The 55,319-nt window shown below is 56.2% G+C and carries 58 protein-coding genes, 3 tRNA genes and 1 other RNA gene (1 of these 62 running past the window's edge); 25 read left to right on the plus strand and 37 right to left on the minus strand.

Annotation, left to right across the window (positions count from 1 at the left end):
* Positions 1 to 547: 547 nt before the first annotated feature.
* The 14 genes from ACLQMU_RS00940 to mgtA all read right to left on the minus strand — a co-directional run bounded on the left by ACLQMU_RS00940 (position 548) and on the right by mgtA (position 14,427).
* Positions 548 to 910, minus strand: coding sequence for a response regulator (locus ACLQMU_RS00940; protein ID WP_443673499.1), 363 nt, complete (start codon positions 908 to 910; stop codon positions 548 to 550).
* A 42-nt stretch (positions 911 to 952) separates the two neighbouring features.
* A complete protein-coding gene (locus ACLQMU_RS00945) occupies positions 953 to 1,978 on the minus strand; it encodes an ATP-binding response regulator (RefSeq protein ID WP_422148276.1) in 1,026 nt (341 codons plus the stop codon).
* 2 nt (positions 1,979 to 1,980) lie between these two features.
* A complete protein-coding gene (locus ACLQMU_RS00950) occupies positions 1,981 to 3,042 on the minus strand; it encodes a sensor histidine kinase (RefSeq protein ID WP_422148277.1) in 1,062 nt (353 codons plus the stop codon).
* A gap of 9 nt (positions 3,043 to 3,051) precedes the next feature.
* Positions 3,052 to 3,513 (minus strand): response regulator, encoded by a 462-nt coding sequence (locus ACLQMU_RS00955; protein ID WP_422148278.1) that lies wholly within the window; start codon positions 3,511 to 3,513, stop codon positions 3,052 to 3,054.
* Positions 3,510 to 4,733, minus strand: coding sequence for a sensor histidine kinase (locus tag ACLQMU_RS00960; RefSeq protein ID WP_424040004.1), 1,224 nt, complete (start codon positions 4,731 to 4,733; stop codon positions 3,510 to 3,512). The genes ACLQMU_RS00955 and ACLQMU_RS00960 overlap by 4 nt, the downstream gene beginning before the upstream one ends.
* A gap of 357 nt (positions 4,734 to 5,090) precedes the next feature.
* Positions 5,091 to 5,519 carry a hypothetical protein gene (locus ACLQMU_RS00965; RefSeq protein ID WP_422148280.1) on the minus strand — a complete coding sequence of 143 codons (429 nt, stop codon included), beginning with the start codon at positions 5,517 to 5,519 and terminating at the stop codon, positions 5,091 to 5,093.
* Positions 5,520 to 5,603: 84 nt separating this feature from the next.
* Complete coding sequence (locus ACLQMU_RS00970) at positions 5,604 to 6,680, minus strand: AI-2E family transporter (RefSeq protein WP_424040005.1); 1,077 nt, start codon at positions 6,678 to 6,680, stop codon at positions 5,604 to 5,606.
* Positions 6,681 to 6,754: 74 nt separating this feature from the next.
* A complete protein-coding gene (locus ACLQMU_RS00975; RefSeq protein WP_422148282.1) occupies positions 6,755 to 8,161 on the minus strand; it encodes a hypothetical protein in 1,407 nt (468 codons plus the stop codon).
* A complete protein-coding gene (locus ACLQMU_RS00980) occupies positions 8,154 to 8,882 on the minus strand; it encodes an ABC transporter ATP-binding protein (protein ID WP_422148283.1) in 729 nt (242 codons plus the stop codon). The genes ACLQMU_RS00975 and ACLQMU_RS00980 overlap by 8 nt, the downstream gene beginning before the upstream one ends.
* Entirely contained in the window at positions 8,879 to 9,031 is a 153-nt protein-coding gene (locus ACLQMU_RS00985; RefSeq protein ID WP_422148284.1) for a hypothetical protein, read from the minus strand. Before ACLQMU_RS00985 ends, ACLQMU_RS00980 begins: the two co-directional genes overlap by 4 nt.
* Before the next feature lie 2 nt (positions 9,032 to 9,033).
* Positions 9,034 to 9,681 carry a TetR/AcrR family transcriptional regulator gene (locus ACLQMU_RS00990; protein ID WP_422148285.1) on the minus strand — a complete coding sequence of 216 codons (648 nt, stop codon included), beginning with the start codon at positions 9,679 to 9,681 and terminating at the stop codon, positions 9,034 to 9,036.
* Complete coding sequence (locus ACLQMU_RS00995) at positions 9,678 to 10,367, minus strand: MBL fold metallo-hydrolase (protein ID WP_422148286.1); 690 nt, start codon at positions 10,365 to 10,367, stop codon at positions 9,678 to 9,680. The genes ACLQMU_RS00990 and ACLQMU_RS00995 overlap by 4 nt, the downstream gene beginning before the upstream one ends.
* Entirely contained in the window at positions 10,360 to 11,598 is a 1,239-nt protein-coding gene (locus tag ACLQMU_RS01000) for an aldo/keto reductase (RefSeq protein WP_422148287.1), read from the minus strand. The genes ACLQMU_RS00995 and ACLQMU_RS01000 overlap by 8 nt, the downstream gene beginning before the upstream one ends.
* A 255-nt stretch (positions 11,599 to 11,853) precedes the next feature.
* On the minus strand, positions 11,854 to 14,427 hold the full coding sequence (gene mgtA, locus ACLQMU_RS01005; protein ID WP_424040007.1) for a magnesium-translocating P-type ATPase: 2,574 nt from the start codon (positions 14,425 to 14,427) through the stop codon (positions 11,854 to 11,856).
* Positions 14,428 to 14,765: 338 nt separating this feature from the next.
* Between mgtA and ACLQMU_RS01010 the strand changes: the two genes are divergently transcribed.
* Together ACLQMU_RS01010 and ACLQMU_RS01015 are read left to right on the plus strand one after the other, a co-directional pair.
* Entirely contained in the window at positions 14,766 to 15,917 is a 1,152-nt protein-coding gene (locus ACLQMU_RS01010; protein WP_422148289.1) for a hypothetical protein, read from the plus strand.
* 21 nt (positions 15,918 to 15,938) lie between these two features.
* On the plus strand, positions 15,939 to 17,186 hold the full coding sequence (locus ACLQMU_RS01015; protein WP_422148290.1) for a response regulator: 1,248 nt from the start codon (positions 15,939 to 15,941) through the stop codon (positions 17,184 to 17,186).
* Positions 17,187 to 17,345: 159 nt separating this feature from the next.
* Here ACLQMU_RS01015 and ACLQMU_RS01020 read toward each other — a convergent pair.
* Positions 17,346 to 17,430, minus strand: a tRNA-Leu gene (locus tag ACLQMU_RS01020).
* A 353-nt stretch (positions 17,431 to 17,783) separates the two neighbouring features.
* Between ACLQMU_RS01020 and ACLQMU_RS01025 the strand changes: the two genes are divergently transcribed.
* Complete coding sequence (locus ACLQMU_RS01025) at positions 17,784 to 18,284, plus strand: regulator of amino acid metabolism, contains ACT domain protein (protein ID WP_422148291.1); 501 nt, start codon at positions 17,784 to 17,786, stop codon at positions 18,282 to 18,284.
* A 24-nt stretch (positions 18,285 to 18,308) separates the two neighbouring features.
* Here ACLQMU_RS01025 and ACLQMU_RS01030 read toward each other — a convergent pair whose 3' ends face one another.
* From ACLQMU_RS01030 to ACLQMU_RS01050, 5 genes are read right to left on the minus strand one after another with little or no spacing between them, the layout of a single operon-like run.
* Positions 18,309 to 18,806, minus strand: coding sequence for an HD domain-containing protein (locus tag ACLQMU_RS01030; RefSeq protein WP_422148292.1), 498 nt, complete (start codon positions 18,804 to 18,806; stop codon positions 18,309 to 18,311).
* Complete coding sequence (locus ACLQMU_RS01035) at positions 18,799 to 19,320, minus strand: transcription factor (protein WP_422148293.1); 522 nt, start codon at positions 19,318 to 19,320, stop codon at positions 18,799 to 18,801. Before ACLQMU_RS01035 ends, ACLQMU_RS01030 begins: the two co-directional genes overlap by 8 nt.
* Positions 19,320 to 20,393: an ATP-grasp domain-containing protein gene (locus ACLQMU_RS01040; protein WP_424039368.1), complete on the minus strand. Its 1,074-nt coding sequence runs from the start codon at positions 20,391 to 20,393 to the stop codon at positions 19,320 to 19,322. The genes ACLQMU_RS01035 and ACLQMU_RS01040 overlap by 1 nt, the downstream gene beginning before the upstream one ends.
* Complete coding sequence (locus ACLQMU_RS01045) at positions 20,390 to 20,920, minus strand: tRNA (cytidine(56)-2'-O)-methyltransferase (RefSeq protein WP_424039370.1); 531 nt, start codon at positions 20,918 to 20,920, stop codon at positions 20,390 to 20,392. The genes ACLQMU_RS01040 and ACLQMU_RS01045 overlap by 4 nt, the downstream gene beginning before the upstream one ends.
* A complete protein-coding gene (locus ACLQMU_RS01050; RefSeq protein WP_424039372.1) occupies positions 20,907 to 21,194 on the minus strand; it encodes a MarR family transcriptional regulator in 288 nt (95 codons plus the stop codon). The genes ACLQMU_RS01045 and ACLQMU_RS01050 overlap by 14 nt, the downstream gene beginning before the upstream one ends.
* A gap of 76 nt (positions 21,195 to 21,270) precedes the next feature.
* Between ACLQMU_RS01050 and ACLQMU_RS01055 the strand changes: the two genes are divergently transcribed.
* On the plus strand, positions 21,271 to 21,681 hold the full coding sequence (locus ACLQMU_RS01055) for a hypothetical protein (protein WP_422148297.1): 411 nt from the start codon (positions 21,271 to 21,273) through the stop codon (positions 21,679 to 21,681).
* On the opposite strand, the gene ACLQMU_RS01060 is transcribed toward ACLQMU_RS01055, so the two are convergent.
* The 3 genes from ACLQMU_RS01060 to ACLQMU_RS01070 are packed head-to-tail and all read right to left on the minus strand — an operon-like array spanning position 21,676 to position 24,277.
* Positions 21,676 to 22,389 (minus strand): UPF0280 family protein, encoded by a 714-nt coding sequence (locus ACLQMU_RS01060; RefSeq protein WP_422148307.1) that lies wholly within the window; start codon positions 22,387 to 22,389, stop codon positions 21,676 to 21,678. The genes ACLQMU_RS01055 and ACLQMU_RS01060 overlap by 6 nt on opposite strands.
* Positions 22,386 to 22,772: a 4Fe-4S binding protein gene (locus tag ACLQMU_RS01065; protein WP_422148298.1), complete on the minus strand. Its 387-nt coding sequence runs from the start codon at positions 22,770 to 22,772 to the stop codon at positions 22,386 to 22,388. Before ACLQMU_RS01065 ends, ACLQMU_RS01060 begins: the two co-directional genes overlap by 4 nt.
* Complete coding sequence (locus tag ACLQMU_RS01070; RefSeq protein WP_422148299.1) at positions 22,769 to 24,277, minus strand: homocysteine biosynthesis protein; 1,509 nt, start codon at positions 24,275 to 24,277, stop codon at positions 22,769 to 22,771. The genes ACLQMU_RS01065 and ACLQMU_RS01070 overlap by 4 nt, the downstream gene beginning before the upstream one ends.
* A gap of 92 nt (positions 24,278 to 24,369) precedes the next feature.
* On the opposite strand from ACLQMU_RS01070, the gene ACLQMU_RS01075 reads away from it, so the two are divergent.
* The 3 genes from ACLQMU_RS01075 (at position 24,370) to ACLQMU_RS01085 (ending at position 26,644) form a co-directional block, all read left to right on the plus strand.
* On the plus strand, positions 24,370 to 25,077 hold the full coding sequence (locus ACLQMU_RS01075) for a Nif3-like dinuclear metal center hexameric protein (RefSeq protein ID WP_424039901.1): 708 nt from the start codon (positions 24,370 to 24,372) through the stop codon (positions 25,075 to 25,077).
* On the plus strand, positions 25,074 to 25,400 hold the full coding sequence (locus tag ACLQMU_RS01080) for an SWIM zinc finger family protein (RefSeq protein WP_422148301.1): 327 nt from the start codon (positions 25,074 to 25,076) through the stop codon (positions 25,398 to 25,400). The genes ACLQMU_RS01075 and ACLQMU_RS01080 overlap by 4 nt, the downstream gene beginning before the upstream one ends.
* A gap of 356 nt (positions 25,401 to 25,756) precedes the next feature.
* A complete protein-coding gene (locus tag ACLQMU_RS01085; protein ID WP_422148302.1) occupies positions 25,757 to 26,644 on the plus strand; it encodes a 4Fe-4S binding protein in 888 nt (295 codons plus the stop codon).
* A gap of 233 nt (positions 26,645 to 26,877) precedes the next feature.
* Here the strand turns inward: ACLQMU_RS01085 and ACLQMU_RS01090 are convergent, their stop codons facing one another.
* The 6 genes from ACLQMU_RS01090 to ACLQMU_RS01115 all read right to left on the minus strand — a co-directional run bounded on the left by ACLQMU_RS01090 (position 26,878) and on the right by ACLQMU_RS01115 (position 32,352).
* Positions 26,878 to 27,633, minus strand: coding sequence for a SagB/ThcOx family dehydrogenase (locus tag ACLQMU_RS01090; protein WP_422148303.1), 756 nt, complete (start codon positions 27,631 to 27,633; stop codon positions 26,878 to 26,880).
* Positions 27,634 to 27,732: 99 nt separating this feature from the next.
* A complete protein-coding gene (locus ACLQMU_RS01095; protein WP_422148304.1) occupies positions 27,733 to 28,536 on the minus strand; it encodes a formylmethanofuran dehydrogenase subunit C in 804 nt (267 codons plus the stop codon).
* Between the two features lie 9 nt (positions 28,537 to 28,545).
* The gene (locus tag ACLQMU_RS01100; protein WP_422148305.1) at positions 28,546 to 30,273 is read right to left on the minus strand and encodes a formylmethanofuran dehydrogenase subunit A; all 1,728 of its coding nucleotides are present in this window, start codon (positions 30,271 to 30,273) and stop codon (positions 28,546 to 28,548) included.
* 1 nt (position 30,274) lies between these two features.
* Positions 30,275 to 31,657, minus strand: a complete 1,383-nt coding sequence (locus ACLQMU_RS01105; RefSeq protein ID WP_424039899.1) for a formylmethanofuran dehydrogenase subunit B — start codon at positions 31,655 to 31,657, stop codon at positions 30,275 to 30,277.
* Between the two features lie 3 nt (positions 31,658 to 31,660).
* Positions 31,661 to 32,071 (minus strand): molybdopterin dinucleotide binding domain-containing protein, encoded by a 411-nt coding sequence (locus tag ACLQMU_RS01110; RefSeq protein ID WP_422148766.1) that lies wholly within the window; start codon positions 32,069 to 32,071, stop codon positions 31,661 to 31,663.
* Between the two features lie 17 nt (positions 32,072 to 32,088).
* The gene (locus ACLQMU_RS01115) at positions 32,089 to 32,352 is read right to left on the minus strand and encodes a 4Fe-4S binding protein (protein WP_424039897.1); all 264 of its coding nucleotides are present in this window, start codon (positions 32,350 to 32,352) and stop codon (positions 32,089 to 32,091) included.
* Positions 32,353 to 32,546: 194 nt separating this feature from the next.
* Here ACLQMU_RS01115 and ACLQMU_RS01120 point away from each other — a divergent pair, with 194 nt between their 5' ends.
* Entirely contained in the window at positions 32,547 to 33,182 is a 636-nt protein-coding gene (locus ACLQMU_RS01120) for an FmdE family protein (RefSeq protein ID WP_424039896.1), read from the plus strand.
* Between the two features lie 803 nt (positions 33,183 to 33,985).
* On the opposite strand, the gene ACLQMU_RS01125 is transcribed toward ACLQMU_RS01120, so the two are convergent.
* Together ACLQMU_RS01125 and rnpB are read right to left on the minus strand one after the other, a co-directional pair.
* A complete protein-coding gene (locus ACLQMU_RS01125) occupies positions 33,986 to 34,180 on the minus strand; it encodes a hypothetical protein (protein WP_422148769.1) in 195 nt (64 codons plus the stop codon).
* A gap of 223 nt (positions 34,181 to 34,403) precedes the next feature.
* An RNA gene (gene rnpB, locus ACLQMU_RS01130) (RNase P RNA component) lies at positions 34,404 to 34,745 on the minus strand.
* 135 nt (positions 34,746 to 34,880) lie between these two features.
* Here rnpB and ACLQMU_RS01135 point away from each other — a divergent pair.
* The 14 genes from ACLQMU_RS01135 (at position 34,881) to ACLQMU_RS01200 (ending at position 49,309) form a co-directional block, all read left to right on the plus strand.
* Positions 34,881 to 35,456, plus strand: a complete 576-nt coding sequence (locus ACLQMU_RS01135; RefSeq protein WP_422148770.1) for a TIGR00296 family protein — start codon at positions 34,881 to 34,883, stop codon at positions 35,454 to 35,456.
* A 45-nt stretch (positions 35,457 to 35,501) separates the two neighbouring features.
* Entirely contained in the window at positions 35,502 to 36,950 is a 1,449-nt protein-coding gene (gene tgtA / locus ACLQMU_RS01140; protein ID WP_422148771.1) for a tRNA guanosine(15) transglycosylase TgtA, read from the plus strand.
* The gene (arcS, locus tag ACLQMU_RS01145) at positions 36,947 to 38,587 is read left to right on the plus strand and encodes an archaeosine synthase subunit alpha (protein ID WP_422148772.1); all 1,641 of its coding nucleotides are present in this window, start codon (positions 36,947 to 36,949) and stop codon (positions 38,585 to 38,587) included. Before tgtA ends, arcS begins: the two co-directional genes overlap by 4 nt.
* An 88-nt stretch (positions 38,588 to 38,675) precedes the next feature.
* Complete coding sequence (locus tag ACLQMU_RS01150; RefSeq protein WP_424039893.1) at positions 38,676 to 39,824, plus strand: Re/Si-specific NAD(P)(+) transhydrogenase subunit alpha; 1,149 nt, start codon at positions 38,676 to 38,678, stop codon at positions 39,822 to 39,824.
* Positions 39,821 to 40,138, plus strand: a complete 318-nt coding sequence (locus tag ACLQMU_RS01155; RefSeq protein WP_422148774.1) for an NAD(P) transhydrogenase subunit alpha — start codon at positions 39,821 to 39,823, stop codon at positions 40,136 to 40,138. The genes ACLQMU_RS01150 and ACLQMU_RS01155 overlap by 4 nt, the downstream gene beginning before the upstream one ends.
* A complete protein-coding gene (locus ACLQMU_RS01160; RefSeq protein WP_424039892.1) occupies positions 40,135 to 41,517 on the plus strand; it encodes an NAD(P)(+) transhydrogenase (Re/Si-specific) subunit beta in 1,383 nt (460 codons plus the stop codon). Before ACLQMU_RS01155 ends, ACLQMU_RS01160 begins: the two co-directional genes overlap by 4 nt.
* A gap of 1,061 nt (positions 41,518 to 42,578) precedes the next feature.
* A complete protein-coding gene (locus ACLQMU_RS01165) occupies positions 42,579 to 42,824 on the plus strand; it encodes a hypothetical protein (protein ID WP_422148370.1) in 246 nt (81 codons plus the stop codon).
* 105 nt (positions 42,825 to 42,929) lie between these two features.
* Positions 42,930 to 43,679, plus strand: coding sequence for a vWA domain-containing protein (locus ACLQMU_RS01170; protein ID WP_443673500.1), 750 nt, complete (start codon positions 42,930 to 42,932; stop codon positions 43,677 to 43,679).
* A 7-nt stretch (positions 43,680 to 43,686) separates the two neighbouring features.
* Positions 43,687 to 44,616 carry a PP2C family serine/threonine-protein phosphatase gene (locus ACLQMU_RS01175; RefSeq protein WP_424039889.1) on the plus strand — a complete coding sequence of 310 codons (930 nt, stop codon included), beginning with the start codon at positions 43,687 to 43,689 and terminating at the stop codon, positions 44,614 to 44,616.
* A 2-nt stretch (positions 44,617 to 44,618) separates the two neighbouring features.
* On the plus strand, positions 44,619 to 45,968 hold the full coding sequence (locus ACLQMU_RS01180) for a protein kinase domain-containing protein (protein ID WP_424039887.1): 1,350 nt from the start codon (positions 44,619 to 44,621) through the stop codon (positions 45,966 to 45,968).
* The gene (locus ACLQMU_RS01185; protein WP_443673501.1) at positions 45,965 to 46,807 is read left to right on the plus strand and encodes a HEAT repeat domain-containing protein; all 843 of its coding nucleotides are present in this window, start codon (positions 45,965 to 45,967) and stop codon (positions 46,805 to 46,807) included. Before ACLQMU_RS01180 ends, ACLQMU_RS01185 begins: the two co-directional genes overlap by 4 nt.
* Before the next feature lie 213 nt (positions 46,808 to 47,020).
* Positions 47,021 to 47,476 carry a hypothetical protein gene (locus tag ACLQMU_RS01190; protein ID WP_424040683.1) on the plus strand — a complete coding sequence of 152 codons (456 nt, stop codon included), beginning with the start codon at positions 47,021 to 47,023 and terminating at the stop codon, positions 47,474 to 47,476.
* Between the two features lie 75 nt (positions 47,477 to 47,551).
* Positions 47,552 to 48,661, plus strand: a complete 1,110-nt coding sequence (locus ACLQMU_RS01195) for a TIGR04013 family B12-binding domain/radical SAM domain-containing protein (RefSeq protein ID WP_424040682.1) — start codon at positions 47,552 to 47,554, stop codon at positions 48,659 to 48,661.
* A gap of 6 nt (positions 48,662 to 48,667) precedes the next feature.
* The gene (locus ACLQMU_RS01200; protein WP_424040680.1) at positions 48,668 to 49,309 is read left to right on the plus strand and encodes a metallophosphoesterase family protein; all 642 of its coding nucleotides are present in this window, start codon (positions 48,668 to 48,670) and stop codon (positions 49,307 to 49,309) included.
* Here the strand turns inward: ACLQMU_RS01200 and cyaB are convergent.
* A complete protein-coding gene (cyaB, locus tag ACLQMU_RS01205) occupies positions 49,299 to 49,826 on the minus strand; it encodes a class IV adenylate cyclase (protein WP_424040679.1) in 528 nt (175 codons plus the stop codon). The genes ACLQMU_RS01200 and cyaB overlap by 11 nt on opposite strands.
* Positions 49,827 to 49,881: 55 nt before the next feature.
* On the opposite strand from cyaB, the gene ACLQMU_RS01210 reads away from it, so the two are divergent.
* Positions 49,882 to 50,559 carry an FKBP-type peptidyl-prolyl cis-trans isomerase gene (locus tag ACLQMU_RS01210; RefSeq protein WP_422148379.1) on the plus strand — a complete coding sequence of 226 codons (678 nt, stop codon included), beginning with the start codon at positions 49,882 to 49,884 and terminating at the stop codon, positions 50,557 to 50,559.
* 395 nt (positions 50,560 to 50,954) lie between these two features.
* On the opposite strand, the gene ACLQMU_RS01215 is transcribed toward ACLQMU_RS01210, so the two are convergent.
* From ACLQMU_RS01215 to ACLQMU_RS01225, 3 genes are all read right to left on the minus strand, one after another.
* Positions 50,955 to 51,027: transfer RNA gene (locus ACLQMU_RS01215), tRNA-Thr, on the minus strand.
* A 110-nt stretch (positions 51,028 to 51,137) separates the two neighbouring features.
* A complete protein-coding gene (locus tag ACLQMU_RS01220) occupies positions 51,138 to 51,851 on the minus strand; it encodes a sugar phosphate isomerase/epimerase family protein (protein ID WP_424040677.1) in 714 nt (237 codons plus the stop codon).
* 285 nt (positions 51,852 to 52,136) lie between these two features.
* On the minus strand, positions 52,137 to 53,168 hold the full coding sequence (locus ACLQMU_RS01225; protein ID WP_422148381.1) for a mechanosensitive ion channel family protein: 1,032 nt from the start codon (positions 53,166 to 53,168) through the stop codon (positions 52,137 to 52,139).
* Positions 53,169 to 53,213: 45 nt separating this feature from the next.
* Here ACLQMU_RS01225 and hypD point away from each other — a divergent pair, with 45 nt between their 5' ends.
* Positions 53,214 to 54,242 (plus strand): hydrogenase formation protein HypD, encoded by a 1,029-nt coding sequence (gene hypD / locus ACLQMU_RS01230; protein ID WP_422148382.1) that lies wholly within the window; start codon positions 53,214 to 53,216, stop codon positions 54,240 to 54,242.
* A gap of 58 nt (positions 54,243 to 54,300) precedes the next feature.
* Positions 54,301 to 54,372: transfer RNA gene (locus tag ACLQMU_RS01235), tRNA-Arg, on the plus strand.
* Positions 54,373 to 54,475: 103 nt separating this feature from the next.
* Here ACLQMU_RS01235 and ACLQMU_RS01240 read toward each other — a convergent pair.
* Both ACLQMU_RS01240 and ACLQMU_RS01245 read right to left on the minus strand, forming a co-directional pair.
* Positions 54,476 to 55,279: an energy-coupling factor transporter transmembrane component T family protein gene (locus ACLQMU_RS01240; protein WP_422148383.1), complete on the minus strand. Its 804-nt coding sequence runs from the start codon at positions 55,277 to 55,279 to the stop codon at positions 54,476 to 54,478.
* A 4-nt stretch (positions 55,280 to 55,283) separates the two neighbouring features.
* Positions 55,284 to 55,319 carry the final stretch of an ABC transporter ATP-binding protein gene (locus tag ACLQMU_RS01245; RefSeq protein WP_424038986.1) on the minus strand. 1,410 nt of this gene lie beyond the right edge of the window, so only the last 36 of its 1,446 coding nucleotides appear in the window; the start codon falls outside the window, past its right edge; it ends in the stop codon at positions 55,284 to 55,286.

A 55,319-nucleotide genomic window follows, 5' to 3' on the forward strand; every position in this document is an offset into this window, starting at 1 on the left:
AAAGTTCAGCGGTGATCTCAAATCTCGAAGATTCCTGATTCAGACGAAAGAAATCGCTAACAAAATGATCGTCTGTAACATTCACAGATTTCTACAATTTCTCCGGGTGAAGGTTTTCTACAGAGCAGAAATTTAGGTAATCATCCCGGAGATACTGCCGGCCGGACACTTCATTGCCATTTCAGCGTTCCAAAAAACAGCGATTAAGTGCTCCTGGCAGGCAGGGGAGTTTCTTTATATCCTGTGATCCGCCGCAGGATATCCCTTCAGGGGCGCGGCACTCCAACCGGAACGCGAAATGAACGTCAACCCATTATCTCAACAATTTCTCATGAGCCCGGGTAAAACCTCACCAGGACCCATCTTTCCCTGGTGATATGACATGAAAAGAACCCTGGTTTCATGCCAGCCTGATGATAAGAGGCTTAAAAAGAGTAAACCGGATACGGGAATCAGTGATCCATTACTCTGCCCTGACGAGATCAAACGGTTCCTCGCATTTTTAGCTCTGCACGTTTCCGTGCTCCTGGTATGTGATACTCCCCGGTTATTTAAGAGCATCAGTAATTGCTTTCATTAACCGCTCAGGCCTGACAGGTTTCATGATGTACATTTTGTATTGTCCGTCGTACTTCTTCCGTTCGTCATCAGATAGTACTTTTCCACTCACCATGAACACCGGAATATCTTCATTGCCCGGCTGGTTTTTTATCTGCGTAAGCACCTCCCATCCGTTCATAGGCTCCATCATGATATCGAGGAGAATAAGATCAGGATGGGTTTTTTTAAGGAGTTCAAGGCATTCTTCTCCTCCTGAAGCAGTCAGTGTCGAAAATCCCGACATGGTTAAAAATGTCGCAAAAAGGTCCCGGATGTCCGGGTTGTCATCAACAATGAGGACCGTGGTCATCGGATCAATACCTCCCCGTTTTGTTTCAGTAAGGATCGCACATCAGTTTTTCTTGCCAATTTCAACACCGTGCCGATGATGATACATGAGAAAATTCCGTACTTTTTCTGAGTCAATCCACCCTTTATCAAGTTTCGATACAAGGTTGTCAATCATCTCAGCCTGTTCAAGGATCTTTTCCGTGTACGGTCCTTTTTCCAAGAGGGTTAATCCCATGATAACCTGAACCGGGTTTCGTATTTGATCATTTAAGACCTGAAACTGCTCCATATTTTTCTCCAGCTGGATTATACCTTCTCTTGCCATCTCTTCCTCAAGAATGACCTGATCGGTGATATCGCGGATCACCATCATCACCTGCCATCGGGAATCGTCAACGGGCGCAAGCGGAATAAAACGGGTATCCAGCCAGAATTTACGATCGCCTGACGTGAACTCCTGTAACATCCGCGTACTTTTATTGGTTGCCCGGACTTCATCGATTACCGACCGGATCTGCCAGGACATTTCTTCGGGTACAAAATCACTGAAGGGTTGGTTGATTATCGCTGCAGGTTCGCGATTGATAATCCGGGCTGCCGATGCGTTCACATATGCCACCGAATAGTTATTGGTGATAATAAAAATTCCATCTTCTGAGAGCTCAGCAATAGTACGGTACAGTTCCTCGCTCGCTTTGAGTCTGAGATCCATCGAGTGCTTGTACAGTGCCAGCATGATGTTGCTTTTCAGATTTTTCTCTTCGAAGGGTTTGACAATATAACCAAACGGTTCGCCGCTTTCAAGGGCACGGTTAAGCGTTGCCTCGTCGGATTGTCCCGTGAAGTAAATAACCGGGATATCGTACTGCTGCTGGATGATATTGGCGGCAGTAATCCCACTCATCTCCCCGTTGAGAATGATATCCATCAGGATAAGGTCCGGTTTGAGTTCCTCTGCGGCTTTCACGGCTTGCTCACCGGTATCAACTGTACTTACAACCGTGCATCCTATCCCTTCGAGGCAGGCTTTCAGCGAAGTAGCGGTGATAAACTCGTCTTCTACGACCAGGATTTTTTTCTTTTCCATGGCTATTCCTTCTTTAACTCCTTTGCCGGGAAGGTGATGGTATAATGAACGCCGTTGCCGCGTTCCAGTACCACGCTCCCGCCCAACTGTTGTGCAAGACCGTAGATCAACTGCATGCCAAGGGTCCCGGTCTTCTGCGGATCCAGACTCTCCGGCATCCCCACACCGTTGTCGCGATAGTCAAGAACGTAATTCCCGTGGGCTGTATCCAGCATAAACCCGATCCGGATTTCCCCTTTCCGATCTTTGGGGAAAGCATCAGGAGGGAATGCATGCTTCAGGGAATTGGAGAGCTGCTCGTTTACAATAAGGCTGCACGGGACTGCCTTTTCAATCGTGATCTTCACCGTCGGTACATCGATTAGCATATATATCCTCCGTGGATCAGCACCATACGAGTCAAAGAGGGTGGCGAACATTTTTTTCAGGTACCCCCCATACTCGATCTGGTTGAGGTTGTCCGAGCGGTAAAGCTGTTCATGCACAAGTGCTATTGACCGGATCCTGTTCTGGCTCTCCTTGAATAATAATCGTGTTGCATCGTCTTTTGCGGTCTGGGACTGGAGATTTAAAAGGGAGGAGATCACCTGCATGTTATTCTTGACCCGGTGGTGGATCTCCTTGAGGAGCATCTCTTTTTCTTTGAGCTGCTGGGTGATCTGCAGCTCCATTTTCTTCCTCTCTGTTTCAATTGCATTTCTTTCAATCGCATAGCGCAGAGAACGGGAAAGGGACTGACTGCTCATCTGCCCTTTTACCAGATAATCCTGCGCCCCTTCTTTGAGCGCCTCGATACCTATGCGTTCATTGTCAAGTCCGGTCAGTACAACGATCGGAATCTCACTGGAGTGCTCTTTTAGTGTTTTGAGCGTGTCCAGCCCCTGACTGTCAGGGAGCCCAAGGTCTGAAATGATAATATCAATATTGCCTTTGGACAGGTACGGGATCGCAGCGGACAACCGTTCCACGTGGATAACGTCAAACGCACGCTTGTCCTGATCCTCCAGCAGCTCCCGCAGCATCTCCATATCGGAGGGGCTGTCCTCAAGTACGAGAATCTTCATAATCCCAGGCTATTTTTGTGATGGCAGCATGACAATGGAGAACCAGAAATTTTCAATGGATTTCACGATTTCAATGAATTCCCCGAATCGTACCGGTTTCTGGATATAGCAGTTTGCATGGAGCCGGTATGTTTCGTAGATGTCTTTTTCATCTTTTGAAACCGTCATGATGACGACGGGAATGATGGTGAGCGACGGATCTGCCCGGATCTCTTCGAGGACTTCACGCCCGTTTTTCCGCGGAAGGTTCAGGTCGAGAAGGATCAGGTCCGGTCTCGGGGCCGATTGATATTTGCCCTCGCGGTGGAGAAACTCCATTGCCTCAACGCCGTCATTTACCACATTCAGGTTGTTGAGCATCTTGCTGTCTTCCAGCGCTTCGCTGGTAAGCGCAATATCGGCCGGGTTATCTTCCACGAGCAAAATCTCAACAGGTCTCGTTGTAAACATTTTCGCTGCAGTATCAGTCATGCTTTCGTTTCCTCCTTCGCTAACGGGATAGTGAAATAAAATGTAGTACCCTCGCCGGGTCTGGACTTCAGCCAGATTGTTCCCCCGTGTCGTTCAATGATCCGTTTGCAGATAGCAAGGCCGATCCCGGTACCCGGGTATTCGTCCCGTGTGTGCAGTCGCTGAAAAATTTTAAAGAGGCGATCCGCATATTTTTCATCAATGCCAATGCCGTTATCGGCAACCGAAAACAGCCAGTCCTTTTCGCCTTTTTGCGCAGATATGTGAATGACGGGGGTTACCTGGGGTCTCTGGTATTTGATCGCGTTCCCGATGAGATTCTGGAAGACGAGGGCAATCTGATCGCCTTCGGCAATAATCTCGGGAAGCGGGTCATTTGTAATGGACGCATTGCTCTTCTGGATTGCGACCCGGAGATTGCCAAGGGCCCGGTCGAGTGCCGCTTTGCTGTCTGTTTTTGCAAATTCATGCGCCTGGGTCTGCACCCGTGAATAGCTCAGCAGGTCCTGGATCATCTGCTGCATACGCAGGGAGCCCTCGGTGATGAAGCTGATATACTTGTCAGCCCGTTCGTCAAGTTGTCCCTGATAGCGTTTAGCCAGCAGTTCCGTGAACCCGGAGATTGCCCGTAATGGTTCCTGCAGGTCATGGGATGCGATATAGGCGAACTGCTGAAGTTCGAGATTTGACCGTGCGAGTTCATCGGTCTTTTTCTGGATCTCCGCCTCCGCTGCCTTGAGGTTGGAGATGTCAAAGATGCTCTCAAGAAGGTAGTGGCGGTTATTGATCGTGATCGGGATCACACTTTTTATGATGGGCACCCGGACACCCTTCGCCGTGAGCATGATCCGTTCTGAATTGTCGACCCTCATTCCCAGGTCCGTAATCGGGCATTTTCCTTTCTGTGCCGGACAGATGAACTGGTGGCAGACCGCCCCGATGATCTGTTCCCGGGCAGCTCCGATCATGTCGACCGCCCGTGGATTGACGTCGATGATCTCGTGGGTGTCTGCATTGAGGACAACCAGACCGGTCTGCACAAAATTGAATATGGTTTTCAAATACAATTCGTTCTCTGAAAGCATCCCTGCAGCCGACTCCTTTTCCGGAGTTGTGCCTGCCGGTGTGGTGCCGGAACGTGTGCCGCAGGACTCGGTGGTCCCGCTGTCCACATCCCCGCACGAAGATGCTTTCTCTTTACTTTTTACCGTTTCTTCCATTCATCCACCTGAAGAAATTTCCTTAAGATGAACCATTAGTTTTGTAGCCAATAACTCTTTTGTGGTGATTATTACCCGGAGGGCAATCACCGGAAACCGCATTAATCGGGGAGAAATGGGAGATCTTTTACCGGTTTAAGATCAGGATTCCCGCACGTGCCCGCATTTTTTTAAACCGGCCGGGCGCCGGAACCGTTTTTTTGGAGTTCACTTCCTTGCCCGGACTTTTTTAGAAAGTCCGGTAACTGCACCAGACTTTTGCCGGAATATCCGGGAACCTCCTCTGGTTAAAATATCCCTGCCGGATTTTTCCGGGTTCCCGCATGAAGTACCGGTTCGTCACCGGATACCACCGGCTCACGGTCTCTTTTTCAGTTCATCCGCATAGATATGGAGGAACCAGCCGTTCAGGCTGTAAGACAGGCTGATGGAATTGCAGAAATTGTCCAGCAGTTTTTCCCTGACTTTTTCAGACCTGACCCGGGCGATCCTCTCATATTCATCATATAACCGGAGCAGCGTATCCCGGGGCAGCGTCCGGATCCGTTTTTCAAAATACCGGATCTGCAGTTCAGTCTTGAAATCGTCATTCCCTGACAATTTTCGCACGTAGTCGGCAAAAAACGGTTCGGTCTCCCGTATTAAACGCCCGCGGAGATCGTCCAATCTCGCGCGGCTGACAAAAAGGTTCCTGACTTTTCTCCCTATTTTCCGGACCAGGGACAAGTCCCGTACCTGGGCCTCAATAAAACCGGCATACTCCTGTTGTTCTTCCCGGGATAACATACCGGTAATTATGAGCCGGTTCCCAAAAGATTTTCGAACTGTTCCCGGTTTCCTCCTATCACGGGATTGTCTCTCCGGGCCTGCTCATCTCTCATCAGCCGCACCGTTCTCCGGCCCGGTTCCGCCCTCCCCGAACAGGCTCCCGACGCTCATCAGCGTGTTGATCCACCGGAGTTCGTCGCTGAACTGGAAGAGGGTGAAGAGCATCAGCGTGAAGGGAACGGAAAAGAGCATGCCGGCAAGCCCAAGCAGCCAGCCCCAGAAGATCACCGAGAGGATGACCACAAGGGCCGGTATCTCGAACTTGCGCGCCGCAAGATACGAAAAGACCGGGTTCTCCACGATGAGGTTGAGGATACAGACGACGGCGATCACCGCGACCGCACCCCAGATCCCGAACTGGAGCCATGCAAAGAAGATGGCCGGGATCGCCGCGATGATGAGGCCGAAATAGGGGATGTAGCCGAGAACAAACGTGAGGATGCCCCAGAGGATCGCGGCATGGACGCCCATGACGACCAGCACCCCGCCAAAGAGCAGCCCGTGGACGAGGTTCGTCTCGGTGCGGACCACGATGAAATCGATCACGTAGCCGCTCATCCGGGAGAGGTGCCGGAGTTTTTCCGGTTCGCCGTGCAGCATTGTCTCAATCCCCTGGATGAACCGCGGCGCCTCAAGCAGCATGAAGCAGGTCGTCACCGCGATGAAAAAAACATCCATGAGATCCTCGCCAATATTCATGAGCGACGACACAAGGGCCGGGATAATGTTTTCGAGGTTGGGCGTTGAAGAGAAGAGCTGTCCGGTGCTGATGCCATGTGCGGAAAAAAACGCGGTGATATTGGCGAGCCGGACCGCGAGATCGTTCTGGTACTGCGGCAGGTCGGCGATGATCACGTTGAACGAGGAGACTGTCAGGTACACGATCACGACGATGCACAGTGCGGCGGCGACCGTTACGACACTGACTGCAACAGGTGCCGGGAGGCCTTTTATGCGCAGCCAGCGGGTGGCAGGGTAGAGCAGCAGCGTAAGGATCAGCGCGACAAGGACGATGGTTATGACCGTTCCGGCCATCCTGATGCCGAAGATAATGACCACAACAAGGGCAAGGCAGAGCAGGACGCGCTCGGTCCGGGAGATGGTCGCGGGAAACGTCATTACGCTGGTATCTGTCGGCAGATGATACAAAGATTCCTCTTTTGGCCGGAAAAACAGGCCTCCAAAAAAGGTGACTAGAACCCCGGCTGCTCGCGGGCATCCCATTTTGCAAACCCGAGCCGGGCAAACCATGCGGCCGGCACGAAGAGGAGCACGGCAGCAAGGGCAGAAAACGGTGCAGCAAACACAATAGATGAAAGAATGACAAGAACAATCCCGATGAGGATAAGGTAGGTGGCCATCACTTTTACGTTATAGACAAGCACGCTCGGGGAGAGACCGGTCAGCCAGACCGTGATGCCGAGGCTGTAGAACGAGACCGAGAGACAGAGGACGAGCGCCGGGACAAGGTAGATCGCTTGCCCCGAGAGTACCGCGACGAGCGAGATGAACACGGCAGGGATCAGCTGGAGCACGGAGAAACTGGCAATCTTGCTTTTTATAAGTGTGCTGACGCTGACCGGCAGGCAGGCATATGCACCGAATGTATCGAACATCGTGACCCACGTATACATCGTCGATGCAATGACACCTGTCACAAGGGAAAATTCGAGAAGGACGCCATAAGAGGGAAGATACCCGTTCAGGAGGGAGAGGAAGAACCAGATCACCACGAGCGGTATCAGGAATGAGAAGAGTGTCTGGCCGACCACCCCTCCGCTCCGGTACATGTCGATAAGGTCCTTTGCCGCAAGGGGCGGCGTGGGGAAGAACGAGAGCCGCCGGGCAAGTGGCGTGAGCATCTCCCTGACGTGCTTTGTCGGGCCGGGTGGCTCCGGGGTAAAGAGTGCGATCGAGACACAGAAGAGGACAACGATCACCGCGCAGGAAAGAGCAAGGTTCAGCCACGAGAACGCGGCAAAGAGCCTTACGGGGGGAAAGAGCCGTGCGGGATTACCGCCCGCGAGGAGTGCATATCCCCCGGCGATCCCGGCAAGGACGACAAGGATCGCCGCAAGCGCCGGCTTTGACCGCGAATAGACCGACGAAAGGAAAAAAACGGTGCAGAGCCCGGACAGGAACGAGAGCGTGAGGGTAAGGGTCAGGAGCAGCGGGAGCGTTACCGGGACCCCGATAAAAGGCGACGCGAGTATGAAGCCCAGCGCGAGCGGAAGCACCCAGAGGACAATGTAGTAGAGCGTGTCTTTCACGACAAAGTTTGCGAAGATAAACCGCTCCGGGAGCGGCAGGCTCCGCGCGGAATAGGCGAGCAGGCTCGCCTGCCCGAATCGCCGGTTCATCACCTCACCCCCAAGAAGGCCGAACGCACCGACCATGAACCCGAGCATCAGGTAGTTTGCGTGGAGGATAAGCGAGAGTTCGCCGGCGGGTAGTGCCTGGCGCATCAGCGGGAGGAGGAACGACCCCATGAAGGCGATCCAGAAGATCATGACCGGGAAGAGTGCAAAGGAGATGCTCCCGAACATCGTGGAATGGACCCGCCACTCCTCCTTTACCATCGCAATGAAGAGATCAAACATGGCGGTCCTTCTGCACGAGCGAGAGGAAGAAGTCGTCGAGATTCCGGTGCTCCGACCCGAGATCTGCTATCGTCCCGGTGTGGAGGAGGTTTCCCTTGGAAAGGATCGCAAAATCCGAGCAGATCTCCTCGGCCACGGCAAGAATATGGGTCGAGATAAAGATTGTGTTTCCTGCTTTTACGTACTTTGTCAGGTAATCCTTAACAACGCGCTGCATGATCGGGTCGAAGTTGATGAGAGGTTCGTCGATCAGGGAGAGCACCGGCGTATGGATGAATGCCTGTGCAAACATCAGTTTCTGCCGGGTGCCCCGCGAGAGATCCTTGCAGAGCACATCCTTCATATCCTTAAAATCCAGAAAATCAAACCACCATGCCGCCCGCTCGTCGATATCGGGGATCTTGCGGATTGCGCCCACGAAGTGCAGGTACTCGGTTGCCGAGAGAAAACTGGGCGGGGTCTCCTGCTCGGGAATGATCCCCACGCGCTCCCGGATCCCTATCGGGTCTTTTTGCACATCGAGGCCGAGCACGGTTGCCGTGCCGGAAGTCGGCCGGATCTGCCCGGTCAGCATCCTGATCATGGTCGACTTGCCTGAACCGTTCGGGCCAAGCAGGCCGAAGAGTGCGCCTTTTTCCACGGAAAGAGCGATGTGGTTGACTGCCGTCAGGTCGCCATATACTTTCGTGATGCCGTCAGTTTCGATCACGGGAGCGGTCATCGTACCCCTCCCGCCAGCCGCCAGATAAAATCATCTGCCTGTACAAAAGTCCGGTGCAGGTACCCGGATACGGTCTTTCCCGCGGGCTTTTTTGCACCTGTTACCGGGGTGCCTGTCATTGTAAATGAGAGAAATATCGTCTCTGCCATGATCATCTGCTCCTTCTATTTTCTGGTTCGTGGCCGGTCGCCTCCCGAACCGTTTTCTTCGTATCAGGGTGTGTCGCAAGGCCGTTCCAGAGAAACGCAAGTCCCTGCCGGATCAGCATCTCCCTCTTTTTCGGGTCGGGAGTAGCCATGATCCGGGAGGGCAGCCCGGAGAGGGACGAGGCCAGCACCGAACAGAGAAGTTCCGGGTCGTAATCCCGTATGACCCCTTCGCGTATACCCTCCCGCACAAGCTCCTGCAAAAAGCGGAAGTGCGACATGCCCTCTTCGTGGGCGGTCGTGGAGACAAACGGCGAACAGGCAAACTGCTCCATGAACCGGAACTTTTCCGGGTTCCGGATACCCCATGCGATTGCATTCTTTCCCACCCTGCAGATTTTTGCCTGTATTGTCCGCTCCTTTTCGACCCCCTGCCTGAGGGCGGCACCTGCCTCGCCCTTGATCTGGCGGTACAGTGCATCGATAAGCTCCTCTTTTGTCTTGAAATAAAAAAAGAGCGTGCCGGTGGCGACTCCCGCCTCCCGCGAGATCATTGCGGTCGGCGTACCGTAAAACCCGCGTTCGGTAAAGAGCACGAGCGCAGTTTCGAGAATCGCCTCCCGTTTGTCGGTTGCCTGTTCCCTCTGTCTCATGTCAGGAGCGCCTCCACCTGACCGCAGGAGAACGGTCCGCCATGCCCGGTATGGATTATTTCCGGTTTTGTGCCAATAATGGTGCGGATGCTCTTTTTTGCCGCTTCCGGATCTTCAGCAAAGATCGGGAGCCGGGGCCGTCCGGCCGGGAACATTCCCATAACGAGGTCACCGGCAATACATTCGCCGGTTGCAAGGATCACCGAGAGCGAGCCGTTCGTGTGGCCCGGCGTGGGGATAATCGTTCCGTTAACGCCGAATGCATCGAGCCGGTAAGGGGCGTCGATCCGGATCACCGGTTGTACGGCAAGTTCCGGTTGAGGCGCGTGCCTGCCAATAAATAAACCGAGCATGTGCCCGATAAGGGCATCGGGGAGTGCCGGCGCACTTGCGCCCTTGGCGAGATAGTCTGCCTCCCGTGCATGGACAAGCACCGGGGCACCGGTCGCCCCGACAAGGGCCGCGGCACTTCCGTAATGGCCGACGTGCGCATGGGTGATGATGATGAGCGCGAGATCCCATGGCTTCAGGCCCTCCCGGGTCAATGCTGACAGGATTTTCGGGGCACTTCCCGGCAAGCCGCAATCGACAAGAACCGGCCGTGTTCCCCGGATGAGATAGGCGTTGGCGTGGCCGACCGGTATCGGGCAGACCAGGGATCCGGCAGGAGAAGTTGGTTCATTCATGGGCTTTCTCCCGGGAGAACAGGGAGAGTACGCGGGCGGCCTGGTTCATGCACCACAGGCCGCCTTTGAGTGTCGGTACTATGACGCACATCATCCCTTCCATGTCTGCTTTAACGTCCTTCATGAGCCGGGGGATCGGCAGGTGTTGGGGGCAGGCCTTCGCGCACTTCCCGCACTGCCGGCAGAGCCCGGCATACGAGACATCGCCGATGAGCCCGCCGTGGTGGCCGATATACTGGAAGCGCGGGGCACGGTCTTTCGGGAAAAGGTGATGCGCGTTATAGAGCGCAAAACAGCCAGGGATATCGACCCCGGCCGGGCAGGGCATACAGTACCCGCAACCGGTGCACCCGACTTTCATGAGCTGCCGGTAGGTTTCCTTTACCCGGTCGATGCGGGCGAGGTCATCAGGTGAAAGCGACAGGGGAAGCGCCGATCCTGCGGCACGGATGTTCTCATCGATATGGGCCTCGTTATTCATTCCCGAAAGGACAACGGTCACCTCCTGGTGATTCCAGACCCAGCGCAGGCCCCATTCAGCCGGCGAGCGTTTCACCGGTGCTTCGTCCCAGATCCTGCGGACCTCCTCCGGCACCGGCCCGGCAAGGTTTCCGCCGCGCAGGGGTTCCATGATCATGACGGCAAGTTTTTTCTCTGCCGCATACCGGAGTCCTTCAGTCCCCGCCTGGTTATATTCGTCAAGGAAATTATACTGGATCTGGCAGAACTGCCAGTCATATGCATCGACAATCTCTTTGAATGCCGCGAGCGTGCCATGGAACGAGAAGCCGGCATTGGTTATTCTACCTTCGGCTTTTGCGCGATCCAGAAACTCCAGAACGCCAAGATTTTTCAGTTTCTCCCAGCTCTCTTTGCCCAGGCTGTGGAGCAGATAATAATCGATATGATCTGTTTTAAGGGTCGCGAGCTGTCCCGCGAGGATCCGGTCCATATCGGCACGTTCCCGAACCGACCAGTGCGGAAGTTTGGTTGCGATCCTGACTTTTTCCCGGTACCCGCGAAGGAGTGCTCTTCCCAGGATCTGCTCGCTCTTCCCGAAATGGTAGGCCGGTGCGGTATCGAAATAGTTGACGCCATTATCGATCGCGTGCCGGATCTGTCGGATGGCCCGTTCCTCATCTATTCCTCTGGATTTTGCCGGCAGGCGCATGCAGCCAAAGCCGAGAATGGAGAGCCGGTCGCCGGTTTTTGGTACGGTGCGGTAAAGCATGAGTACACCCCTGATCGAATTGACTGGTCAGTCAGTACGTGGGACGGGTATGCTCTTTAATGTGTGCCCCGGTCTTCCCGGAGCACCATCGGAGGGCGACAAAAAATGGCGGTACCCTGCGTCACGGTAATGCAGGTGAAAAAACCGCCGGTTCGGATGAGGTACGAAGACCCCTAAAAAAATCCCGATGCTGTTTCCCGGGAATTACCGATAAAAATGGAGCTCTTGCAGGGCATCCGGAAAAGCGGAAAAGACTTACGGCAGGGTTCTTTTTACGGGCAGGGAACTTCCGGAATACCTGCGATAGAACCAGATCTTGACTCCCTCAACAATGAGAATATATCCGGCTACCAGAACTGCAAGCGCGGCAAAGAATGTGAGTGGAGGAGGGACAAAGCCAAAGAGCCTCCCAACCGGTGTAAACGGCAGGACACAGGCAATCAGCACGATAAAAAGGGTGCTTGCCGCAAGGAGCCGGCTTGACCGGCTTTTCCAGAAGGGGGTAGTCCGCGTCCTGATGACGAAGATCACGAGCGTCTGGGTACAGATCGACTCGATGAACCACGAGGTCTGGAAGAGCGCGACATTGGCATTGAAGATGAGAAGGAGAATACCGAATGTGATGAAGTCAAAGACCGAGCTGATCGGGCCGAAGACGACAATAAACTTCTGGATAAAACCCATATCCCACTTCTTGGGCGTGCTGATGTACGATTCGTCTACATTGTCGGTCGGGATGGTCGATTCCGAGAAGTCGTAGAGGAGGTTGTTGAGCAGGATCTGGATGGGGAGCATCGGCAGGAACTTTAAAAACAGTGAGGCACCGGCGACCGAGAACATGTTGCCGAAATTCGAACTTGTACCCATCAGGATGTATTTCATCGTGTTGCCAAAGGTTTTCCGGCCCTCAAGCACGCCGTCGTTGAGGATACGTAGATCGGACCGTACAAGGATAATATCTGCAGATTCTTTTGCGATATCCACCGCGTTCTCGACAGAGATGCCGACGTCCGCCTCCCGGATGGAGGGCGCATCGTTGATACCGTCGCCCATAAACCCGACGACATGGCCGTTGTGCTTGAGGGCGTTCATTACCCGGTTCTTCTGGACCGGTGTCATACGGGAGAAGATGGTCACGCCATCGACTACCCGGGCTAGGCCCTCGTTATCGAGGTTTTCTATCTCGGCGCCCCTGATGACTCCCTTTACCGGGAGTCCGATAAGTTCGCAGGTCTTACGGGTCACCAGCTCGTTGTCACCGGTCAGGATCTTGAGGTCGATACCGGACCGGGCGAGAAGCTGTACCGACTCCCGGGCGCTCTCCTTTGGCGGGTCAATGAAGGTGATGAGGCCGATAAGGACCATCTCTTTCTCGTCATCAGCAGAGAATCCGGCCTGGGTGGCACCGAGGTGACGGTAACAGACAGCGAGTGTCCGGAATCCCTGCTTACTCTGCTCTTCGTAGATCCGCTGAATCCGCTGCCGGGCCTCGTCATTGAGCGGCTGGATACTCCCCGCTCGTTCCTCGCCAGTGCAGATACGGAGGATCTCCTCGGGGGCCCCTTTCGATATGATGACGGCGCCGTCGTTACGGGCTGCAACGACGGATACCCGTTTCCTGATAAAATCGAACGGGATCTCGTCGACCTTGGTGCAGTCGCTGATATCGAAGTGCCGGAACCGGACCACCGCATCGTCGAGCGGGCTTTTGAGACCGGTGCTGAACAAGCTGTTGATGTAGGAGTAGGTAAGTACGGTCTCGCTGTCGTTTCCTTCAGTGTCAAGATGGTGGACGAGAGCTATCTGGTTCTCGGTCAGCGTGCCGGTCTTATCAGTGCACAGGATATCCATGCTCCCGAAGTTCTGGATCGATTCGGGGTGTTTGACTATGGCGCCCTTCTCCGACATCGCAATTGCACCTTTCGAGAGGTTGAGCGAAAGGATCATCGGGAGGAGTTCAGGTGTCATCCCCACGGCAAGGGCGATAGAAAAGAGAAGGGAGTCAAGAAGGCCATGCCGGAAAAACGCATTGATAAAAAAGACGACGATGACCAGGGAGAAGATGATCTTTGACATCAGGTAGCTGAACTGCCGAAGACCCCGTTCGAATTCGGTTTCCGGTGGCCTGCTGACCAGGCTTTTGGCCACGTGCCCGAATTCGGTGGATGATCCGGTGGTCGTAACGGCTGCCGTTGCCGTACCGCTTACAACGGATGTACCAAGGAAGAGATAGTTCTCCGCCTCCGCAAGGGGGGTGCCCGGGGCTGCGACGCCGGGGGCTTTCTCGACCGGGAAGGGCTCGCCGGTGAGTGCGGACTGATTGACAAAGAGATCCCGGGAAGAGAGGATTCGTGCATCGGCAGGGATGATGTCACCAGCTGAAAGAGAGATGATATCTCCCGGGACGAGCACGGTGATGGGCAGCTCCTGCAGCTCCCCGTCCCGCCAGACTGCGGCCTTCGTGATGATCTTCTGCCTGAGCAGTTCTGCGGCGTTTCCCGCCTTGTATTCCTGGAAAAAGTCCAGCGTGACGCTCGCGACAACGATCACGATGATGATCACGGCAGAAGTTAATTCTCCCGCGAAGATCGACACAAGTGCGGCAAGGATCAGGATAATGACAAGCAGGTTCTTGAAATGGGAGAGGTACTGAACGAGGAGCGGGCGCTGGCGGATCTGGGAAACATCGTTTGGCCCGTATCGTTCGAGACGTGCCGAAGATTCGGCAGACGACAGGCCCCGTTCAGTTGTCCCGAGGGCGGTCATGACCTCTGCTTCTGCCGCCGTATGGAAGGGGGTATCCCCGGTTTTCTTGCGCTCTTTTTCCATGCCGCACAAAGACTCCTGTGGGGAATGGTTACCTGCAAAGGATAAAGAGCCCTTCGGTGGTTGTCAGGATCTAAATCACGGGAAGGGCTTCATATGCCCGCCGTCACAGGAACAAACTCTCCGTTTCCTTCTTCATCCTACATGTAATCGTTACTGATAGTTTATTCCAATCGCAAAGACAAAATCTGTTGACAAAAACGGGCATTAATTGCAGTACCCGACAAACAAGCTAGGTAAAAAGTTATGTAAAGAATCGGGATTATGATAATATATAAATATCAGCAATCATTAGTATTCGCAGATGGGGAATCTGTTAAATACGGCGAAGGATGGGTTGGATGGAACGGGAAAAATTTATCAGAATAATCGTGCTCATCCTGTTCTGCTGCGGTGGATTATTGGTAATTTTATCCGCAATTTCGTTCCTGGCTGAACCATCCGGAGGATTTACCGGGGAACAGGCCGGGCCCCCGGGGGAAAAAATCGTCATTGAGACACGGGACATACAAAACCAGACACCCCTTGGGGGTGTTAATTATTATATTAACGGCCAGTATGCGGGCACCTCCTCTGAGAATGGTACATTTGTTTTGTCTCCAGCCAGTTACCCGTCAGGGACGGTGACGTTCCGTGTCGTTAAGGACGGGTATCAGGAAAGGACAACGGGGGCCGATCTCACGAAGATACATTCTCTGGAGCTGGATCTCCAGGTATCCGGTATTATTCCCGTCCTGATTAACGGGCCACGGGATACTGAAATCAACATCGTATTCTTACCTTCCAATACCTCTTTTAACAGTTCGACAGATACAAAAGTCCTGCTCAATGGGTATCCCGGCGGCCGGCAGAAATTTCAGGACGATGTAATACGGTTCATCAACCAGACATTTGGGACGTATCCGTCCAACCTCTCTTCGGACTATCCCCTTTCAGGCAATTACATGAATAAATTTAATTTTTATTATTTCTGGGACGGGGAAACCTATATCGATGCATTCAATGGCTGCTCAGGAAAAATCCCGGATAGTTACTGGCAGAAGGTCACATTCAGCGATTTGACCATAATTCTCTACCCACAATATTACGGGATGTATATCGGCCCCCCCGGTGCGCCGGAAGGATGCACCAACCCCAACGGACTTGGGAGAGTATACTTAAAAATTGCTGCCGATGAACAATATCTTGCCATGCATGAAATCGGTCATGGGCTCTATGGACTTATGGACACCTACTGCGGAAATACCTATTATAACGAAAATGATCCAAATCCCAATGTGTGGAACTCAGAAGAAAAATGCCAAGCGGCAGCCATCGCAAATAACTGGAACCCGGGGAATTGTCGTCAGGTTCAGGATACAGGAAACGGTTGCCAGAAGGAGTTCTGGAGATGGGATCCCGATCCCGATATTATGTATGAAGGGTACTATGGCACGTTTGGCAATGCATCAACAAAACGAATAGTAAATATACTTGACCGTATTTCCAATTAGGTACCATTCCTGTGATGGATAATGCAGCTCATATTATTTGCCGGGTTCATCCTCTTTCTTATCCTCCTTACTCCGGTAACCGCTGCTGATACCAGCCCTTACCAGAAGATCGTATCCGTCAATCTGGCTTATGAAAACGGTGCGATAAAAGAGGTTTCTTCGGAAATTCAGTATGGTACTGCACCGAACCTCAATCTCCAATCCGGCAGTATCACAGGATTGCTTCTTGACTCGCAGAGAAAAACGATTGATGAATTTTCCATCAGGGATCCGCGAATCCAGACCGGTACCGGTGTACAGATGAGCTCTGGTGGCGCCGCGCAGGGACTGGCCGGGTATACAGATTATGACCCCCAGGTGGAGTTCGGTGTCATCGTGCCGTTTACACCCGATCTCCGGTATGTGACTCTGGTAGATTCCCTGACGGGAGATACCCTTATTTCAGTTGATCTTACGGGCCCCATATCAGCATTTCAAAAGATGTACCCGGATGATCCTGACATGAAATCCCTCCCGGAAACAGCCCCTGCTGGCACTTTTCCTGTTCCGTGGGAAATGGCCGCGATACTCGGGATTGCACTTATCGCTATTTCCGGGGCCGGGTATTTCGCCCTGTTGAGGCGGCCTCAGCCTGTACAGGTCCTGATAGTGGACGATGAGCCGTCACTCGTAGAGCTGTTTTCATTGCTGCTTTCACGAAAAGGATACGTCCCGATTCCTGCACAAAGTGGCAAAGAGTGCATATCAATCCTGGAAACTCATAAGAAACTTCCGGATCTCATTCTGTTGGACATTATGATGTTTCCCATGGACGGGTGGCAGACACTGGAAGAGATCAAAAAGAATCCATCGTGGAAAAGGATCCCGGTCCTGATGCTGACCGGAAAACAACCCACCCCTTCAGAAGCGAAAAAATACGGGTTATGTATTGAGGATTATATCCTTAAACCGGTTAAACTCCAGGAACTGTACAGTGCAATCGAGTACGTGCTGATGCGAAAAAAGTTTATTGACAAAGAGATCCGTGTTGCGATAAAAGCGGGCTTTGAAAGAGATCTTGTATGCGAGTATGCCCGTTTGCGTAAAGGAGTTGAGGTAGAAAAGAAACTCCTGGGGATCCTTCGCTCCGTGTATGCGACAGCAGAATCGGTGCAGAACGATGTGACAAGGGCTATTGACGACGTAAGTGCGGAAATGGGGTCCCGGGAAGAGAAGCTGAGAAAACTGCAATTGCAATTATCTCCGGCCTTGTCTCCCAAAACCCACTAAAAAGCAAGAATCATCCGGCGATGAAAAAGGAGCAGGGCCGGACTTCGGGCACTACAAAAAGTACAGGTTGAGAGACTAACATCCGTTGAGATGGTCGTTATGGACCTGGTGGAAAATGACGGATTCCCCCCAAAATCCAAACAAGGAAGATCATAAAAGTGCGAGGGATGGGATTCGAACCCAAGAACTCCTGCGAGACTAGGCCCTCAACCTAGCGCCTTTGACCTGGCTTGGCTACCCTCGCCCTGTTTTTAAGAGATGCACCACGATTTCACACCGGAATACTGGCAAAGGAATGGTTCTTTCCGCCTTGGCATCCAGCCGGTTGACCTCGCTTTTGTGCCATAACAAAAAGGTTGTCTATCTAAAAGAATGTTATGGCAGATCCTGCCCTTCGCACGTCAGTATGGTCTTTGACGGATCCGTCCTGCAGTCGCCATGAAGCACCCGGCAGGCAGCTTTACGGGATTTAGCCGCAAGTCCGGCTGTTCGTGGTGAAAGAAAATCCTGCGGGAACCCGACCCATTTTTTTTGTATACGTTGATGGCAGATGGCAGGCATAAATGTATATTTGCATACGTTATACCCGGTGCATATATGTGGTCTGATATCATCCGCGAATTTGCGGACTCGCCGTCGCAGGGTCGCGTGGTGAGATTTCTCCTCGAAAACGGGTTCGGCGTCAATGCAGAAGGGAGGATCTGCTGCAACGGCATCGAGATCCCGGCCACCTCCGTTGCAAAGGCGATCGGCTCGGATCGCCGTGTCGTGGACTCCACCGCCCGGCGCATTCTCGAACGCCCGGTCCTGCAGGAAATCTTCCTCAACATGCGGGCAACCCCGGACCTGAGCCGGGTGGCGGAGTCCCTGGGATTCTCGGTCATTATCGTAATGCCCAAAAACGCAAGCGAACGTGGTATTATAGGTGCCGCTGTCCGCGTGCTCTCAAACCACTCGCTTGCGATCAGGCAGATCTTCGTCACCGACCCCGAATTTTCCGAGGATCCAAAATTGGTGATCATTGTCGAGGACCCGCTGCCTGCCGGTGTGGTCAATGAGATCCGCGCCCTCCCGCAGGTACGGCAGGTTATCATATAAGCCAAAAAAGGCATGTAAGCATGATTACTGCGTGAGCAGCTCCACTTCAACGGCAAGCCGGTACATCCGTCGCCGGATCTTTTTTGGCAGGTGGATGGCAGAAGCAATACTCTCATCGATCGTCACTCTCTTCGATCCCGCGATCAGGTTGTCCGCGTGGGTGACGATCTTCTCTTCAATAGTCCGTGGCATGCAGTCACGCGGAGCAAGCCCCAGCAGCGTGCATTCATCCGCCGTCAGGCCGGCCCCGGTATGGCACTCGACGATCCGCACAACCTGTTCGGGAAAGCCTTTTTCGCGCAGGAGATCCGCTCCCCGTTGCGCATGGTCGATCGCGTGCGTGCTCCCCCGGCCGATATCGTGGAGCAGCGCACCGGTCACGACAAGCGCAGGGTCGGCAAGAGCGCACCCCCGGGCGTACTCCTCCGCACAGGCACAGACAGCCCTGCAATGGGTGATCACCTTCGGGCTGCACCCGGCTTCTTTAAGCAGCGCGATGCAGCGTTCCCTGCCTTCAGGCATGGCCAAGTACTTTTTTCATGCTCTCGATGCGCTCCCGGAGCGCCTTTACGAGAACATCGTTATCGAAATGGCCAAGCGGCTGCTCGCAGTTCGGGCACTTGAAGTCACCGCCCATGGCCTGCGTGAAAGTATAGATATCGTGGCACTCCCTGCAGATATAAAAATCGTTCTCTTCCTCGAACCGCATCCGGTGTTCGAGTTTGCCCAGCACCATCTCCATATCTTCCCGTATGGCATCGTGGATATGGTCGATCCGCAGCTGCCAGAGGTAGGTCAACCAGCCGGTTTCGTTGTTCTTGATCCTGTGATATTCCGCGAGCCGTTTCTCATACAGCGTATAAAGCGTGTGGCGCACGGAGTTTAGGTTGATCCCGGTGCTTGCTGCCAGATCCTCATCGCTGTGTTCACCCTCCTTGGGGAATTTTTCCAGAAGATCGAGCCCTTCATCACCGATCAGCCGGTGAATATATGCCCGCATTGCCGGATTATTAAGAACTTCTTCTACAGGATCCATCAGCGAATATATTGTCGGACAGAGCTGATATTTTTATCCAGCACAGAAAGTGCCTCATCCCGGGTCTGACCCGTTCCGGAGACGCTCACGATTGCCTGTTCCTCTTCAAAACAGGTCCCCGGCCACGGGATATCAGAGACCACGGGGGCAAGATCCTTTAAGTCTGCGTCAAGGATCAGGTCGCGCTCGGCAAAGAGAATACGCCGTGCGGCATAGATCTGTGCCTGTGGCGCTTCCGGAAGCGTTCCCGCGCAGGCATTGACATGGAACCGGAAGAGGTTGCATGCATATGCCATCTCGACCGTATCGAGAGTTCCCTGGAAACGGGGATTCACTTCGATGACCCGCGGCGTATCCCGGCCGATGACAAAATCGATGCCAAGAGTCCCAGTGCAGCCGCTTGATGCCGCAATCTTCTCGGCGATGGCGATCATTTCAGCACATACAGGATGGTCAAAGGGGGTTACCGACCCGGAGAAACCGAATGCAGATTCGCCATTTCCCCTGAGCAACTGTTCGTTTACGGCGATCGCCCGGGCTGCATGGCCGTTTGCGATGCAACAGATGCTTGCAGGGATCCCGTCTGCCACCTGCTGGCGGATATAGGGTACGTCCGGGTACAGGGAGGCCCAGCGCGTTTCCTCACCGGCATCGCGGAGCACCGCGTTACGCCACCCTCCTGCACCACGACGGGGTTTTGCCATCACCGGGTATTCGCCATCACCTGCTATGCGGGGGACCGGGACTCCCAGTTCCTCAAAAAAGCGCTGCATCTCCAGCTTGTCAAGGAACCGGCCGACACGTTCGCGGGATGTCCCGCAGAGAGGGACCGGGAAGGTCAGGTCTTCGGCTCCTGAGGTTGCAATCGCGATATCAAAGGAATATCTGCGGCACATCCGGTCCACCGTCTCAGGAAGATCGGTGAGATCCCTGAATTGCATCCGGTCACGTGTGTACCAGAACAGGTCCTGATCGCAGAAATGATCCACCGCACAGACTTCATAACCGGCAAGCGCAGCGGACTGCGCCACATGGCGCGTGGCGAAACCTGCGACAAGGACCCGGCCCCTCACAACTCCTCCGTATGTTTCCCGGCCTGAGATGGTACAATCCGTATTTTTGCGCCGGGGAATTCCCGGGAGAATTCCGATCCTTCATAGAGATGATCCAGGAAGAGCGCGAGGCTTGAGATCTCCGAATGGGGCTGGCCGGTTACGGCGACATTGTAATCCGCAAGCCCGTACATCTCGCCGGGCACTTTCTCGGCCCCGACGACCACGAGGAGTTTTTCCGAAGACCGGATCTCGCCGATAATGTCGGGAAGGTTAATCCCGTACATCGTCAGGTGAACCACCTTGCCGCCACCTGCCTTCCAGTCCCGGATGCAGGTGCGCCACCTGACATTATCCTCGCAGAAAAAATTCCCGCCCCATCGGTCCGCTACATCAAGGACGCTCCGCACGACACCTTTGTCGCTTGTGGCAAGAAACATCCCGGATGCTCCGAGCGCCCGGCCGGTCAGGGCAACATGGGTGGTCACCCGCTGGTCGCGTTCGGGACGATGGCCGATCCGGAGTATTGCTACTTCATTTCCTGTCATACCCGCTCTTCCTTGCTCTTATAACGCCATTTTCAATAATGTACGGCAGTGTCCCGTCATTTTTTGCCTGGCATTTTATGAGCGCCTCCCCTACTGAGAGGGTCCGGATTTTTCCACTGGTCCGGTCGATGAGAAAATAGCGGTCGAGCCGGTCCAGCGACGTGGTAACTGCTGCTGCATCCAGTCCGCTTACATCTGCCAGATCATCTGCAGTAACCTCACCCTTCTGCGTGATGATATGATAGATCAGCCAGTCAACGTCCTCTTCTTTCACCTGTACTCATTCCCGCTCGTCCAGATTATAGTTTATTGCCAGCGGATATTTAGCCAGTCACGGCCAACCAGATCCCATGGATACAAAAAATCCCGTCCCGTCATTTCCAGAACTGGTCAGGATCGCGGACTGCCTGCTTGAAGAGAGTGGCGAGGACGAGGATGCACTGGTGCGCCGGATGGAAGTCCTGCCCGGACCGGTGAGGTGCGAACTTTTGGTCTCGGATCTCTTAAATGCATGGCAGGTATTCTATTATTTTTTCCGTTTCATTCCGGATGAACTGGTGAAGGAACGCCTTGAACTTGAACCCGCGTCATCGCTTGTCAACGGAGTGGCAATCGATGAGATTGAGTTGCTGACCCGGGTATTCCGGGTCAACCACAGCCAACCGGAGATTATCGTGACCGACGGGAAGGACCCGCTGAAAACATTTTCCGGTGCAAGTGCAATGGCAGACAGCAGTTCCTATTTCGAATCGACGTTATAGCCGGTCCCCGGCAGTGATCAGTTGTTCGTTGACCCGGGCCGGGACGACGGGCGGGACCCGGCCCCATTGGATGACCGTCTCTCCCAGAATGGCAAAGACACCCTGCACCTCGACGGGATCGAGCTGGCTGAGGACGCTCCTGTCATCGGTGCGTATCCGGTTGCAGACCGCCGTCGCCCACGCATCGGCAAGGAGGGGATCGGGTGCAAAGATCGTGACCGCATCAGCGACCCCGAACGAGAGGGAAGGGCCGACCGTGGCCGATGAGGTGCAGATACCAAACGGTTCTTTTTGTGGCGGGATCACAAACGCGACCTTGTCGGAAAGCGGGGCTGTCCCGGCATGGACGCCCACCCGGACGTCCCGGTCGCTCACGAGCGCAATGTCCCCGCCGTTATCTATTACTCCGAACCGGGCGCCGGCTCCCATCATGGCCTCGATCCCGGCAGATGCAATGGCACCCGCAACGGTCGCCATGGGTCCGACATCGGCTTTTGCAGCGGCGGTTGCCATATGCCGGATCAGGGGTTCGTCCGTATCCGGCTCGTAAGGAAAAAACGTACTCGCAAAAAAGAGGTCGCGGGCGATATACCTTTCGAGTGTCATGCGGGCATTGATCATACCCTCTTTTGCCGCGGCCGCATGAGCGGGTGTTTCCGCGAGGATCGCGGCAAAGGTCTCCCGGTACCGGAACGGCTCGCGGATCATAGGGGCAATGTCAGCGCCTGGTGCGGGCATGCATCCACGCACTTGCCGCAGAGAATGCACCGGTCTTCCGCAATTGCGAGTTTCCAGTCTGCGTCAAACGAGAAGACCTCCCGGGGGCAGATGGAGATGCAGGCGCCGCAGTCCACGCACTCGCTTGCGTTGAGGTTGATCCCGTGTTCGAGCAGTCTTACGGTGGCCCCGAGACGGGTCATGCTTGTCCTGATGAGTTTGCACTGGTCATCAGGGACTTCGATAAGCGCCTCACCTTCTGATGAGTCGATCACGGCCCGTTCGACGCTGATAAGAATCCCGGTGTCCTTGACCACCTGCGCGATGATCGGGGCGTTATTCTTCCCTTTGGAAAAGTTCACGAGCAGTTTCATTTCAGCCACCTCCCGCCGAAGAGCTTCCCGAGGTTGATTGCGGTGAGCATGCCAATCACGTGGCGCTCCCGGTCAACAACCGGCAGCGCACTGATGTTATTCTGTTCAAGTTTTCTGACCGCAATATCGACCGCCTCGTCAGTCGTGGTGGTTATGACTTTCTTTTTCATAATGTCGCTGACCGTGCACGCCTTGCCCGGGTTCGCGACCGCCTTTGAGACATCGAAGGTCGTTACGATCCCCACAAGCCTGCCATCGTTCCCGATAACCGGCAGGTGGTTGGTCTCCCCTTTGAGGAGTTTCTGCGCGGCCGTACGGATCTCCTCCGATTCCCCGACGCTCACGACCTGCCGGTCCATGATGTCCATCACGCGGGGGCCTTTTTTGCTCTCGTGCATCGGATGCACCTTCTTTGTTGCGTCAATGGGCCGGGTGGGCAGGGCCAGCTGCATGCCGCCCCTGCCGATCCAGGATTTGAGTTCCCCGGCGACCCTCCGCGCCCTGCGGAAGCTCGAAAGGGACGAGGTCCGCACCTGTTCTCCATTGATCTCCACCATGCCGGACCGCAGCTCTGCATAGGTCACGCTCCGGACCGGAGGGCGATTGCGGCTCGGCACCCCATAATCAATCAGGTCGACCGAGATATCCTCATCCCCTCTTGCCGTAGCCCGGACAACGTCAAGGTCGAGTACCGGCAGCGGCACCCCAAGCCCCACGTAGAGGGTGACGCCATATCCGGTCATAGTCGCGGCGCGGAGGTACTCGGGGGACATATCCTTTAAATTCCCGGTAACCATCAGCGTCCCGAACCCACCTCCTGGTGAGTGCTGCGTTCCCTCACCGATCACCATGCCCTGCGCGCCGCACAGGAAGATGGGGACGCCGCTTCCGATGAGCCGGAGTTCCGGGTCGTTCGATATCGGGTTCAACACCCCTGCACCAGAGTATGTGATATTACCCGTATTGGGGAGGAGCGTTCCCATGTAGGTGTGCAACAGCCGGTCGGTGGTGTTGGTTGCCGCGTTATACCGCTGGTACGCGTTACGAGGGTTGCACATGATCGCCTGGTTGAGGTTTTCGAGAAGAAGTTCAGTAGTGATCGTCCTGCGCGGGTAGCAGTCAGTGCCCCGTGAGGTCGCCCGCAGCTCGACTGATTTCCCGGAGACGAGGTCCTCCAGAACGTGCGCGCCGCCATACTTCTCTTCGAGCGTATCCGACTGCTGGGTCGCCCCGATATAGGTATCGACTGCAGCAAGACCCCCGTAAGCCTCAACGTCATTGAGCCAGATCCGCTCCATCCGTATCGGGGGTTCCGAATGCCCGAAGTTCAGGAATGCTCCCGATGAACACATCGCACCGAACGTCCCGGTGGTAACAACATCGACTTCCTCAAGCGCGCCCTCCTCCCCCAGTTCACGAACGATCGCGGGCATCTCCTCGGCGGTGACAACACGGGCGTTGCCGTCACGGATGCGCTCGTTGATCTGATCGATGGACTTGTGCATGAAAGAAAATATCATTTTATGAATATTAAAACTCATTGCTATTACCCGAAGTAATATATGATATATATCCCCGTCCCGCGATATACCTGTATATGCACCTGCACGCCTTTACAGAGGAGATGGAAATATTTGCGCCCCCAGCCCTTGCGGAGGAATTCGATGCCGGGAGGATTGGGCTCGTGGTGGAAGGAAGACCGGAGATAGGAACTATCTGCTGCGCGCTGGACGCGACACCCGCAGTAGTCCGGCAGGCTGTCGCATCAGGCGCCGACATGCTCGTCGTGCACCATACGCCGATATGGACGCCGCTTACCGCTTTGACCGGGCGGACCGCCATCCTTATGAAGGAGATTCTCTCCGCGGGGCTGAACGTGTACGTGATGCACACGAATTTTGATCACGCGGCGGGGGGTGTCAACGATGCGCTCTGTGAACTCCTCGGCCTTTCTGACTGTGAACCGATGACCCTCGGCGCGATCGGTACCTGCGCGCTTCCGCTCTCCGGTATTGCGGAGCGCATCGGCGGTAACCTCCGTATATGGGGGAATCTTTCAGCATGCCGGCGGCTCGCGATCGTGGCCGGCAGCGGATTTGATCCGGAATATCTATCAGAGGCGCACCGGCTCGGGGCCGATGCGTTTCTCTCTGCCGAAATGAAACATTCGGTAGCCCGGGCGGCGCCGCTTCCCTGCATCGAGTCGACCCATTACGCGCTCGAGGCGCCGGCCATGAAACGCCTTGCGGCACAGCGCGGCTGGCAGTATATTGATGATCCGCCGCTCTTGTCCGTATACCCATGAAGGATCTCTGGCAGCAGCTGTGCGAGAAAAAAGTGCTGGACGATGCACTTCGCGTCGGGATCGTCGCAGAGTACGGGTCACGGGGAGCAAAGGCACTTGACGCCATCGACCGCCACCTGATAAAAAAATACCTTGATTTCTTTGTTGTCGCCGGATCGACCGGTGAACACGTAGTCTCTGAAAATGTCTGCACATGCCGGGACTTTGCCTTCCGGCAAAAACTCTGCTGGCACCTCATCGCAGTCCGGATTGCGGAGGCGACCGGAACGTTTGAGACCATCAATGCCTGGTACCAGGATAGCTGGAAAAATAAGAGTACCTGATGACGATACCCGTTCCGGTATCATTCATTATATTTGCATTACGCCATTTTTCGTATTGAGATAAATCATCTCCTCGTACGCCCACAGGTACCATACACGGAAGCGTCGAGGGAAGAAAATCTTCAAAACGCCACTATCCTGCCGGCATCACGCAGATGCTGTTCTATGCAAGGGGCATCCATACCCGACGAGAAATGTTCAGGCTGTGCGGGAAAGTCAGTCCGGGAGCATACCGGGCCAGGCATCCCGGCGGCCTTCCGGATGATCCATTCAGGGCAACTGCGGATCTTTTACTCTCCAGCCCCCGCATGCCATAAGCCCATCCTTAATAACCACGAATCTTACCAGTACTATAAATGCAGCATGAGTTTGGCATTCACATGAAAGGAGGTATCATCACCGAGCGGGATCCCGATCTCTCCACGGTCCGTATCCGGGCACCGGCCGGGCTCCTCACTACTGATCAGCTCCGGGGTATTGCAACCATCGCAAAGAAATACGGGACGGGTGTCGTCCACTGTACCACCCGCCAGACCATCGAGATCCCGCATGTCGATCCTGCCCGGCTCAAGCGACTGGCCCGGCAACTCGAAAAGAACGGGACACCGGTCGGCTCGGAGAAAGATGAGGTCGTGAACATTATCTCCTGCCCCGGGGCTGAGCGCTGTAAATACGCGAATATCGATACCATCAGCCTTGCAAAAAGGATCGATGAGAAACTCTTCGGGAAAGTGATGCCGGTCAAGATGCGCATTGCGCTCTCGGGATGCCCCAATGCCTGCACGAGTCCTATGCTCAACGAGATCGGCATCATCGGGAGGATCCGACCGATCCGGACGCCCGGGCTCTGCACCGGCTGCGGCTCCTGTGTCTATTACTGCAAGGAGAATGCCATAAAGATCAGGAACGGGATCTCAGAGCTGGATGAGGATAAGTGCATCCAGTGTGGCATGTGCGTCAAGTCCTGCTCGTTCAACCTGCTCAAGTTGGCACACCACCATTACCTCATCACAGTTGGCGGACGCCGGGGGCGCCACCCGAAGATCGGCAGGGAGCTCATGACCGTGGACACAGAAGAACAGGTCCTCTTTGCCATAGAGAAGATCATCGACTGGGTATACCGCCGGGCGTGGAGCGGGAGGCTGCTTTCCGAACAGCTGGACGAGATTCACTTCGGGAAACTCCGCGAGGAGATCCGGAAACAGGTACCCGGTGCCGGGGCGGCGGGGACAGTTAAGAACTAAAAGCGGAACAGTTCAATCCATTTGCCGGTAACGTTCAGTAACAGGTTCCTTCCTGACAAGTGCTGATCTGCCCTGACGGTTTTCCCAGAGCAGGGGCCGTTTTTACGTTCCTGTTTTAAAAACAGGATTCCTGGACTTATTCTAACTTGAGAATCCACCGCAGCCATTTTTCAATAGTCATGGATAAACGAACGGGTAGGAAACCGGTCTTTTTGTGACGACAAAGCGGCGCCCTAGCCCAGCGTGACATTCTTCCCTGCTTTCCCCACTGCCGCAAGGTAGACCGGCCACTGGGTCTCCGGATCGAGGTTTGCCAGTTTTACCATCATCTCGTCATGGAAGAAGTCCATGGGGCAGACCTCGTACCCGAAGCAGGACGCTGCCATGATCAGGTTCTGGCAGGTGTGGCCGGCCTCGATGAATGCGCTGCGGTAACCGCGGCTGCCGATCGCCCAGACCGTCCGGTAGGGAATTGCAACCCAGAGGAACGTGACCGCAGCCCTTGTCACAATCTTGAAGTTCATGCTTGCAGTGCTCATCTCCAGCGTCAGGCCGGAATCGATCCGTTCGGCCACGATGCGGTGAGATTTCGGGAGGTAGCGATAGAGTCCCGTCTCAAGCCCATCCACATCGCTTGCAACAAAGTAGGTCTCGATCGGGTACCGGGAACCGCTCGACGGGATATTCCGCAGCTGGATCGTCTCTGCCACGGTCCGCTTGAACCCCTGTGTGCACCAGAGAAGGAACGAGAGTTCCTTCAGGGTGATAGACGAACGGGTAAAGAATCCGACCGGTTCCCAGCCTTCGATTGCCGTCCTGACCGGAATGTCCGGCACCTTGAATTTTTTCGGGCTGGGAAGTTTGATGACGGTCTGCCCTTCCCGGACCGGGAGTTCATGGGGCGGTTCCGGAACACGGAGGACAAGGTCGACCGTGGAAAAATCCGGGTACCGCGTACCTTTGATGAATGCATTGCCGATATCGTTCATACAATCCTCTTAAAGATACTCATGTTCCGGACCGGGATTTTACAAAAAAAGGGGTTACGGCCGGTCCGGACGTCTGTGTGTGATGACGTACGGGGCTAGTCATGCCGCTTTCAGGTACAGGTTGGCGAAGACTTCCTTACCCTTGACCTTGGGGTGGCGCTCGCCGAGGTCGCCGATATAGTGGTCGAAGGTGTACTTTGCACCATCGATCTCCTTCTCGACCCGCTCGGTTTTCTGGTAACCAGGCATCATGTACTTAATATTCCCGAGCACGTACATGTCGCCCTTGACCATCTGGCCGCCGACACGTCCTTCGACATCCCCCTTGATGACAACGGTGCCGCCTTCCGCATGGGTGGAGACGTGGATGAATGCATCCTTCTCGATGATAATGGTGCCGCCGAGCATGAAGGTACCGATGTCGTTACCGGCACTGCCCCTGATCCGGATCGTACCGCCCTTCATGCCTCTCCAGTCGCCGCGGTATGCGCAGCCGACATGGTTTTTGGCATCCCCGTCAACGAGGAGCTCTCCGCCTTCCATCTGGATCCCGCAGAAGGAGTCGACGTTGCCGGTGACACGGATTTTTCCGCCTTTCATCCAGCCGCCGACATACATGTCCGCGTTGCCGTTGACCGTGACCGTCCCGGCGGTCATCTTGGAACCGATGTACTTTACGCGGGATGCGTCCCCGGCGATCACGATATCCGTGTCTGCCGCTGTGGCTCCCGGAGAACCGGAGACCTCAAAGTAGTCCCCGAGCGTGACGTGGATCTTCCCTTCGTGGGCAGGGAGCGCTGCGATCTGAGCCGGCGTCTTGCCGGAAAAGGTATCGGGGGTGATGCTGTAGCCCTCGAGCATCAGCTCGGGGACCTTCGTGGGTTTTAACGTGACTGTTGCCATGATCGCACCTCAGGCCTCCACATCGACGTTGATGACGAACGGGTGCGGGGCGAGGTAGTCTTTCACCGAGTAGTTCTCCAGCTGGACCGTGTAGTCCGTGGTGAAACTCTGCGTAATATCGCGCTTCACCTGCGGGTTCTCGGGCATGTTGACATTGACCCAGACGGTCTTCTTGTGGCCGTGGCCGAGGACTTCGCCATCTTTGACCACGATCTCGCCGGATTTGACAAAGCAGGCCGCCCGCTGGAACGCAGACTCGATCTTTTCGGGATCGGAGGGCATGTTTCTGTAGTCGAGGTCAAAGACAGCAACATCGGCGATCATGCCGGGCGCAAGGCCACCGTAGAAGTTACTGAGGCCGAGACATCTGGCCGGACCGGAGCGGGTCATCTGGGCGATCTCGTAGAGGGTGAGTTCACGGTCGATCCCGTGAAGGTTCGTGGCGTCGATGACCTTGTCCTTGTGCTTGAACGAGTCGAGCACCGCTTCACGGGCCTTCTTGCTCATGAGCCACTTGATGACGCGGGGGTACCGGGTAAACGGCCCTGCGTTCGGGTGGTCGGTGGTGATGAAGGTCCGGTTCATGTCCTTTGCAAAGAGGGCAAGTTCCAGGCCGATTGCCCACTGGATGTCGCAGACCTTGATATTCGGGTCGTAGACGTACGGGACGACACCCGCAGCGGTCTCCATCTCGACATCGACATTGGCCCATTTTAAGTGGTTGAGGCCGTTGAGGTGGTGCTCGAAGGGGCCGTCGGCAGTCATCGTGGTGGTCTCGTCAAGGGTGACGTTCCCGGTATCGACCGTGATCGCCTTGTTCCTGTTCACGTAGTCCATGACTTCCTTTGCCTTGGACTCGAAGTTCGCCCAGCTGTCCCCTCCATACGAGTGAAACTGGAGGTGGGTGGAGTGCATGACCTGTTCGCGGCCGAACTTATTCTTCGGCTTGACACTCTCGGCGATCTTCAGCGATTCAAGGGTGAGCTGGTAGTTGCCGGGGTTACCAAGGTTGTTCTGGTGGATATGCATCGAATGAGGGAGGCCGAGGTACTCGTTTGCCTTGAGGAGACCGGTGATGATCTCACGGGGCGTGATCTCGAAGTACGGGACGACATCGTCAAGGCTGAGGCAGTTGAGCCCCCAGCCCCAGGCTGCGGTGCCGCCGGGGTTGACGCACTTGACACCAAAGCCCTTCGTGGCCTTGAGGAGCCAGGCGATATAGGCTGCCGTGTTCTCGACTTCGCCCTTCTTTAAGTAGTCCATGACAAACCAGTTGTTACCAAAGACCGGCAGCGCCGCCTCATCGATGATTGGGGTGTCGTGGATCTCCTCATGAACATGCGGGGAGTGGATCGGGGGCATCGCGGCTTCCATGACGAAGCCATAGCCCATCCGGGCATAGTCGTACCCGGTCTTGAAGGTGCTTGGGATCGAGAAGCCGGATTCCATGCGGTAGCCGTTCTTCTGTGCCATCGCACTCCGGGAAGTTCCTGACAAGAGCTTGTCCTCGGGGCGCATCAGGCGGCCGACATTGACCTTGGGTCCGGCCACGTGGGCGTGGACATCTACCCCGCCGGCCATGACGAGTTTGCCCTTCGCGTCGATGACCCTGGCCGACGAGCTGACCTTGTCGACGATCTTGCCATCTTTTATGGCAACATCGCCGACATCGCCATCGATCTTCCGTGACGGATCGATAACAAATCCTCCCCTGACGAGAATTTCTCCTGATGACATTTCAGCTCACCGCCGTGTTGGTGTTATGCGGGTATTTCCGGTTCTCCTTTGCGGCAAGCCAGATGGGTTCCGTGTTGGTCAGTTCGCACATCCGCTCGTAGACCCGGTCGAAGAGTTCCTCGTCGCTTGGTACGCCCGGCAGGCCCTTGAGAACGGCCTTGAACTGGATCGGGACGTTGTCCATCCGGTAGACGACGCCCGGTTCATCGACGCCGGCGATCCTGACCGGTATGTGGAGGTCTGCGATCTCGCTTGCCATGCAGAAGTTGGGGTCCACCGCGATGAACGGGTGCTTCTTCAAGTGCTGGACTGCCTGAATGGGGAAGTGGGCGCCTGCGTCGGTACCGACATTGACAAAGCAGTCCACTTCGTCCCTCATCGCAAGGTCAACGGAGCTCGTCTCGCCCGGGTTCATGTGTGCGTGGGTGCCTTTGGAGAGGTCGATACAGTACGGGAACCCAAACTGCCATGACCAGACCTGGCCGGGGCCGGCGATATTGTAGTGGCCCCGCATCGCCATGATCGAGCACTTGGTGTGGGAGTTGAGATCACGGGTCAGGCTGATGGCGGCATCGATGTTGTGGTTGCGGCCATCCGTGTGGGTGCAGCCCATGCCGAAGAAGATCATGCAGAAGCGGGCCTTCTTCATGATCTCGACAGATTTCTTGATCGTCTCCTTGTCGATACCGGCTACCTTGTCGGGGATGTCATAGCCCCGGAGTACGGTCCGGAATGCGTCGAAGAGCTCGTAATCGTGGCCTTGGTCGAGCATGAGGTGGACGTCGGCGAGTTTTGCGGTATCGGTCTGGCGCGGGTCGACGCTGATGACCGTCCGCTGCATCTGGCCCTTCGCGGTGAAGTAGCCGCGGGGGAAGATCGAGTACCGGGAGGTGTGGCGGGGGTGGGCGTGCATCGGGTTGCAGCCCCAGAATACCACGACATCGGCACGGTTCTTGGCCTCGCCGAGCGTGCAGCTCGGGTAGCCGTTGTCGAAGATTGCAAGGAACGAGGGGCCGTGGCAGATGGTGGCGCAGTTGTCGAGCACCGCGCCGGACTTCTCGGCAATGCGGCCAACCGCGCTCATGCCCTCGCAGTTGGTGGAGCCAAAGCCGTAGATGAGGGGCTTTTTTGCGGCGAGCATGGTTCTTGCCATCCAGTCGATCGCCTCGTCGTACGGGATCTCCTTCATGGAGCCGTCGGGCTGGCGCATCCGCGGGAGCCGCGGGCGGGTGGGGTCGTTTGCGTGGTGGAAGAGGTTGTTTCCGATAATGCACGCGTTGTGGACTTCAAGGATCTGGGTCTCGTCGTCGGACACAAGGATCTCGACATCGTCGCAGGACGACCCGCAGTACGGGCATCCGACACCTTTGATCAGTTTTGGCATAACTTATTTCCCCCCTTTCCAGAGCCCGACCGAACCCTGCACGAGCTCGAGGGCGGTCTTGAGTTTTTCATCCATTGCCGGTTCGATTGTCACCGGGAACCCGCTGTACTGGGGGGTACCGGTGGACTGGGTCCGGGGCGGCACGACCTGGTTTGCCCAGACTCCCTGCCGGATGTGGGCAAGGCCGGGCGGGCAGTACTGGGTGGGCTCGATGGCCTTCACGATGACACTGCCACATTCGCTCGTGACGCGGACATTGGTGTTTCTCCAGATGCCCAGTTTCTTCATGTCTTCGGGGTTCATCTCGCAGATCGAGCAGGCTTCGAAGTAGTCGGGGTTGGTCTTGCCCTTCTCCATTGCGGCCCCTTCCTCGATCGAGCGCTGGGTGATCATGTTCAGGGTAATTTTTGTCATGGCCTGTTCACCAATCCTTACACCATGCCAAGGGCTCCGGTCTCTCCCCTTCCGGAAAGGGTGATCACCTTGTACGGGCAGGCTCCGACACACACACCGCAGCCTGCGCAGAGTTCCATCTTCACGTCAAGGCTGATCGATTTCCCGTCCTTGACATGGTAGATCTTCTCCTTCGTCACCGGGTCGAACGTATAGAGCTCGATCGCATTCACCGGGCAGGCAACCACGCAGTTCCCGCACCCGGTGCACCGGTTAATGTTTACATGTACTGAAAACGCCATGCACATCACACTCCGATTAAAAGTTAATATATTTTTTACCAATTGATCGTTGGTTTACTGAAATTAATAAACCTTTTGAAAAGCACATTCATATCTATTAAATCATACAGAGAATTCAGATATAATTACAGATGCCAAATGCCAGCTGAAAACAAAAAATATACTATTTATTGGAATTCAACCCCATGATATTCATGGAAAAAGGATACCGTCACGATAATGAGGATTTTGACGCCCGCATCAAGGCCTGCGGGGTTTCTGAACCGGTGAGCACGTACCTTTCCCGGTGTGCACAATTCCACTCGTCACCTGCACCGGGTCTTCTTATCGGCGCATTCATGGTGGACTACGCACTCGAACTGCTGGGTGCACAGCCCGGGGAAAAGCTCTTCTCGGTCTGCGAGACCCCCAAGTGCCTTCCCGATGCACCTCAGGTGATAGCCCATGCCACCACCGGGAACGGACGGCTGAAGGTGGTCCCCATCGGGAGGTTTGCCCTCACCATGAATCGGGCCTCGGACAAACCCACCACGGATGGGATCCGGGTCTATGTCGATCCCCAAAAGATCCGGCAGTTCCCGGTCATTGATATCTGGTTCGCGAACAGCCTCACGTTCAACAAGCACACGATGGGAACGAATCTCCAGGAGCAGATCTTTCGTGCCGGGCGGAAAATCCTCTCGTACGAGAAGGTCCGGGTACCGGTGAAGATCAAGGAGGCCTGGCAGCCGGTGACGTGCCCGACCTGCGGCGAGACCGTGCCGGATTACCTGGTTGTTGACGGGAAATGCGGTGCCTGCGGGCCGATGAAATATTATGAGAAGATCTAGGCCGGGTGGGACGTGGCTCCACGCGATGGTCTAAATTTTGCTAAGTAGTCATCCCCACTATTTTAGTGACAGGTTATTACGACCTCTCTCCGCCTCGTGGCCCGTCACAGGCACGGCCGGGCAAATATGAGTACGAGAAAACACACCTTGATCCGCCGCGGGGGCGCCCCGTCGGGGGCGGCTGCTCTCCTCGTCCGTGGGAATGTGGGCAACAGCCCCCACGATATCCCCACCTCACTATCCGGATCTTTCGGCCAGACCCAAAGATTTCCGGAAAAGTCCGGACTAAGGGCTAAAGATTCTGGAAAAGAGCGGCTCAGCTGCTGAAGATTCTGAGAAAAGTTCAGCTCGCGACCCGGCAATTTCCAGAAATGATCGCCCCCACCCCCGGCTTCAAAAAAATCAGGCACTCCCCTCCTCCCCACTCTGCGGTCCGCAAAAAAAATGATCGGACCGATCGTTTTCAAAATTGATCGGGGCGACCGCTCACATTCCAGTACTATAATGTGTGTTTCCACTGGAATTTCAGACGAGACGGAGTGGTCGGTCCGATCGTTTTCAGAATCGATCGGTCCGGCCAATTTCAAAATTGGTCGGGGTCACCCTCAACACAAACGATGAAGGCATACCCCCCTCCCCTCCGCTTCATGCTCCACAAAAAAAATGATCGGACCGATCGATCTCAAAATTGGCCACCGCCTACCCCCCCCTCTGCTCAAAATGAAGGGGGGGATATCCATTTTGTTTATTCCGGGAGGATCGGCTCCCGGACCGGACATAAGGATCCGGTACAGGGACTGGTCCTAATCACAGACCCAGAAGCACTGGCCGTACTCGCTGCACCAGAAATGACAGTACTGCGCCGTGTGGACCTGTGCGGCAGCAAGGCCGATGACGGCCTGCACCGCAAGAGCTGCCACTGCGGCCACAACCACCAGAGACAGGATAAAGACCGCCCTGCCCACAAGGCTATTATTAAGGATCCCGTTCATCATCATCTACTTCCTGATCTGACCGATCGTCCCCTTACCCGTGCCATGGGATATCCCGTCGTTGAGTGAAACAATTTTTGCAGTCAGGATGCCCCGATATGCCCTGCCATAAACGTTCTGTCCTCCTTTTATCCAGCCCGGGTACAACCGCCGGTCCAACCTGCCCGTACCAGGGAACCAGCAAAAACCTTCCGGACAGGCGCCTAGAACATTTCAGGATAAGAATAGTGAGTGGGAGGAGTAAGCCTCCTTCTGTTCATGCGGCATTCAGCTCTGCGCCATACCCGGGCGGATACCGAGCGATCCATTGCCCTGTTCTGGCTTGCACCCGCAGGGATTCGCCGTTTCATCGTATCCTGTTCCGTTAAAGCGCTCAGCGGGTTACTCGCGCGGTTGCCCGCACTTCTTGCCCCGGGGGGCTCAGCCGCATCATGACTGGGAACAGGCCGTGTCGTTTCTGTGCCATTGCCGTGACTCTCGCCACCCATACTTGCGTATGGCTGCGTGCCCGGTGGGTGGGGGGACTTTCCTCAGCAGCACAAAGGCTACCGTCAGCCGCTCTCTCCCTCTCACGACAACATATGCGTGAACGGGCCTTAATAATAGCACCGTTTGAAGTGCACGGATACGCCTTTTTGCGGCTCCCGTGAAGGATAACTAATTAAACGGGCCCTGCGGAAAGTGTCACAGAAAAGAGGTATGCATCATGCAACTGCTGACTCCCGATGAAGGGTTACTTGCCGTCCGGCTCGCCCGGGGGGCCATTGAATATACGATTGCGAAAAAACCAAAACCAATGGTTAAACTGACACCGGTCTTTGGCGAAAAACGCGGGGTTTTTGTGACCCTGACCAGGGAGGGTCAGCTCCGGGGCTGCATCGGGTTTCCCTACCCGGTCATGCCGCTTGGCGATGCTATTGAGGATGCCGCCGTTGCGGCAGCTCTTGAAGACCCCCGGTTTCCCGGGGTCGGAAAAAACGAGCTTGGCTCCCTTGACTTTGAGGTGACTGTGCTTACTGTCCCCTTAACCCTCGAATGTGCCCCGCAGGACCGCCCGGCCCATGTGGAGGTCGGGCGTCACGGCCTTATCGCCCGGGGCTTTGGCACAAGCGGTCTTCTGCTCCCCCAAGTGGCAACCGAGTACGGCTGGGACGCGAAGACTTTCCTCGAACATACCTGCGAAAAGGCCGGGCTGCCCCGTTCCTGCTGGACAAAGGATAACATGGAGATCCTTACCTTCGAAGGCCAGATATTTACGGGTTCGTTTAAGGGATCGGTTTAACAGACCAGACCGCCAATCAACTAGGAACAGGAGTACCCCGCAGGTATGGCGATCACCTTCGAGAGTCTGGACAGCGATATTGCAGGGCGCACCGGAAAACTGGGGGCCGGAAAAAAAATGATCCGGACCCCCGCCCTGCTGCCGGTCATCAACCCCCACCTGATGCTCGTAACCCCAAAAGAACTCCGGGCCATGGGGGTTGAGGCTCTCATCACCAACGCTTACATCTTCTCCCAGAGCAGGCAGTACAGCGAGCGGGTAAAGGAAGAGGGGCTGCACCGGCTGCTCGACTTTGACGGCCTGATCATGACCGACTCGGGGTCGTTCCAGCTCTCGGTCTATGGCGAAGTCTCGTTCACGAACGAGGAGACACTTTCCTACCAGCGGGCAATCGGAAGCGACATCTGGGTACCGCTTGACCTCCCGACCTCCCCGGATGCCGACCGGATTACAGCTGAACGGGAACTCGCAATAACCATGGAACGTCTCCGTGAGGCAAAGGAACTCTTCGGGAATGATGCGCCGCTCGCCGGGCCGGTGCAGGGCGGGATCTTCCCTGACCTCCGCGAACAGGCAGGAAAAGCAGTCGGTGACCTCGGCTTTGCTTTTTGCCCCATCGGTGCGGTTGTGCCCCTCATGGAGGCCTACCGGTACCGGGATCTCGTCGACGTGATCATGGCCGCGAAGCGGACGATCCCCCGCTCTGCATGCGTTCATCTTTTCGGGGCGGGCCACCCGACGATGTTCGCGCTCGCCGCAGCGATGGGCTGCGATCTCTTCGACTCGGCCGCGTACGCGCTCTACGCAAAGGAGGGGCGGTACCTCACTACTCATGGGAGTTTCAAAATCGACGAACTCACTGACCTGCCCTGTGCCTGTTCGGTCTGCCGGAGCCATACAGCTGAAGAACTTCGAACCGCAAAAGATCGGACCCGGCTTCTCGCGCTCCACAACCTCGCCGTTACCCTCGCCGAGATCGCCCGGATCCGTCAGGCGATCGCGGACGGGACGCTCTGGGAACTCGTGGACGACCGGTGCCGGAACCACCCCCAGCTTCTCGCCGGTTACCGGGAACTGCTCGGGCACAATACAGAACTCGAAGCCTTCGACCGGGCCTCCAAGCGCCGGTTCTTTTACCGGGGCGATGAGAGCTGCGCCCGTACCGAGGTGCTCCGGTACCAGCGGCAGCTGGCCCGTCTGCGTCTCGGAAAAAACGTTCTGGTTGCCTGCGATTCCGGGCACCGCGAGGGCTATGACGACGTGCTCTTCTTCAAACCGCCGTTCGGGCCCTACCCGCCGGGATTAAAAGAGACATTCCCCATCGGCCCGACCGAGATCCCCCCATGGGACTCAGCTATGGTACGCCAGGGGTGCCGGGGCATCCGGGTGCTTGCCGAGAGCCATAAATGGAGCAGGATCTCGGTCTCGGGCCTTGCCAGATGGCAGGAGATCTTCTGCGACGAGGCCGGGGATGTGGCGGAGCTGGTCGAATGATCCGATTCGATATCAAAAAGCGAGACGGGCTTGCCCGGGCCGGTCTTATGACCGGTGAGGGGCTGCCGGGATCACCGGTGCCCTTCCCTGCCGTGCTCGATACGGCGGACCTCTTCCCCGCGCTCGATTCGCGGGCCGGTACCAACGTCCCGCTTTCCGCCCCGTCGGCATTTGCCGCTGCCTATGTTCCCACGGGCACCGGCCAACCGGTCACCATCCACCCGGCGTTAGAAAACCCGGCTGCAGGCGGGGATGTCGTGATGGCCGCAAACTGGCACACGGCGCTCGCGAACCCCCGGCAGTACGTCGCCTGGCTCAAGGCACTCCGGGAGAAAACTCCGCCCGATACCCTATGGTACACGCCGGCCGCAGCCCTCCCCTCGAACGTCCATATCCTCTGCCACACAGGATTCGGGCTCTTCGATTATACCGGTGTTGATCTCGCATCCGCGCAGAGGCTCTTCTGCACGCCCGAAGGCGAGTTTGCAGCAGGAGCTCAGACGGCCGGTCTCTGCGGCTGCGAGGGCTGCCGGAGTGGCGACCTGAACCTGCACAACCGGCTCGCGCTGGAGCACGAGGTTGCGCTCGCCCGGTATTTCATCGGGCAGCAAAAACTCCGCGAGCTCGTGGAGGCCCGGTGCCGGATGAACGCAAACCACGTTGCCATCATGCGCCATCTCGACCAGGATTATGCGTGGTCCGAACCGTACTCCCCTGTTGCACGCAGCGGTGTGATGCGGGCAAACTCCGGGGAATCGATGCAGCGTGTCGAAGTAAGACGGTTTGCAGAACGCCTCCTCACCCGGTACCAGCCGCCGAAGGCAACGGTTGCCGTCCTCCTGCCCTGCTCGGCAAAGAAACCCTACTCGCTCTCGCAAAGCCACCGCAGGTTCCAGCAGGCGATCGCGGGCCGGGCCCACGAGCTGATCGTCACCTCCCCGCTTGGTCTTGTCCCCCGGGAGCTCGAATGCGTGTACCCGGCCATGCACTACGATGTCCCGGTTACCGGCTACTGGGACGCGGAGGAGTGCGCATACATCTCGGATATCCTCTCCCGCTATCTCTCGCTGCATCCCTATGACCGCGTGATCGCCCATCTCGAAGGCGGTGCGCTCAAAGTTGCGGAGATGGCGGCAGAGCGGTGCGGCATCCCGCTCGAGTACTCCTGCCGGGACCGTCCCGCCGGGGAGGAGGCCCTTGTCCGGCTCAGCCGGGCCCTCGACTGCGAGCGCCGGGTAAAAGACGACCGGCTCCACGGTATGCTCTCATACCAGTTCGGGTGCGATGTGGACACGAGAAGCATGCTTTCCCGGGGCCACTTCCCGGAACTTTTCTACGCGAAGAACAACCAGCAGCTTTTCTCAATTGACACCGGCACCGGCCTGCTCCGCCCGACATTCGAGGGCTGGGGCCTGCTCCCGCAGGGATACCGGGTGACCATCAGCGACTTTGTGCCCGAAGGGGACGTGCTGGTCCCGGGCGTAGTGGACGCCGATCCCGTCATTCGCGAAGGGGACGAGGTGCTTGTGGTCGGGCCAAAGGCGCTGGCTACAGGAAAGGCGGCGATGCCGGCGGCAGAGATGAGAGGATCCCGGCGTGGCGTGGCCGTCCGGGTGCGTAAAATAAAGAAGTTGTAGGTTCAATTCGTAGGATACAATCGCAGATTATCCATGGAGTGAAGTACTTGTTTTATCCTGATACGACTGTACAGGCGAGGTGGGAGATATGACGTCCCCCATCGTGATTGCCGTCCCCAGAGAACTCACCTTCGGGGAACAGCGGGTGGCGACCGTGCCGGACGCGGTCCGGAACTTTACAAAATCCGGCTGCGAGGTACGGGTCGAGCATGACGCAGGTGCAGGGGCATACTATCCTGACGCCGCGTTTGAGGCAGCAGGGGCAAAAATCATGCCCGAACGGGCCATGTTGCTTGACGGAGCAAGGATCGTGCTGCGCGTCCAGCCGCCGACAGCCGCAGATGTCGAAGCGCTTGAGGAAGGAACGATTGTGATCGGGTTCATGAATCCCGCAAACAACCTTGAAGCAATAAAAAGGATGCGTGACCGGAAAATTACCGCTTTTGCTCTCGAACTGGTCCCGCGGATCTCCCGCGCCCAGAGCATGGATGCGCTCAGCTCGCAGGCAACGGCCGGCGGGTATGTCGCGGTTATCCTTGGTGCTGAGAACTGCCCGAAATTCCTGCCGATGCTGACAACCGCCGCAGGCACGATCCGGCCCTCAACGGTTCTTGTCCTTGGTGCCGGCATCGCCGGCCTCATGGCGATTGCCACAGCAAAGCGGCTCGGGGCCCTTGTCGAGGCCTACGATGTCCGGCGGGCCGCGGGCGAACAGGTGAGGAGCCTTGGCGCAAAGTTCCTCGAACTCGAGATCAATGCCGAAGGCCAGGGCGGCTACGCGCGCGAGCTCACGCCCGAAGAAAAGGCAAAGGAGCAGGAGATGGTTTCTGCCGCAGTCGCCCGGGCAGATATTGTCATCACGACCGCCGCGATTCCCGGCCGCAGGGCACCGGTGCTTGTCACCCGGGAGACCGTTGCTACGATGCATTCTGGTGCAGTTATCATCGATATGGCAGCCGAGACAGGTGGCAACTGCGAACTGACGCAGGCAGGAAAAACGATCCATGAGCACGGCGTTACCATCATCGGCCCGCAGAACCTCCCGGCCCGGGTGCCGTTCCATGCAAGCCAGATGTACGCGAAGAACCTGCAGTCATTCCTCTCGCTCCTCATCGATAAGGACGGGGCACTCGTGACCGGGTTTACCGACGAGATCCTCGCTGCAAGCCTCCTCGTGCATGCGGGGCAGGTCCATCACCAGCCGACACGCGATCTCCTCGGGGGGACCAAACCATGATCGATACCACCCTGCTCTGGACCGCGGTCTTCATCGCAATGCTCGCCGCATTCGCCGGCTATTTCGTGATCAGCCGGGTCCCTGTCATCCTCCACACGCCGCTGATGAGCGGCTCGAACTTTATCCACGGGATCGTGCTCATCGGCGCCATGGTCGCGCTCGGCCTTGCTACGACCCCGCTCGAACAGGCCATCGGTTTTATAGCAGTTGTCCTCGGGGCAGCAAACGTGACCGGTGGCTATGTCGTGACAGAAAGGATCCTCCAGATGTTTGACCGCAGCGGGAAGAAACAAAAAGAAGGAGGCCTGAAATGATCGACCTCTCCTGGATCATCGACCCTGTCTATATCGCGACCATCTTCTTCTTCATCATCGGCCTGCACCGGATGAGCCACCCGCTCACTGCCCGCAGCGGGATAGTCTGGGCTGGTGCCGCGATGCTGATTGCGACGCTCGCGACCTTCCTGACCACAAACCTTACCAATTTCGCTCTGATTGCCATAGGGATCGTCATCGGCGGCGGTTTCGGATACATCGCGGCAAAGAAGGTCGCGATGACCGGCATGCCCCAGATGGTCGCCCTTTTCAACGGCATGGGCGGCGGGGCGGCAGCCGGCATCTCGGCTGTCGAACTCCTTCGTACCATTGATGCAACAAGCTCCCTTGCTATCATCGGTGGCATCATCGGGGCCGTCTCATTTGCGGGCAGCATCATCGCATTCATGAAATTACAGGGCTGGATGCGGCCGCGGCCGGTCACCTTCCCGGGCCAGCAGGTTGTGAATACGGCAATCCTCGTGCTGGCCATCCTTTCCGGGGCGTTTATTATCCTCACCCCGGCCTGGCTCCCATTCGGCGTCCCAATGTACCTCCTGCTGTTCTTTGTCCTCTCGCTCATTTTCGGTGTCCTCATGACACTTCCGATCGGCGGGGCTGACATGCCGGTCGTGATCTCGATGTACAACGCGGCCACCGGCCTTGCGGTCGCACTCGACGGGTTCTCGTTCGCAACCCCCAACTACGCGATGGTGATCGCGGGTATCATTGTTGGCGCAGCGGGTTCGCTCTTAACCCTCCAGATGGCAAAGGCGATGAACCGCTCGATTACCAACGTCTTCTTCGGCGCATTCGGCGCGACCGAGGAAGACAGTCATTCGATCCAGGGCAGCATGAAGCCGGTCGAGGCAAATGACGTTGCCGTGATGCTCGCCTATGCAAACAAGGTGATTATTGCCCCTGGCTATGGCATGGCAGTTGCCCAGGCCCAGCAGAAGGTAAAGGAACTCACTGACCTTCTCGAAAGCAGGAACATCCCGGTGAAGTTTGCAATCCACCCGGTTGCCGGACGGATGCCCGGGCACATGAACGTACTCCTTGCCGAAGCAGGGGTTGCCTATGACCGGCTCTTCGACCGGGACGAGATCAACCCGGAGTTTGCCGGCACTGATGTGGTGCTCGTGATTGGGGCAAACGACACGGTCAACCCGGCCTCCCACCGGCAGGGAAGTCCGCTCTACGGCATGCCCATCCTTGACGTGGAGCAGGCCAAGAACGTGATTGTCCTCAAGCGTGGCCAAGGGAAGGGCTTTGCCGGGATTGAAAACGACCTGTTCTACCGGGACAATACACGGTTGCTATACGGCGATGCGCAGGAATCTGTCGGAAAGGTCGTGCAGGCACTCAAGAAGTTGTAAGGATTCCCCTGAAGGCTACAGGGATATATAAATTAACCAAACCATTTCGGCTTAAATCATGGTATATACTATTCACGCAATTAAAGTTTATTTGTTATTAGGACAAGTGTAATTGATAATTGGAGATTTGAAAAATTTAATAGTATCCATCCATATTAATCAGATCTTTCGATATTGTTCGATTCCAATACAACACTTTCAACAACTGTTTTGTAACATTTCCTTCAGAAGCAAAAATCATCAAGGTCAGGTTTCTCTTATTGAGATCCAGGAATGGCGATCCATCAATGCGATTCTTCCCTCTCCCTGCTGATACAGGGAGTCGCTCGGGCGCCTGCCGGGCCCTCGCTGGGCAAGTGCGGTTGATCCCACCCTGTTCCGCTGCGGGGGCGCCCCGTCGGGGGCGGCGGCACTCCTCGCTCGTGGGGTTATGGGGGCGACAGCCCCCATCCTCTGGATTCGTTTCCAAAGCCCGGCAACTCGTTACATACAGCCACCCGGACTTTTCTTTGAAAATTTCCGGTCGCGAGCGGACAATTCCGGAAAAAGCCCGGGGGTAACCCCGACCTCCAAAAAATCGGTAACCCCCCCTACCTCCCGCACCGCAAAAAAATTGATCGGACCGATCGATCTCAGTGATAGGTTGGGGCGACCTGAGATCCACGCGGGATCTGGGGCACCCCCTCTCCCGACCAACTTTTGTAAAGCCGGGGACCCCTCCCCCCACCTCTCTTGGCATGAGGGGGGACTACCTCCTTTGTTCCAGCACCGGGACGTATGCTCCGCGTGGAGCCTCCGACGAACGGAGGGATCCCCCTCCGTACTCTGATGAAGGAGGGGGTGGCCGATCGTACGAATGGGTGGGAGTACCCCCCATGGCCTTGCGGACATGAGGCAGCCCCTACCCCCCATCCTTCTTTTTTTGCGGGCGGGTGTTACCCCCATCGGCACAAGACCTCATGGTCCTTGCGGTCCTACACCATTCCGCCACGATATCTCCCACACGTTTAAGAACAAATATCGCCCACATGTAGAGAAAACAGTATAAGGAGTGAATTAACATGGACTTTGGAAATCTGGGCGGAATCGGCGGATCGGTTGCCGGTTTCATAGCAACACCGGAAGGGCAGACTGCAGTAAAGAATTTCCTTGCGACACCGGACGGAATGACCCTGCTTAAGAATTTTGCCGCAACAGCACAGGGCCAGCAGGTCATCATGAGCATCCTTCCCTCAGTTCTTGACGGGATGAATCTGCCGGAACCGGTCAAGGCGATGATCAAGAGCGCTGTCCCAACCCAGCAGTAACCTCATCAATTTATCTTTTTTTGCAGTCGGATCAGAACCGGAGTATATTATTCCTGCCGCAAACGATCCCTCAAACGGTGATCTTATAATGTTACCGGATAGATTGTGTACCTAGTGCAAGGGGGAATTTTTATCGAGGATACCATACCAATTCCTGACGGTCAGGTAGCACGCAAACAGCTGCACTTCTTCTGGCTTGCCGACTGCTCTGACTCGATGCGGGGCAAGAAGATTGCAACGCTCAACCAGGCCATCCGCGAGGCACTTCCTGAGATCCAGAAAGCGGTCGCAGCGTACCCGCAGGTCGATATCCGGATGCGGGCAATAAAATTCTCTGACGATGCATCCTGGCATGTCGGACCCGACGCGGTTCCCCTTAATGAATTTGTCTGGCCCGAACTGGAAACAAGCGGCCTTACCGCAACGGCAAAAGCGCTCCGTCTTCTCGCCGGGGAACTTTCCATAGAACGCATGCCCCGCCGGGGACTCCCGCCGGTCTGCATCCTCATCTCAGATGGTTTCTGCACCGATCCCCGCGAGGAGTATGATGCAGCTATCGCTGACCTCGGGAAGATCCCCTGGGGCATCAAGGCGGTCAGGCTTGCCATTGCCATTGGAGATGAATCGGATTACAATGCGCCCGAACTGCTCAAGTTCGCAAACCAGGAATCAGTCGGCCTCATCAGGGCGCATTCCCCTGAGGAACTGGTTGCGTATATCAAGTGGGCCTCGGTCAGTGCATCGGTGGCATCGTCACGTGGCCGGAGCAGGGGGGAGCCGGCTGCCGATGACATCTCGAATGTTTCTCTCGAATCCCCACCGCAGATGATCACGTCCAATACCGATCTGTTCTGAACGTATCATGCCATCGCCAGAAGAGTTCTCCTGCACCTGCGACACCGGCCTTGGCTGGGTATTCGGGTGCAGCAGGACCGGGGCCGCCCATGTACGGGCTCGCCGGCCCTGCGAGGACTCCTATGCACTCTGGAGCGGATCGGCCGGGGCACAGCCCTGCATAGCGTTTGCCATTGCTGACGGTCATGGCGATCCCCGGCACGACCAGAGCAGGACCGGAGCAGCCCTTGCCGTGGATGCGGGTATCGCGGAACTTGTCGCATTTCACCGCTCCTATGCCGACGGGAGCATTCCCCGCCAGCAGTTCCGCGCCGGTTTCAAAACTGATTTTCCCCGTCGCGCCACCCGTCACTGGAGGGAGCTTGTCGTGCAGGACGCCGGAGGGCGGACACTTCCTCCTGCCCCGGCATCACCTGCAACCGGACAGGACCAGAATTTTACCCGGTATGGGACGACCCTGATCACTGCGCTCGTAGTACATGACAGCATCCTTGTCGGCCAGATCGGCGACGGTGATCTCCTGCTGGTCATGCCTGACGGCAGCATCGATTTTCCCCTCCCGCGCGATCCCGTGCTTGCGGGGAACGAGACTCATTCGCTCTCGTCTCCCGATGCTCACCTGCTCTGGAGAACCGCCACCCTTGATCGGGGGCAGGGTGGCATCATTCTCGCCGCGACCGACGGGATCTCAGATTCCTTTAACGGGGCGGAGAGCGAGGAGTTTTCAATTTTTATCCACAGTCTGGTCGACCGCATCCGCACGTACGGGACCGAGGCCGTGGCCGCTGCCATGGGCAGCTGGCTGGACCGCTTTTCAGCGATTGCAAGCGGCGACGATATGACGCTCGTATGGGCCTGTATCAACCCGGAAGAGCAAACCCCGTACAAACCACGGCCGAAGGCGAATGCGCCCGTTTCTGCAGGGCAGGGCTGGTAACAATGCCGCTCGCCGCGGGCCAGCGCCTCCATGCCGAGCAGCTCGGGACAATGCTGCACGTCATAAAAAAGATTGGCGAGGGGACGCAGGGAGAGGTCTACCTCGTGGAAGGTCCGCAGGGATATCAGACCGTGAAATGGTACAAGCCCGAGCAGGCAACCCCGGATCAGAGGGTGGCGATCTCCTACCTCGTCCGGACCGGGCCGCCATACGGGGCGGCAGGGAAACGGTTCATCTGGCCACTCGATCTGGTCACTACAGCCGGGGCAAAACAATTCGGCTACCTGATGGCCCGGATAGACACGCAGCGGTTCGCCGAGCTTGGCGAAGTCTGGGCGCATTTAAAACCGGTCCCGGGCATCTCCGCACTCTGCGAGATCTCGTACCAGCTCGCAAACAGTTACCGGGCGCTCCATCTCTCCGGTCACTGCTACCGGGACATCTCGGCGGGAAACCTGATGTTTGACCCGAAGACCGGCGATGTGCTCATCTGCGACAACGATAATGTCGGTGTCAACCGCCAGTCCCACAGCCAGGTCTGGGGAACGCTTGAATATATGGCGCCGGAGCTGATCCGCGAGGAGAGCGACCCCTCCACCGAGACCGACCTTCATGCCCTCGCAGTCCTGCTCTTCTACCTCTGGGTCTGGCACCACCCCTTCCATGGCGAGATGGAATACCGTTACCACTGCTGGGACATCCCTGCAAAAAAACAGGTCTACGGGATCTCCCCGGTCTTTGTCTTCGACCCCGCAAACCCGAAAAACCAGTTGCCCAAAGACCCGGATTACGCCATCGCACGCGAGCGCTGGGAACTCTGCCCTCCCGAACTCAAAGCGATGTTTATCCGGGCATTCACCGAAGGGCTTAATAATCCTGGACGGAGGGTGACCGAGGGAGAGTGGCAGACCCTCTTTCTTTCCCTCAGGGATCGGCTGGTGCCCTGCCTGCACTGCCATGCAGAAAATTTTACGGATGTGACACGCCCCCCTATTTCATGTTGGCACTGCCATAATGGGATACCCCCGCCGCCGTTTTTGTTGATCCGCCGCCCGGGCGGGAACTCCTGCCTCGCGCTCTCTCTTGGCGCAACCCTCCGATCGCGCCACATCATGCCCGGAGCCGGACCGGATGACGGGTATCAGGCTGTCGGTCGCGTAGTTCCCCACCCGTCTCTCCCTGGAGCAGCAGGGATCCGGAACCTCTCAGAAGGCTCCTGGCTTGTATCTTTTCCGGATGGCTCAACTGCCGAAGTGCCCCCGGGCCGGGCTGTTCCTCTCAACCCAAAAACCTCCATAACCATTGACGGCATATCCTGTACCATCATACCGCCTTCCCGGGTGTTTCCATGAACGATACCGCCCGTACCATGCTTGCACATCTCGTAGCCCGGTATGGGGTTTCGGTCTCCCATGATCCGAACCGGTGCGAGGGGCTGCTCCGGGACACCTGCCCGCAGTGCAGCCGCGAGATCTTCGTGCTCACAAACGCCGTACGCCAGCATGTGACTGCCGATCTCCTCGTCCCGCGCCACACGCTCCCCCTTTCGCTCACGGAAGGGTTCCTGGCCAAACGGCTGGAAGACGAGCTCGGTTTTTCAGATGAGGTGGCGCGCTGGGCGGTCATCAGCTGGGCAGAAGCCCTCGGCCTTGCCGATGCAATTCCTCCTGCAGCCACCACAAAGAAGCCTGCGGTTCTGGAACCCGCAGCGCAGCGCACGACTCCCGCGAACCCGGCGCTCCTGGAGCAATGGGCGGACGAACTCGGTCATGCACCACGCTCAGTCAGGCTTGGGATTATTGCAAACCTTGCAGGCGCCCCGGATGCCGGGAACCTCCGGCTCCTCATCAGTGCACTTGATAACGACGACTGGGCAGTGCGGAGCGCGGCATTCGATGCCCTGTCTGATCCCCTGTCCGGTGCGGTCCCGGTTCTCATCGACGCGTTGCACGATACGTCGGACGGGATGGCATGGCGTGTCGCCCTCATCCTTGGCAGCCTGCGTGCCGAACAGGCCACCGGTACGCTCGTTTCCCTCCTCGACCGGGCACCGGTCGTCCGCGACGCTGCAATCTGGGCGCTGGGCGAGATCGGGAACAGGAATGCCGCAACGCCGCTCATGAAACTGCTCCATCACCCAGATAGTGCAGTCAACCGGGCAGCAGAGGATGCGCTGAAAAAGATCAGGTGATGTACTGGATCTCTTACAGTAGTACCTTGATGCTCTGTTAAAAGGTGTAGAGTAAATCTTGTGACGTATTACTTTAACGATGATGCCCTAAGCATTCAGTCGCAAAAAGGGTAACAGTTGTTGAATCCCCTATACTAATTAAGAAATTTTTCTGATTGTACAATAGTTCCAACAATCGCAACTGACAAATAAACCAACTTATCATCATCTGGTATGAAAGACAGCGCATTCATTGCGATCATATTCCTTATCTGTTGTGCGGTCGCTGTCGCCGGCTGCACCAGCTCGCAGACCAGCTCATCGGGCAGCACTGCCGGCGCATCCGGCACGACGTCTGCTTCCGGCCTCACAACGAGCCCTACCGACGTGATGGCCACCAATATCGCTGTTTCGGTTACTGTCGGGCAAAAGAATGACCAGGGTACTATCCCGGTGACTTTTGACGGGGGCGCCGGGCAGGGCAACGTTAATACGATTACCGTCACCCTGACGCGGGCTGACGGGTCGACCCAGGTAAAAACGCTGGGATCCGATAAAGGCGACCAGGTTTTACTGGCCGGGACAGAGCGTACCCCGGGAACACTGACCGGTGCTGCTGATCGGGTGCAGGTTGCCGTCACCATGAACAACGGCCAGACGTATAATATTGTTGATGTCCTCAGGACCTGAAAAGACCCACAAAACAGAAAATGCGTTATATAACAAAATTCTGATTTTCGCACTATGTGAGGGCTTGTTCACGACATGCAAGCAAACTGGCGGGAAATTCCCGCAGCACGGAATTCATTTGCCGTCCTGTCGGCAGCATGCGAAACAACCGGCTGGCACCTGCGCCCGGTCGCACAACCGGAATCAGATGTTACCTGCTACTCCCTGAATTCGATCAATGAAGTCCGGTACCGCGATGAGATTGCAAATGCAGAGTGCATCACTGTTGTGGGTGGGCCGCATGCAACAGCCTGCTGGCAGGAAGTAGCCACCAATGCGGATTACGTTATCGTGGGAGAGGGAGAATACACGCTTCCCAGCCTGCTTGCCAGTCTCGAAGCGGGAGGAGATGGCAGGATCCCCGGCGTTGCCACCGTGGACTGGTACGAGCCGGTAAAGAGCAGCGTCCGGCTCGATGCCTTTCCGCCGTTCTCAGAAGTGAAAGGGTACGTGGAGATCTCCCGCGGATGCCCTTTTACCTGCGGCTACTGCCAGACCCCGCAGATGTTCGGGCACTGCATGAGGCACCGGTCGATCGACGGGATCGCCCGGTACGCAAACCGGTACGGGCAGGCACGCTTTGTCACCCCCAATGCCTTTGCCTATGGCTCGGACGGCGTCCACCCCCGTTTCGATAAGATCGAACACCTTTTAAGAAACCTTTCCCACGAGATCTTTTTCGGGACGTTCCCAAGCGAGGTCAGGCCTGAATTTATCTGCAGGGAATCACTGGCTCTCATCTCTGATTACTGCACCAATACCAGGCTGCACTTTGGCGCTCAGTCTGGTAGTGATGCCGTCCTCGCCCGGCTGCGCAGGGGACACACGGTTGCGGAAGCGATCCGGGCTGCAGAACTCTGCCATGATGCCGGGATTATTCCTGTTGTCGATTTCATTGTCGGGTTCCCGTTCGAAACCGATGAAGACCAGCGGGAGACCATTACCGCTATGCAGGAAGTGGCCCGGAATGGCAGGATCCACATCCACCGGTTTATCCCTCTCCCCGGTACGCCGCTAGCCGGAGCCCGTGCGCGGTCGCTTCTTTCGGAGACAGAAAAAGTCTGCGGCGATCTCGCCCTCGGGGGAAAACTGACCGGCTCGTGGAACGAGCCTGAGATAAGGTTTTTTAGACGGCGTTTGAAATGATATACCATGAAAGATGTGCTTTTGATAGCAGATCTCCATGGTCAATTCGGTAAAATTGATTCATTTCTGGAATTGAATCCGGAAGCTGTATTTATTGCCGGCGATATCACCAATATGGGTCCTGTGGACACTGTTGACGATGTGCTTTCACGCATTGACGTACCCTGTTTTGCGGTACCGGGCAACTGTGACCCCAGAGAGATCCTCGATACGCTTGAACATTCGGACGCAGTCTGCCTCCATGGAGCCCAGATAAATCTGGGAACCATGACGATCGTGGGCATCGGGGGCTCCAACCCGACACCGTTTAACACACCGTTCGAGCTGACCGACAAGCAGATCGATGATCTGCTCCACCAGGGAATGGCAAAAATGGAGAGGACGGTCCACAATGTCCTTGTCACCCATGCCCCGCCGTTCGATACGCTCGATCTTATCAACGGCGAACATGTGGGCAGCCAGAGCATCCGCCGCCATATAAAGGACTTTGACCTTGTCTGCTGCGCCCATATCCACGAGCAGCGCGGTGTCAAGGAAATCGACGGTGTAAAAATTGTAAACCCCGGTCCCGCCATGGATGGCTATTGCGCCATGCTCCATTTCGGGAACGAGGCAAAAGACATCAAAATCGAACTGCTCACCGTGTAGCAAGGAGCAGTTCGAGATACGAGGCGAGGATAGGCTCGCCGGAAATCCCCATCTCTTTTGCAAGTTTTATGATTGTTCCGGTTGCATCTGCGCCGTTGTCCTCAGCCATGATCTCGATCTCGGCAAAGGTTCCGAGCCCTTCGACCCTGTCGAGTGCAAACGAGGCGTTCTCTAATCGGTAATTCTCCCGCCACTTGTTCACTTCGGCCGTTTTGGTAAACCCGAGCCTGTCGAGGATCGCTTCGAAAACCTCCCCGGATTCCACCGCCGTATTGAGCTCTTCGCGTGCCTTGAGCCCGAGCTCAGGCAGCTTCTTTCCCTTGTACGTGATCACCGCATGGTCTTTTGTGTACCGGACACGCAGGGCTTCGTCGGTCGATCCGAAATCGCGGTGCGGGGCATTGTAATAGATATCGTGTTCGTGCTGCTGTCCCAGGAACTCCGCGTGCCGGTCCTTAAGGTTCTGCCGGAGGAGATCAAGGGAATCCACCCTTACTTTGAGTTCTATTTCGAGCATTGTCGTGCTACACTTTTATCTGTCATTGTTGCGATTTAATATAGTCAGGTGATGTATGGCGATAAAAGAAGGAGATTTTGTTAAACTCAGTTATACCGGCAGCGCAAATGGTATTGTTTTCGATACCACGGATGAAGATGCGGCAAAGACGGCCGATATCCACAGCCCGACGGCAATCTACGGGCCGGTCACCATATGCGTCGGCCAGAAGCACGTTATTACCGGGCTGGACGAGGAACTTGTCGGCAAGGACGCCGGTGCAGAAGCTGACATAACTGTCCCGCCGGAGAAAGCATTCAGCGAACGCGACCCGAAAAAGGTCCAGTCGTACCAGAAAAGCAAGTTCAAGGACAAGCCGGTCCGCGGGATGCGGATCAATGTCGAAGAACAGGGAGAAGGTGTAGTCGTCGATGTGATCGGTTCCCGGGTAATCGTCGATTTCAACGCGGCGCTTGCCGGCCAGACACTGACCTACCACTACAAGATCGAGGAGATCGTAACCGACCCGCTGGAGCAGATCAGGGGGCTCATCCGGCTCTATGCCGGAAAAGATATGGAAGTTACCCTCGATGACAAAAAGGCGACAGTCACCCTTCCGGCAGGGATCAACTACGACAGGCGCTGGCTCCTGTGGCGCGGCCGTATCATCCACGAAGGCTTTGAGCTGATCGAGGGTATCTCCGAGATCACGCTCGTTGAAAAATATAAGAAACCGGAGAAGACAGAAGCATAATACGGTCAATTTGAATTTTTTTTGGTTCTGTAACACAAAAATAAACCGGGCCGGTTCACACCCGAACCATGAAAACCGGATAATCACGATAGAATGAAAGGGCGGGCGCATTTTTTATTTCCCATTGCGATGAGTGCCGCAGCCCCGGAAGGGACACCCCCGCTGCGGATATAACTAAAAAAAGCAATTGAAAAACTCTTTTGCCCCGCTGTGTCCCGGAGGGGCCTGATACGGAGGGCCATCGTACCTTTTTGATGTACGTTCGTTCATGTGCATTTCTGAAAGCGAGCCCCCCATGCTTGCGTTGAAATAAAAAAAATCCGGGTACGCCATCGCGCCTGCATATTTTTCAAAAATGCCAACACGGGATTTTTCCGAAAAAATACTAAAACAAGAGCCTGTGGCGAGATTCGAACTCGCGACCTCTTCCTTACCAAGGAAGTACTCTACCGGCTGAGCCACACAGGCAGGTTGCCTAGATACATTGTAGGTTTACCTTATAAAATATTGCGGAAACCTCCGGATTTCCCGAATAAAATGCACCGGATTCCAGTCCATTTACCAAAGACCGGCACCGGTTACAGCATCTTCCCAAGCCGGTGCAGGCTCTCGACTGCGCCGTCGAAATCCGCCACCTCAATCATTGGAGTACCGCCGCTCTTCCTGACCGCTGTCATCACGGCCGCAAAATCGATCGTTCCCTTTCCCACCGCCCAGTGCGAGTCCTCGCGGGAGTCGTTGTCGTGCAGGTGGTAGTGTTGTGCGGGCCTGGCGAGGAATGGTCCGAGGCAGTGGTTCTGGTGTGCATGCCCCACGTCGAGCGTGAAGCCGCATCCTTCGATAAGCGGGAGCTCGGCCGGGGTCTTGAGCAGGAAATACTCCCAGTTGCCCATGTTCTCCACCGTATACTGCACCGAGTATTCCCGTGCGGCGCAGGAAAGATCCGCAAGCGACCGCTTCAGCTGTAGCTCTGATTGCTCCCGCTCCTCCGGCCACGCGAAATAACCGGGGTGCACCACGACCGGTGCATTCACCTCCGCCGCGATGGCAAAGCACTCCGCCATCACGGTAACGCTCGCCCGGCGGATCGGCTCCAGCAGGCTTGCGAGGTTCGTCCCCCGGCAGGGTGCATGGATGGAGAAGGTGCAGGAATGGGAGAGGAGCGGTTCGGCAGTCTCAAGCCGGTGGAGCCCTTCGTCCATCACCTCAACGGAACCGGTGATCCCCGCGAGCTTCGCGAGCGCCTCCGGGAGGGGTTCGCCAAGGAGACAGAGGGTCGAGATGCCTAACATCAGAAGGAGACTGTACGGGCGGCGGCCAATAAAGATAGTGATCCGGATCCGGGAGACCGGAAGAGAGTGGGCTGTAAGACCGGGAAATCCGGAGTGAGAGAAGGGCTCCCGGAGAAACGGGAATAAACCGGGGCAGGTCAGACCAAAACTATAACCATTCTTCGTAACGATGAACGCCGCCGTGCCCCGGAGGAGCCTGAGGCGGGGAGGCATCATAATTCTCTTGTTTTCAATTGTTCACACGAGGAGGCCGGTTTCCCCGGTCTTATACAATCCAAAAAAAGATTATTTCCTCATGTGCACATCGAGCTGCGGGAACGGGATCTCGATGCCTTCTGCCGCGAACCGTTGTGCGATCCGGATATTGATCGCATCTTTTACCTCGTCCGGGATATTGTAGGCCCGTGCCCACACGTAGATCACCAGCTTCAGGCTCGAATCCCCGAACTCCTGGAAAAAGATCTTTGGCGCCGGATCTTCGACGAAGTACTCCGTATTCTTCATCGCATCGGCAACAATTTCAAAAAGGATCTCTTTTACCCGGGCAACATCGCTCCCGTACGCAACGGTCATGGGGATGGTGTACCGCAGTTTCGGGGCGGGTTCCGAGTAATTGACGACGATGCTCGAGGTGATCTTGTTGTTGGGGATGGTCACTATCTTCCCGTCAATCGTCCTGATCCGGGTGCTCCGTGTGCCGATGACGGTCACGTCCCCGTAGAAGGAATCCACCTCAATCCGGTCGCCAATCTTGAACGGCTTGTCGACATGGATGATCGCCCCGCCAAAGAAATTGGAGATCAGGTCCTGGGCGGCGAGCGCAAATGCGAGGCCAGCGATACCGGCACCGGCGAGGAAGGGGGTGATGTTGATCTCAAGGTTGACGAGGATCAGCATGATCCCGGCAAACCAGACTACGTACCGTATCGCCAGTTCAAGGAGCCCGACAAGGCGGTCGTCGGCATCGCCTTCAGTCTTCTCGGCGAGGGCCCTTCCGTAGATACGGACAATATCATGAAGGAGGGTGGATGCGATCCAGGTCCCGAGCAGAATATAGATTGTGTTGAGCACCTTGTCCGAGAGAAGCCATGCATACTGCGCCGGGACAATGTTAAAGAATTTCAGGGCGACGTAGACCGAGATCGCGACAATACCCACCTGTACCGGCGTGCCGATCGCAGCGACGATGATGTCGTCCCATTTTGTCTCGGTGGTTTCGGCAAATTTTTCCAGCCACCGCACGATAATACGCGCGATTCCCGCCACGATGAGACCGGCGATAATGGTCAGGATGGCGAAGAACAGGTTATCGTCCATACACGTATACTTATGTTACAGGGCGGTAAATAGGTATGAGATACCATGACGACGGGAAGCGAGATTGCAGAGACACTCCGCGGGCTGGTGGACCGGGATATGACTTTTATGCACATCTGCGGGACCCATGAGGCAGCGATTGCCCGCTCGGGCCTCCGGAGCATCCTGCCGCCGCAGCTGAAGATCGTCATGGGCCCCGGCTGCCCGGTCTGTATCACGCCGCAGGGCGAGATCGATGCCGCACTCGATCTCGTGGAAAAGGACTGCATTATCGCCACCTACGGCGACCTCCTCCGGGTGCCCGGCTCGAAAGGATCCCTGGAGTCCTGCGGAGGGGATGTCCGGATCGTGCAGGGGATCCACAAGGCAGTCGAGATCGCAGGAAAGACGGATAATGAAGTCGTCTTTATTTCGGTTGGCTTTGAGACGACCGCCCCGACCATTGCCGCATCCATTCTCTCGCGCCCCCCGGAAAACTTTTCCATCCTCTCATGCCACCGGATCGTTCCCCCGGCAATGAAGTGGCTGCTCGAACAGGGCGAAGCAAAACTCGACGGTTTCGTCCTCCCGGGCCATGTCTGCACGGTGATGGGGTACGAAGAGTACGAACAGTTTCCGGTCCCGCAGGTGGTCGCCGGTTTCGAGGCTGAGGATATCCTGCTGGGCCTCCTGATGCTTGTCGAGCAGGTCAGGGAAGGAAAGCACCGGGTCGACAACGCGTACCCCCGTGCGGTGTCCCGGGAAGGAAACGTCAAGGCAAAGAAGATCATGTACGAGGTCTTTGAGCCCTGCGATGTGGAGTGGCGGGGCTTTCCGGTCATCCCGCAGTCAGGGCTCCGGCTTAAAAAGGAATTCGAACAGTACGACGCACAGAAAAAATTTGGCCTCGTCTACAAAAAGGTGAGCAAGCACTCGGCCTGCATCTGCGACCGGGTCCTCCGGGGCATTGCCCAGCCGACCGACTGCAAACTCTTCGGGAAGGTCTGCACGCCCCGGACCCCGGTCGGGCCCTGCATGGTCAGCCATGAGGGTGCCTGCAAGATCTGGCACCTCTACCAGGTAAAAAACCTCTGATACCCCGGCGATCCCCCGCATTTATATGGATGCACATAAGATTAGTTAAGGTAAACGTGCCTCGGTAGGGTAGTGGATATCCTAGAAGCCTCCGGAGCTTTTGACCCGGGTTCGAATCCCGGCCGAGGCGTTCTTCTTTTTCCGGATCTTTTTTTTAATACGATCAACAAAGGATTTTTCTTCACGCCTTTGGCTAACGACCCTTGCACCCGGCAGGGAAAAAGGACTTTTTTTTAGAAGATCAGGCCGGACGCGAAGGTCGCAAGCACCACAAAACCCGCAGTTACGATGATAAGTCCGCTCATCATCGCATAATCCCTGCCGCAGAATCTGCGTTCCCGCACGTGCGTCCGGGTCCCCGTCCGGTAGCCCCGCATATCGATAGTCAGGCCAAGCACGGTCGAGCGCAGGAGTGCATTGGAGACCAGCGGGACGACAATGGGTGCGACACTCCGGATCTTGCCGAGCAACCCGGTTCCCGGGTTATAGCCCCGGGCAAGCTGTGCCTCGTGGATCCGTTTGCCTTCGATCTGGAGGGTCGGGATGAACCGGAGCGCGATGACAAACATCAGGATGTAATCGACCGGCATATGCAGTTTTTCCATTGCGTGGACGAGGTCGCGGGGCTGGGTCGAGATCAAAAAGAGCTGGAACGCGAAGATCAGCACCATGAACCGGAGCGCGAGGATCAGGCCGATCGCGACTGCCCCGTCCGTGATCGGGATCGTACCCCCGATGAGCGGGATTCCCTGCGGGATCAGGTGACCGAGCGTAGTGCCGTTTGGCATCGTGAGCACCGTGATGATGACAAACACGACGCTCATGAGGAGAACCAGCCTGAGCTGCCGGATCACCTCGCGGTGGAGATGGCTGATGTACGCGATGGCGAGCAGGGCTGCAACCATCACAATGAGAAAGGGGATGCCCGTGGCAAGCACGCATATGATACTCACGACGATGATAAAGAGGATCTTCGTAAACGGATGGAGCCGGTGGAAGAAACCGTCCTTGTGGACATATTGCAGGATCTCGGACATATGCTCACCCGCCCGTATCCGAGACGATACGTCCCTCGTC

Source organism: Methanoregula sp., assembly GCF_052325125.1.
GTDB lineage: Archaea > Halobacteriota > Methanomicrobia > Methanomicrobiales > Methanospirillaceae > Methanoregula.

Coding starts and splice junctions, on each gene's coding strand:
- ACLQMU_RS01120 (WP_424039896.1), top strand. CDS start 32,547: ATGGAAAAAGGATACCGTCACGATAATGAGGATTTTGACGCCCGCATC.
- tgtA (WP_422148771.1), top strand. CDS start 35,502: ATGGCGATCACCTTCGAGAGTCTGGACAGCGATATTGCAGGGCGCACC.
- ACLQMU_RS01195 (WP_424040682.1), top strand. CDS start 47,552: ATGCAAGCAAACTGGCGGGAAATTCCCGCAGCACGGAATTCATTTGCC.
- ACLQMU_RS01025 (WP_422148291.1), top strand. CDS start 17,784: ATGTGGTCTGATATCATCCGCGAATTTGCGGACTCGCCGTCGCAGGGT.
- ACLQMU_RS01165 (WP_422148370.1), top strand. CDS start 42,579: ATGGACTTTGGAAATCTGGGCGGAATCGGCGGATCGGTTGCCGGTTTC.
- ACLQMU_RS01175 (WP_424039889.1), top strand. CDS start 43,687: ATGCCATCGCCAGAAGAGTTCTCCTGCACCTGCGACACCGGCCTTGGC.
- ACLQMU_RS00995 (WP_422148286.1), bottom strand. CDS start 10,367: ATGAATGAACCAACTTCTCCTGCCGGATCCCTGGTCTGCCCGATACCG.
- ACLQMU_RS01015 (WP_422148290.1), top strand. CDS start 15,939: ATGCAGCTCATATTATTTGCCGGGTTCATCCTCTTTCTTATCCTCCTT.
- ACLQMU_RS01065 (WP_422148298.1), bottom strand. CDS start 22,772: ATGAAACTGCTCGTGAACTTTTCCAAAGGGAAGAATAACGCCCCGATC.
- ACLQMU_RS01185 (WP_443673501.1), top strand. CDS start 45,965: ATGAACGATACCGCCCGTACCATGCTTGCACATCTCGTAGCCCGGTAT.
- ACLQMU_RS00990 (WP_422148285.1), bottom strand. CDS start 9,681: ATGAGACAGAGGGAACAGGCAACCGACAAACGGGAGGCGATTCTCGAA.
- ACLQMU_RS01030 (WP_422148292.1), bottom strand. CDS start 18,806: ATGCCTGAAGGCAGGGAACGCTGCATCGCGCTGCTTAAAGAAGCCGGG.
- ACLQMU_RS01090 (WP_422148303.1), bottom strand. CDS start 27,633: ATGAACGATATCGGCAATGCATTCATCAAAGGTACGCGGTACCCGGAT.
- ACLQMU_RS01220 (WP_424040677.1), bottom strand. CDS start 51,851: ATGTTAGGCATCTCGACCCTCTGTCTCCTTGGCGAACCCCTCCCGGAG.
- ACLQMU_RS00960 (WP_424040004.1), bottom strand. CDS start 4,733: ATGGAAGAAACGGTAAAAAGTAAAGAGAAAGCATCTTCGTGCGGGGAT.
- ACLQMU_RS00965 (WP_422148280.1), bottom strand. CDS start 5,519: ATGTTATCCCGGGAAGAACAACAGGAGTATGCCGGTTTTATTGAGGCC.
- ACLQMU_RS01200 (WP_424040680.1), top strand. CDS start 48,668: ATGAAAGATGTGCTTTTGATAGCAGATCTCCATGGTCAATTCGGTAAA.
- ACLQMU_RS01100 (WP_422148305.1), bottom strand. CDS start 30,273: ATGTCATCAGGAGAAATTCTCGTCAGGGGAGGATTTGTTATCGATCCG.
- ACLQMU_RS00970 (WP_424040005.1), bottom strand. CDS start 6,680: ATGACGTTTCCCGCGACCATCTCCCGGACCGAGCGCGTCCTGCTCTGC.
- hypD (WP_422148382.1), top strand. CDS start 53,214: ATGACGACGGGAAGCGAGATTGCAGAGACACTCCGCGGGCTGGTGGAC.
- ACLQMU_RS01125 (WP_422148769.1), bottom strand. CDS start 34,180: ATGATGATGAACGGGATCCTTAATAATAGCCTTGTGGGCAGGGCGGTC.
- ACLQMU_RS01095 (WP_422148304.1), bottom strand. CDS start 28,536: ATGGCAACAGTCACGTTAAAACCCACGAAGGTCCCCGAGCTGATGCTC.
- ACLQMU_RS01180 (WP_424039887.1), top strand. CDS start 44,619: ATGCCGCTCGCCGCGGGCCAGCGCCTCCATGCCGAGCAGCTCGGGACA.
- ACLQMU_RS00940 (WP_443673499.1), bottom strand. CDS start 910: ATGACCACGGTCCTCATTGTTGATGACAACCCGGACATCCGGGACCTT.
- ACLQMU_RS01105 (WP_424039899.1), bottom strand. CDS start 31,657: ATGCCAAAACTGATCAAAGGTGTCGGATGCCCGTACTGCGGGTCGTCC.
- ACLQMU_RS01010 (WP_422148289.1), top strand. CDS start 14,766: ATGGAACGGGAAAAATTTATCAGAATAATCGTGCTCATCCTGTTCTGC.
- ACLQMU_RS01160 (WP_424039892.1), top strand. CDS start 40,135: ATGATCGACCTCTCCTGGATCATCGACCCTGTCTATATCGCGACCATC.
- ACLQMU_RS01190 (WP_424040683.1), top strand. CDS start 47,021: ATGAAAGACAGCGCATTCATTGCGATCATATTCCTTATCTGTTGTGCG.
- ACLQMU_RS01135 (WP_422148770.1), top strand. CDS start 34,881: ATGCAACTGCTGACTCCCGATGAAGGGTTACTTGCCGTCCGGCTCGCC.
- ACLQMU_RS01075 (WP_424039901.1), top strand. CDS start 24,370: ATGCACCTGCACGCCTTTACAGAGGAGATGGAAATATTTGCGCCCCCA.
- ACLQMU_RS00945 (WP_422148276.1), bottom strand. CDS start 1,978: ATGGAAAAGAAAAAAATCCTGGTCGTAGAAGACGAGTTTATCACCGCT.
- ACLQMU_RS01115 (WP_424039897.1), bottom strand. CDS start 32,352: ATGGCGTTTTCAGTACATGTAAACATTAACCGGTGCACCGGGTGCGGG.
- ACLQMU_RS00955 (WP_422148278.1), bottom strand. CDS start 3,513: ATGACTGATACTGCAGCGAAAATGTTTACAACGAGACCTGTTGAGATT.
- ACLQMU_RS01085 (WP_422148302.1), top strand. CDS start 25,757: ATGCAGCATGAGTTTGGCATTCACATGAAAGGAGGTATCATCACCGAG.
- ACLQMU_RS01155 (WP_422148774.1), top strand. CDS start 39,821: ATGATCGATACCACCCTGCTCTGGACCGCGGTCTTCATCGCAATGCTC.
- cyaB (WP_424040679.1), bottom strand. CDS start 49,826: ATGCTCGAAATAGAACTCAAAGTAAGGGTGGATTCCCTTGATCTCCTC.
- ACLQMU_RS01045 (WP_424039370.1), bottom strand. CDS start 20,920: ATGACAGGAAATGAAGTAGCAATACTCCGGATCGGCCATCGTCCCGAA.
- arcS (WP_422148772.1), top strand. CDS start 36,947: ATGATCCGATTCGATATCAAAAAGCGAGACGGGCTTGCCCGGGCCGGT.
- ACLQMU_RS00980 (WP_422148283.1), bottom strand. CDS start 8,882: ATGACCGCTCCCGTGATCGAAACTGACGGCATCACGAAAGTATATGGC.
- ACLQMU_RS01240 (WP_422148383.1), bottom strand. CDS start 55,279: ATGTCCGAGATCCTGCAATATGTCCACAAGGACGGTTTCTTCCACCGG.
- ACLQMU_RS01035 (WP_422148293.1), bottom strand. CDS start 19,320: ATGGATCCTGTAGAAGAAGTTCTTAATAATCCGGCAATGCGGGCATAT.
- ACLQMU_RS01055 (WP_422148297.1), top strand. CDS start 21,271: ATGGATACAAAAAATCCCGTCCCGTCATTTCCAGAACTGGTCAGGATC.
- ACLQMU_RS01225 (WP_422148381.1), bottom strand. CDS start 53,168: ATGGACGATAACCTGTTCTTCGCCATCCTGACCATTATCGCCGGTCTC.
- ACLQMU_RS01000 (WP_422148287.1), bottom strand. CDS start 11,598: ATGCTTTACCGCACCGTACCAAAAACCGGCGACCGGCTCTCCATTCTC.
- ACLQMU_RS01110 (WP_422148766.1), bottom strand. CDS start 32,071: ATGACAAAAATTACCCTGAACATGATCACCCAGCGCTCGATCGAGGAA.
- ACLQMU_RS00950 (WP_422148277.1), bottom strand. CDS start 3,042: ATGAAGATTCTCGTACTTGAGGACAGCCCCTCCGATATGGAGATGCTG.
- ACLQMU_RS01210 (WP_422148379.1), top strand. CDS start 49,882: ATGGCGATAAAAGAAGGAGATTTTGTTAAACTCAGTTATACCGGCAGC.
- ACLQMU_RS00975 (WP_422148282.1), bottom strand. CDS start 8,161: ATGTTTGATCTCTTCATTGCGATGGTAAAGGAGGAGTGGCGGGTCCAT.
- mgtA (WP_424040007.1), bottom strand. CDS start 14,427: ATGGAAAAAGAGCGCAAGAAAACCGGGGATACCCCCTTCCATACGGCG.
- ACLQMU_RS00985 (WP_422148284.1), bottom strand. CDS start 9,031: ATGGCAGAGACGATATTTCTCTCATTTACAATGACAGGCACCCCGGTA.
- ACLQMU_RS01150 (WP_424039893.1), top strand. CDS start 38,676: ATGACGTCCCCCATCGTGATTGCCGTCCCCAGAGAACTCACCTTCGGG.
- ACLQMU_RS01080 (WP_422148301.1), top strand. CDS start 25,074: ATGAAGGATCTCTGGCAGCAGCTGTGCGAGAAAAAAGTGCTGGACGAT.
- ACLQMU_RS01060 (WP_422148307.1), bottom strand. CDS start 22,389: ATGATCCGCGAGCCGTTCCGGTACCGGGAGACCTTTGCCGCGATCCTC.
- ACLQMU_RS01070 (WP_422148299.1), bottom strand. CDS start 24,277: ATGCACAAGTCCATCGATCAGATCAACGAGCGCATCCGTGACGGCAAC.